General features: G+C 40.1%; 46 protein-coding genes (2 of these 46 only partly in view). 23 read left to right on the top strand and 23 right to left on the bottom strand.

Going from position 1 to position 57,671, the window contains the following annotated elements; all coding sequences use genetic code 11:
* The 6 genes from ACH30E_RS14345 to ACH30E_RS14320 form a co-directional block, all read left to right on the top strand.
* On the top strand, nt 1–1,707 hold the 3' portion of the coding sequence (locus ACH30E_RS14345) for a kojibiose hydrolase (RefSeq protein ID WP_490825245.1). 327 nt of this gene lie to the left of the window's left edge; 1,707 of the gene's 2,034 nt are visible here — the last part of the coding sequence; its start codon lies off the left edge, out of view; its stop codon occupies nt 1,705–1,707.
* A gap of 98 nt (nt 1,708–1,805) precedes the next feature.
* On the top strand, nt 1,806–2,282 hold the full coding sequence (locus ACH30E_RS14340) for a hypothetical protein (protein WP_490825247.1): 477 nt from the start codon (nt 1,806–1,808) through the stop codon (nt 2,280–2,282).
* A gap of 60 nt (nt 2,283–2,342) precedes the next feature.
* Nucleotides 2,343–3,668 carry a vanadium-dependent haloperoxidase gene (locus ACH30E_RS14335; protein ID WP_490825249.1) on the top strand — a complete coding sequence of 442 codons (1,326 nt, stop codon included), beginning with the start codon at nt 2,343–2,345 and terminating at the stop codon, nt 3,666–3,668.
* A 168-nt stretch (nt 3,669–3,836) separates the two neighbouring features.
* Nucleotides 3,837–4,916 carry a PorV/PorQ family protein gene (locus ACH30E_RS14330; RefSeq protein ID WP_490825251.1) on the top strand — a complete coding sequence of 360 codons (1,080 nt, stop codon included), beginning with the start codon at nt 3,837–3,839 and terminating at the stop codon, nt 4,914–4,916.
* Nucleotides 4,917–5,012: 96 nt separating this feature from the next.
* The gene (locus ACH30E_RS14325) at nt 5,013–5,978 is read left to right on the top strand and encodes a hypothetical protein (RefSeq protein ID WP_490825252.1); all 966 of its coding nucleotides are present in this window, start codon (nt 5,013–5,015) and stop codon (nt 5,976–5,978) included.
* A 3-nt stretch (nt 5,979–5,981) separates the two neighbouring features.
* Nucleotides 5,982–7,526, top strand: coding sequence for a phosphatase PAP2 family protein (locus ACH30E_RS14320; RefSeq protein ID WP_490825253.1), 1,545 nt, complete (start codon nt 5,982–5,984; stop codon nt 7,524–7,526).
* Between the two features lie 54 nt (nt 7,527–7,580).
* On the opposite strand, the gene ACH30E_RS14315 is transcribed toward ACH30E_RS14320, so the two are convergent.
* The 8 genes from ACH30E_RS14315 to ACH30E_RS14280 form a co-directional block, all read right to left on the bottom strand.
* A complete protein-coding gene (locus ACH30E_RS14315) occupies nt 7,581–9,533 on the bottom strand; it encodes an amylosucrase (protein WP_490825254.1) in 1,953 nt (650 codons plus the stop codon).
* A 90-nt stretch (nt 9,534–9,623) separates the two neighbouring features.
* Nucleotides 9,624–10,640 carry a carbohydrate kinase family protein gene (locus ACH30E_RS14310; protein ID WP_490825256.1) on the bottom strand — a complete coding sequence of 339 codons (1,017 nt, stop codon included), beginning with the start codon at nt 10,638–10,640 and terminating at the stop codon, nt 9,624–9,626.
* Between the two features lie 62 nt (nt 10,641–10,702).
* Nucleotides 10,703–12,055, bottom strand: a complete 1,353-nt coding sequence (locus ACH30E_RS14305; protein WP_490825257.1) for an MFS transporter — start codon at nt 12,053–12,055, stop codon at nt 10,703–10,705.
* Nucleotides 12,056–12,244: 189 nt separating this feature from the next.
* Nucleotides 12,245–12,442, bottom strand: a complete 198-nt coding sequence (locus tag ACH30E_RS14300) for a YqaE/Pmp3 family membrane protein (protein ID WP_294990014.1) — start codon at nt 12,440–12,442, stop codon at nt 12,245–12,247.
* Between the two features lie 80 nt (nt 12,443–12,522).
* Nucleotides 12,523–12,810, bottom strand: a complete 288-nt coding sequence (locus tag ACH30E_RS14295; RefSeq protein ID WP_490825258.1) for a hypothetical protein — start codon at nt 12,808–12,810, stop codon at nt 12,523–12,525.
* Between the two features lie 158 nt (nt 12,811–12,968).
* The gene (locus ACH30E_RS14290) at nt 12,969–13,553 is read right to left on the bottom strand and encodes a VOC family protein (RefSeq protein WP_490825260.1); all 585 of its coding nucleotides are present in this window, start codon (nt 13,551–13,553) and stop codon (nt 12,969–12,971) included.
* Nucleotides 13,554–13,621: 68 nt separating this feature from the next.
* Complete coding sequence (locus ACH30E_RS14285) at nt 13,622–14,062, bottom strand: VOC family protein (protein WP_490825261.1); 441 nt, start codon at nt 14,060–14,062, stop codon at nt 13,622–13,624.
* 257 nt (nt 14,063–14,319) lie between these two features.
* Nucleotides 14,320–14,682 (bottom strand): VOC family protein, encoded by a 363-nt coding sequence (locus tag ACH30E_RS14280; protein WP_490825263.1) that lies wholly within the window; start codon nt 14,680–14,682, stop codon nt 14,320–14,322.
* A 337-nt stretch (nt 14,683–15,019) separates the two neighbouring features.
* On the opposite strand from ACH30E_RS14280, the gene ACH30E_RS14275 reads away from it, so the two are divergent.
* Complete coding sequence (locus ACH30E_RS14275) at nt 15,020–17,353, top strand: S9 family peptidase (protein ID WP_490825265.1); 2,334 nt, start codon at nt 15,020–15,022, stop codon at nt 17,351–17,353.
* A gap of 319 nt (nt 17,354–17,672) precedes the next feature.
* Here the strand turns inward: ACH30E_RS14275 and ACH30E_RS14270 are convergent, their stop codons facing one another.
* From ACH30E_RS14270 to ACH30E_RS14205, 14 genes are all read right to left on the bottom strand, one after another.
* Nucleotides 17,673–18,140 carry a hypothetical protein gene (locus tag ACH30E_RS14270; protein ID WP_490825267.1) on the bottom strand — a complete coding sequence of 156 codons (468 nt, stop codon included), beginning with the start codon at nt 18,138–18,140 and terminating at the stop codon, nt 17,673–17,675.
* Nucleotides 18,141–18,400: 260 nt separating this feature from the next.
* Nucleotides 18,401–19,240, bottom strand: a complete 840-nt coding sequence (locus ACH30E_RS14265; protein ID WP_490825268.1) for a tetratricopeptide repeat protein — start codon at nt 19,238–19,240, stop codon at nt 18,401–18,403.
* Between the two features lie 202 nt (nt 19,241–19,442).
* Nucleotides 19,443–20,261 (bottom strand): helix-turn-helix domain-containing protein, encoded by an 819-nt coding sequence (locus ACH30E_RS14260; protein ID WP_490825269.1) that lies wholly within the window; start codon nt 20,259–20,261, stop codon nt 19,443–19,445.
* A 68-nt stretch (nt 20,262–20,329) separates the two neighbouring features.
* On the bottom strand, nt 20,330–21,058 hold the full coding sequence (locus ACH30E_RS14255; RefSeq protein ID WP_490825271.1) for an SDR family oxidoreductase: 729 nt from the start codon (nt 21,056–21,058) through the stop codon (nt 20,330–20,332).
* Nucleotides 21,059–21,075: 17 nt separating this feature from the next.
* The gene (locus tag ACH30E_RS14250; protein WP_490825272.1) at nt 21,076–22,071 is read right to left on the bottom strand and encodes an SDR family NAD(P)-dependent oxidoreductase; all 996 of its coding nucleotides are present in this window, start codon (nt 22,069–22,071) and stop codon (nt 21,076–21,078) included.
* 364 nt (nt 22,072–22,435) lie between these two features.
* Nucleotides 22,436–23,146: an endonuclease/exonuclease/phosphatase family protein gene (locus ACH30E_RS14245; protein ID WP_490825274.1), complete on the bottom strand. Its 711-nt coding sequence runs from the start codon at nt 23,144–23,146 to the stop codon at nt 22,436–22,438.
* Nucleotides 23,147–23,437: 291 nt separating this feature from the next.
* Nucleotides 23,438–24,151, bottom strand: coding sequence for a phytanoyl-CoA dioxygenase family protein (locus ACH30E_RS14240; RefSeq protein WP_490825275.1), 714 nt, complete (start codon nt 24,149–24,151; stop codon nt 23,438–23,440).
* A gap of 103 nt (nt 24,152–24,254) precedes the next feature.
* Nucleotides 24,255–24,554 carry a type II toxin-antitoxin system RelE/ParE family toxin gene (locus ACH30E_RS14235; protein WP_490825277.1) on the bottom strand — a complete coding sequence of 100 codons (300 nt, stop codon included), beginning with the start codon at nt 24,552–24,554 and terminating at the stop codon, nt 24,255–24,257.
* Nucleotides 24,547–24,798 (bottom strand): type II toxin-antitoxin system ParD family antitoxin, encoded by a 252-nt coding sequence (locus tag ACH30E_RS14230; RefSeq protein ID WP_490825278.1) that lies wholly within the window; start codon nt 24,796–24,798, stop codon nt 24,547–24,549. Before ACH30E_RS14230 ends, ACH30E_RS14235 begins: the two co-directional genes overlap by 8 nt.
* Before the next feature lie 129 nt (nt 24,799–24,927).
* Nucleotides 24,928–25,599: an XAC2610-related protein gene (locus ACH30E_RS14225; RefSeq protein WP_490825279.1), complete on the bottom strand. Its 672-nt coding sequence runs from the start codon at nt 25,597–25,599 to the stop codon at nt 24,928–24,930.
* A gap of 377 nt (nt 25,600–25,976) precedes the next feature.
* Nucleotides 25,977–26,633, bottom strand: a complete 657-nt coding sequence (locus tag ACH30E_RS14220; RefSeq protein WP_490825280.1) for a tetratricopeptide repeat protein — start codon at nt 26,631–26,633, stop codon at nt 25,977–25,979.
* Between the two features lie 155 nt (nt 26,634–26,788).
* A complete protein-coding gene (locus tag ACH30E_RS14215; RefSeq protein ID WP_490825281.1) occupies nt 26,789–27,226 on the bottom strand; it encodes a hypothetical protein in 438 nt (145 codons plus the stop codon).
* Between the two features lie 960 nt (nt 27,227–28,186).
* The gene (locus ACH30E_RS14210) at nt 28,187–29,068 is read right to left on the bottom strand and encodes an XAC2610-related protein (RefSeq protein WP_490825282.1); all 882 of its coding nucleotides are present in this window, start codon (nt 29,066–29,068) and stop codon (nt 28,187–28,189) included.
* A gap of 176 nt (nt 29,069–29,244) precedes the next feature.
* Complete coding sequence (locus tag ACH30E_RS14205) at nt 29,245–31,770, bottom strand: cellulase N-terminal Ig-like domain-containing protein (RefSeq protein WP_490825283.1); 2,526 nt, start codon at nt 31,768–31,770, stop codon at nt 29,245–29,247.
* Between the two features lie 842 nt (nt 31,771–32,612).
* On the opposite strand from ACH30E_RS14205, the gene ACH30E_RS14200 reads away from it, so the two are divergent.
* From ACH30E_RS14200 to ACH30E_RS14190, 3 genes are all read left to right on the top strand, one after another.
* Entirely contained in the window at nt 32,613–35,978 is a 3,366-nt protein-coding gene (locus ACH30E_RS14200) for a SusC/RagA family TonB-linked outer membrane protein (RefSeq protein WP_490825284.1), read from the top strand.
* An 18-nt stretch (nt 35,979–35,996) separates the two neighbouring features.
* Nucleotides 35,997–37,805, top strand: coding sequence for a RagB/SusD family nutrient uptake outer membrane protein (locus ACH30E_RS14195; protein WP_490825285.1), 1,809 nt, complete (start codon nt 35,997–35,999; stop codon nt 37,803–37,805).
* A gap of 62 nt (nt 37,806–37,867) precedes the next feature.
* Complete coding sequence (locus ACH30E_RS14190; protein WP_490825286.1) at nt 37,868–38,827, top strand: pectinesterase family protein; 960 nt, start codon at nt 37,868–37,870, stop codon at nt 38,825–38,827.
* 108 nt (nt 38,828–38,935) lie between these two features.
* Here the strand turns inward: ACH30E_RS14190 and ACH30E_RS14185 are convergent, their stop codons facing one another.
* Complete coding sequence (locus ACH30E_RS14185) at nt 38,936–39,970, bottom strand: LacI family DNA-binding transcriptional regulator (RefSeq protein ID WP_490825287.1); 1,035 nt, start codon at nt 39,968–39,970, stop codon at nt 38,936–38,938.
* 330 nt (nt 39,971–40,300) lie between these two features.
* On the opposite strand from ACH30E_RS14185, the gene ACH30E_RS14180 reads away from it, so the two are divergent.
* From ACH30E_RS14180 to ACH30E_RS14120, 13 genes are all read left to right on the top strand, one after another.
* On the top strand, nt 40,301–40,462 hold the full coding sequence (locus ACH30E_RS14180; RefSeq protein ID WP_490825288.1) for a hypothetical protein: 162 nt from the start codon (nt 40,301–40,303) through the stop codon (nt 40,460–40,462).
* A 9-nt stretch (nt 40,463–40,471) separates the two neighbouring features.
* Complete coding sequence (locus tag ACH30E_RS14175; protein WP_490847350.1) at nt 40,472–42,841, top strand: glycosyl hydrolase family 28 protein; 2,370 nt, start codon at nt 40,472–40,474, stop codon at nt 42,839–42,841.
* A gap of 4 nt (nt 42,842–42,845) precedes the next feature.
* The gene (locus ACH30E_RS14170) at nt 42,846–44,759 is read left to right on the top strand and encodes a glycoside hydrolase family 88 protein (protein WP_490825290.1); all 1,914 of its coding nucleotides are present in this window, start codon (nt 42,846–42,848) and stop codon (nt 44,757–44,759) included.
* 2 nt (nt 44,760–44,761) lie between these two features.
* Nucleotides 44,762–46,855, top strand: coding sequence for a pectate lyase (pelA, locus tag ACH30E_RS14165; RefSeq protein ID WP_490825291.1), 2,094 nt, complete (start codon nt 44,762–44,764; stop codon nt 46,853–46,855).
* A gap of 37 nt (nt 46,856–46,892) precedes the next feature.
* The gene (locus ACH30E_RS14160; RefSeq protein ID WP_490825292.1) at nt 46,893–48,389 is read left to right on the top strand and encodes a tagaturonate reductase; all 1,497 of its coding nucleotides are present in this window, start codon (nt 46,893–46,895) and stop codon (nt 48,387–48,389) included.
* On the top strand, nt 48,386–50,044 hold the full coding sequence (locus ACH30E_RS14155) for a UxaA family hydrolase (RefSeq protein ID WP_490825293.1): 1,659 nt from the start codon (nt 48,386–48,388) through the stop codon (nt 50,042–50,044). Before ACH30E_RS14160 ends, ACH30E_RS14155 begins: the two co-directional genes overlap by 4 nt.
* Before the next feature lie 25 nt (nt 50,045–50,069).
* The gene (gene uxaC / locus ACH30E_RS14150) at nt 50,070–51,494 is read left to right on the top strand and encodes a glucuronate isomerase (protein ID WP_490825294.1); all 1,425 of its coding nucleotides are present in this window, start codon (nt 50,070–50,072) and stop codon (nt 51,492–51,494) included.
* Between the two features lie 113 nt (nt 51,495–51,607).
* On the top strand, nt 51,608–53,233 hold the full coding sequence (locus tag ACH30E_RS14145; RefSeq protein ID WP_490825295.1) for an NADP-dependent glyceraldehyde-3-phosphate dehydrogenase: 1,626 nt from the start codon (nt 51,608–51,610) through the stop codon (nt 53,231–53,233).
* A 1-nt stretch (nt 53,234) separates the two neighbouring features.
* A complete protein-coding gene (locus ACH30E_RS14140; protein ID WP_490825296.1) occupies nt 53,235–53,996 on the top strand; it encodes an SDR family NAD(P)-dependent oxidoreductase in 762 nt (253 codons plus the stop codon).
* Between the two features lie 127 nt (nt 53,997–54,123).
* Nucleotides 54,124–54,954: a 5-dehydro-4-deoxy-D-glucuronate isomerase gene (gene kduI, locus ACH30E_RS14135; protein WP_490825297.1), complete on the top strand. Its 831-nt coding sequence runs from the start codon at nt 54,124–54,126 to the stop codon at nt 54,952–54,954.
* A 10-nt stretch (nt 54,955–54,964) separates the two neighbouring features.
* Nucleotides 54,965–55,972, top strand: a complete 1,008-nt coding sequence (locus ACH30E_RS14130) for a PfkB family carbohydrate kinase (RefSeq protein WP_490825298.1) — start codon at nt 54,965–54,967, stop codon at nt 55,970–55,972.
* The gene (locus ACH30E_RS14125) at nt 55,965–56,624 is read left to right on the top strand and encodes a bifunctional 4-hydroxy-2-oxoglutarate aldolase/2-dehydro-3-deoxy-phosphogluconate aldolase (RefSeq protein WP_490825299.1); all 660 of its coding nucleotides are present in this window, start codon (nt 55,965–55,967) and stop codon (nt 56,622–56,624) included. The genes ACH30E_RS14130 and ACH30E_RS14125 overlap by 8 nt, the downstream gene beginning before the upstream one ends.
* A 2-nt stretch (nt 56,625–56,626) precedes the next feature.
* A protein-coding gene (locus tag ACH30E_RS14120; protein ID WP_490825300.1) for an MFS transporter crosses the window boundary here: on the top strand, nt 56,627–57,671 show its 5' portion. Its footprint extends 260 nt past the window's final position; only the first 1,045 of its 1,305 coding nucleotides appear in the window; the start codon lies at nt 56,627–56,629; its stop codon lies off the right edge, out of view.

Raw genomic sequence — 57,671 nt, 5'->3', positions numbered from 1 at the left:
ATGAAGCAGGCGTCTTTTACCTGTTCCTTTGATTATGGCGATAAAGCAACTATAACATATACTTACTATTCTTTACGTCATCTTCCTTTTACCGTATTGATGGATGTATCAGTTACAGCTAAAAAAGATATTCTCGTTAATGCAGCCAGTGTAATGGAAGCGCCGGATGCATTAAAAGATGTGCAAAATTATTATAATGAAATCGATCGCCCGCATGTAACCATTAGCCTGCTTACATCTTCAGCGAAAAGTCCAACAGGAAAATTATTGATGTGTGCATCCAATACATTCCTGTTTTCAGAACATCATGGATCAGAACCAAGGGTCATTCATGAAATGTGGGATAATAACATGCACCTCATGAAATTCAATAAGAACCTGAAAGCGGGAACTACTTATCGGTTTTCTATTGCAGGATCTTCTATAACCAGTGCTCACCACGATGATGCCTTGAATGAAGCAGAACGTATGACCATTTTTGCAAAACTGGAAGGCAGGGATCGATTATTGTCATTTCATACCAAAGCATGGAATGAATTATGGAAAAGTGATATACAGATTGAAGGTGATGCACAGGCGCAACAAGATGTGCACAGCATGATGTATCATCTCTATTCTTTCGTAAGAGAAGGTACTGATAATAGTCCATCTCCAATGGGATTAAGCGGATTGGGTTATAATGGTCATGTATTCTGGGACACAGAATTATGGATGTATCCTGCATTGCTGGTATTGCAACCGGGTATGGCAAAAAGTATGGTAGAATATCGTTTCAACAGACTTGCTGCTGCAAAAAGAAATGCGTTTAGTCATGGTTATAAAGGAGCCATGTTTCCATGGGAGAGTGCTGCAACAGGTGTAGAAGAAACACCGGTATGGGCATTGAGTGGTCCTTTTGAACATCATATAACTGCCTGCGTAGGTATTGCGGCGTGGAATTACTATTGTGTTACGCAAGACAAAGAATGGTTAAAAGAAAGAGGTTGGCCCATATTAAAAGAAACAGCTGATTTCTGGGCAAGCAGGGTAGAGAGAAATGGTCCCGGTAAATATGATATTAAAAATGTAGTGGCAGCAGATGAGTGGGCTGAGAATGTAGACAATAATGCATGGACAAATGCCGCAGCAAAAGCTGTATTAAATTATGCAACGGAAGCTGCTGTTTTGGTAGGTGCCAAAGCAGATGCCGATTGGTTGCATGTGGCACAAAATATTCCCATCCTTAAAATGGAAAACGGTGTAACAAGGGAACACGCCACCTATAAGGGAGAGGGCATTAAGCAGGGAGATGTTAACCTGTTGGCCTATCCGTTAAAAGAAGTAAGAGATCCTAAAGAAGTGCTGAAAGACCTCGAGTATTATGAAACACGTGTACCCAATGAGGGAACACCGGCTATGACTCATGCAATTTTTACGCTCCTGTATGCCAGGCTGGGTAATGCAGATAAAGCCCTGAAGTTTTTCAAAGAGTCTTATGAGCCCAACCTGAATCCGCCATTCAGGGTGATAGCTGAAACCAAAGGGGGCACCAATCCCTATTTTGCCACTGGCGCAGGCGGTATTTTACAAAGTGTAATGATGGGTTTTGGCGGAATAGATATTGGTTCTAAAGGAATTACACAGATAAAATCGGTGCTCCCTAAACATTGGAAAAAACTAACATTAACAGGTATTGGGCCCGATAAAAAAACCTTTATTGTTCAATAAAATTATTTATTTTTAATTGCTTGAAACGACTTGCCACGATAGTATCCCTCTGTTTACTACTGTTTAGCCTTGGTGGCTATAGACTCTTATTAGGATATATGGAGTCGGCTTCTGATAAGGCTTTTCAGGCCAGTCTGAATGATGATATCTATGATGAGGCCATGTTGCTTCATATTAAAGTTCCCGCCAGCACACCTTATGGATCTAACTCATTACAGTATGAAAATGCGACCGGTGAGGTAGATATTAACGGGGTAACTTATCATTTTGTAAAGAGACGTTTTTATAAAGATTCACTTGAATTATTGTGCGTACCCAATATCCAGAAAATCGGTATCCGTAATGCACGGGACGATTTTTTCCGGTTAGCGGGTGATTATAATGCAGGGAACAATACACAGAAGTCTTCTAATCAGCATACGGTTCTTAAATTCTCAATGTCAGACTTTACCGGGGATCATTCTTTTTCCTGGCAGTTTAGGGATGTTGCCTCGCAACAAGTTCATATTGTGAAGCAGGAATCGGCTTATCTGTCTGATTATACCAACCGCTTAGAGCGCCCACCACAGGCTTAATGCTGGTTCATTAAGCAATTTTCTTTTTATCTGAATTATTGAATTTCATTAAGCTTTTTTATGAGAAAACTCCTGTTGGGGCTCGTATTGATTACCTGTATACAAGCATGTAAGCAATCGACTGACTATAAAACTTTTTTGCATAATCCTGTTTTGTTTAGTCAAACCGTACATGAATTAAATACGGTTGTAATGGGGAATAATTTTCCTCCAATGGTTGCATCACGCAATTATGCCTATGCCGCCATTGCTGCGTATGAAATAGTAGCAGCAGCATATCCTGACAAATACCATTCATTGGGGGGGCAATTGATTGGGTTACCCAAGATTGCAACGCCTGCTATTACTGCTGAAATGGATGTAGAATTGGCCACTTTAATGGCTTATATGAAAGTAGGCGAATCTGTTACATTTCCGGAAGGCAGTATGAAACTATATGAAGACAGTATTCTGCAAATAGCACGAGAAAAAGGATTGAGCGAGCAGGTAGAAACAGCATCGCGAATGCTGGCCGATAGTATCGGTGTACAAATTATCCGCTGGAGTAAAAAAGATAATTACCTGGAAACAAGAGGTGCAGAAAAGTATGCGGTGAAAAAAATACCCGGGCGTTGGGTACCAACACCACCTATGTATGCATCAGCAGCAGAACCACACTGGGCCGAAATAAGACCCATGGTGATTGATAGCGCAAGTATATTTGATCCACCACCTCCACCAGCTTTCAACATTACAGATAAAAAGAGCAAGTATTATCAGGAAGTAATGGCAATAAAAAATGCCATCGACAGTTTAACACCTGAACAAAAACACATGGCCGAATTCTGGGATGATAATCCCTTCAAAATGAATGTAACAGGTCATGTAATGTTTGGCAGCAAAAAGTTCTCTCCTCCCGGCCACTGGATGAGCATTGCAGGCATAGCGGCACAAAAAGCAAATGCCGACTTTGCAACACATGTTTATGCAGTTGCCAAAACATCAATAGCTTTATTTGATGCGTTTATACAGTCGTGGTATGTAAAATATAAATACAATACCGTAAGACCAGAAACCGTGATCAATGAGTACATTGATGCTAACTGGAGACCTTATTTGCAAACGCCTGCTTTTCCTGAGTATACCTGCGGACATTCCACTATTTCCTCTGCCGCTGCCGAAGCACTTACCAGTGTATTTGGCGATAATTTCTCTTATACCGATTCCACAGAACTTGAATTTGGTATTCCGAACAGAAGCTTTAGTTCATTCAGGGCTGCTGCGGAAGAGAATAACTGGGCAAGATTTTATGGTGGCATTCACTACCACAATTCATGTATCATCAGCACCGATTATGGTCAGCGCGTTGGACAAATGGTTGTAGACCGTTTGAAAATGAAAAAATAAGCAACGCCGTTGCTGGTCGCCGACTTACACAAATGCAGATAATGCAGTCAACATAGGAACCAGTGTTGATCAAAACAATCAATTGAATAATTGAACGTAAGATAAGGCATGCCTTATTGAAAATTTAACAATCAACACCTAACTGTAAGAAACCTAACTAATACTAACATGAAAAAAATTATATTAATACTAACTACTTTCTTATTTATTCAATCCCAATCGAATGCGCAAGGTTGCGTAGCCATACGTAGTGTAGGTGGTATGTGCACCATCGATCATTTATTTCAAGATACACTGCAATCAAAATGGAGCTTTAATGTTAACACACGTTACTTTAATTCTTTCCGTCATTTTGTTGGAACCGTAGAACAAAAGCAACGTATTGCAAACAATACACAGGTAATTAACCATAGTTTTTCTACTGACCTTAGTTTTACCCGTTTCCTGAACAACAGATGGTCTATTTCATTTGGTATTCCTGTTATTTCAAATACACGTACTTCTCTGTATGAGCACGGTGGGGCTTCGCGTCACATGACCAGTTCATTTGGTTTAGGCGATGCCCGTGTTACCGCTTATTACTGGCTAACCAACCCTGCGAAAGCTAAGAAATTCAGCCTGCAGGCTGGTTTGGGTATTAAATTACCAACCGGCGATTATAAAGTACAAGACCATTTTTATACCAATTCCGGATCTAAAGTTTTAGGTCCTGTTGACCAATCTATTCAATTAGGTGATGGGGGTACCGGGTTTACTTTAGAATTAAATGCACAGCAAGTCGTTACAAGGAATGTTAGTTTGTATGGTACTTTTTATTACCTCCTTAATCCTCGCGAACACAATGGTGTGTCAACTGCAAGAGGGGGCAATCCATCTACTACAGCACTACTCTATGGTAGTGATGTAATGAGTGTGCCAGATCAGTATATGATTCGTTTTGGTGCAAACTTTACTTTTAACAAGTTTACATTTTCTGCCGGTTATAGAAACGAATGTGTACCTGCTTCTGATTTAATCGGAGGTAGCTATGGTTTCCGCAGACCGGGATATGTAAATTCTATTGAGCCGGGCGTTACTTATTCCCTGAAAAAAATGAACCTCTATGCTTATGTGCCTGTGGCAATAGTTAGAAGCCGCACACAAAGCTATGCAGACAAGCAAAGAACCAATATCACTGGTGTTTATGCACAAGGAGACGCTGCTTTTGCTGACTTAGCGGTGAATATTGGAATGAGTTTAAGATTCTAGTATTTATTTTTTCAGCACCACTCTCTTTTAACTGTTAAGCGCTAGTACCTAGAAGCGCTTAACCATCGTATTTATTATCGACAAAACTAACCGACTATGCAAAAGATAAAATCGGGCTTATGCCGTATGGCTGGTCTGCTGGTAATAATCTTTTCATCATACACGACATCACTTTCACAAACGGATATAGATGGTATTATGATGGCAAAAAATAATTACTGCTCTGGTATCATGTATAACTATAGTAGCTGGGATCAATACTGGGAAGGAACACTCAAAAGAAATAACCTGAACCTTGGTACGGTATCAACTAGTATGATTGCCTATATGGGTAATTACGGAATATCTGATAAATTGAATATATTGTTTGGTTTACCCTATATAAAGACAAAAGCAACAGCAGGTACACTCAGAGGGATGAGCGGATTGCAGGACTTATCACTCTGGGTAAAATGGATGCCATATGAAAAGGAGTTTGGGAAAAGTACTCTTTCATTTTATACCATTGGTGGCGTTTCCTTACCGGTATCGGATTATACTCCTGACTTTTTGCCGATGTCAATTGGCTTAAGAAGTAAAACCATATCCTTGCGTGGTATGGTCGATTACCAGTATGGAAGCTGGTTTGCTACTGCTTCTGCAACTTATGTGATACGCAATAAAATAACACTCGACAGGGATTCGTATTACACAACAGAACTACACAATACTAATGAAGTGGCTATGCCGGATGCATCATCTATCAATGTGCGAGCAGGATACCGAACCGGCAGAATGATAGCTGAAGCTGTATGGAACAAATGGACCACGCTCGGAGGTTTTGATATTACGCGAAATAACATGCCCTTTATAAGCAATAGAATGAATGCAAGCATGCTGGGTATTAACCTCAAATATAACCTGAAAGCTGTAGAAGGCTTGTCGCTGATAGCTAATGGTAATATCACTTTAAGTGGAAGAAATATGGGACAGGCATCAACAATAGCAGGCGGTGCCTTTTACATTATTGATTTCTCACCTAAGAAGAAAAAAGAAAAAACATCAGCCACCGATAAAAAATAAGCCATGAAAAAAACACTTACTATATGTTTATTGGCAACAACTATATTGGTGCAGATGTCATGCTCCAAAAATGTTCCCAATACAACTGATGATGCACCAATGTTGGCGCCAACAAAAACAGATATTGATGCAGGTATCTGGAAACCTATTTTATTAACCGGTCCAACGGAGTTTCCCGTGGCAGCACCAGCAGCCGTTAGTTCTGTTGGTTATATCGCAGAGTTAAATGAAGTAAAGGGATACCAGCGTGATCTTACAGCAGAGCAGGAAGCCACAATTAAATATTGGGGGGCTGGCGGTGTACTCAGATGGAACGAACTGATGCGTCAGCTTGTATCAAAATATAACCTGCCACCTTACCAGAATCCTGATGGTACTTATCCGTTTCCAAGTGCCAATAACCCATTTGCTTATCCTTTGTTTCCTTTTGCCAATCCGCCTTATGCTGCAAGGGCCTACGCTTATATCAGTGCAGCTCAGTACGATGCATTGGTGGCGGCCTGGCATTACAAGAAATTGTATAACAGGGCCGCACCTTATAAAACAGATGCCAATATCAAACCAAAATTACCACAATCAGATCTGCCAAGTTATCCATCAGAAGATGCGGTGCTGGCAGGTGTAACGTCAGAGATGATGAAACTTTTTTTCCCCGGAGAGATAGCTTTTATACAGAAAAAAGCTGAAGAACAGATGCTGTCGAAACTGATGGCAGGTACTGCTACCAGAAGCGATATTGAAGCAGGCGAAGCATTAGGTAGATTGGTAGCGCAAAAATTCATTGCGCGTGGCAGAGCCGACAGGGCAGGAGCATCAGCAGGTACTCCAACTGATTGGGCCTTATTTGAAACTCAAACCATAGCCCGTGGTGAAATACCATGGATCAGTCTTGAAACACCTAAGCGTCCACCTATGTTGCCGCTGTTTGGAAAAGTAAGACCCTTCCTTTTCGATGAAACGGTAACACCAACACTGCGTCCTGCACCTCCACCTTCTACTTCCAGTGAACAAATGAAAAAAGAAACGGCAGAGATATTTGATTTTGTAAACAATACCAATCCAGAGCGTATCCGTATTACGCATGTCTGGGCCGATGGTATAGCTACACCAACACCTCCGGGTCACTGGGGCGCAATAGCTGATGCTGATTTTATCAAACAAAAATTTAGTGAAGTTCGTTGGGCAAGAAATATGGCACTGCTGAATATGTCACTGATGGATGCTGCGATCGTATGCTGGGATACAAAGTTCTTTTATTTCAATCCACGTCCATCCCAGTTAAATCCTGCCATTAAAACCATTACCGGCTTACCCAATTTCCCTTCCTATATTTCAGGTCACTCTACTTTTAGTGCTGCAGCAGCCACTATCCTGAGCTATATTGTTCCTTCAAGGGCAAAAGCTTATGATGAAATGGCATTAGAAGCTTCTGTGTCACGTATGTATGGGGGCATACATTATAGAAGTGATTGTGATAAAGGTTTGGAAACAGGCAAGAAGGTAGCAGCCTACGCAGTACTTCGGGCACAAACTGATGGGGCTGATTAGGTGTTAGCTATTAGGTATTAGCTGTTAAGTTTTACACTAATAGCTAATACCTAATTAATAGCTAACCCCTTCCATCAGGCAGAAACTATAAGGCTCAATGATCAGGTATTCGTGATCCGGGCCAAGGCTGATACGCTTTTCGTTCCAATGATCGTAGAGATTATTGATACCATAGCCCTGTTCCTTAAAGGCATACCAGGTTAGATAAGCAGGTTTATTGCTAAAATTGAAAAGACAATACAAATACGCTTCTTCGATTGTTCGAATAAAACCAGCCACATGAATATTGTGTGGCGTCATCCAACGGATATTTTTATAATCACTTACGGCAGGTACTTGTTTACGAAGTTTTAATAAGCGTTGTGTGCCGCTGAAAATACGATGTTCTACTGTGCCCGGTACTTTTGTTTTTTCATTTTTGGTCCAATCAATAACCGGCCGATGCATCCAACGGTTATCATAACTTTTTCCTTCATCATTCAGATAACTGTAATCGTTGGTATAGGCAGCTTCATCGCCATAGAACAACATCGGTATACCACCTATAAAAATACTTTGTGCCTGCATAAGAAGTATTTTTTTGATAGCCGTATCAATTGCCGATTGATTATTCGCTGCGATAGCTTTTTCAAGTCCACATAAAGAGGCAAGTGAACCACTGATACGTGCGTCCTGTGTCTTTGGATTTACCGAAAACAATGCACCAGATGCAGTACTGCCAGGATGTGTACCTGAATAATAATCTTTCAGGAACTTACGGTGTTCATAAGCATTAAAACCGGCAGCAGCAATCATGCTATCGTCGTATCCAAGTCCAATGTCATCATGACAACGGGTATAACTGATCCAGGTACAACCAAAAGGCTTTTGTAGTAATTCATGTTGGGCAGCAAGCATTACGCGTGTATCACCTGTTGCAAGTGCATCCCATTGCAACGCCATTTGTGTGGCATTATAAGCTACATCACATTCACGGGCGGTATAAATACCAGTACCAAAATACTTCATGATCTCGTTTGGTGCAACAATAGCTTCACCCAATAAAGCCATACCCGGTGTAGCAATATCAACCGATTGACGTATCAGTCGCAACAGTGTATGTGCTTCAGGTAAATTCTGACAGGTAGTACCTATTTGTTTCCAGATAAAGGCAGGAGCATCAATGCGTAAAATGTCAACACCCAGGTTTGCATAGAAAAATATGGTATCAAGCATATCAACTAATACCGCAGGATTAGTGTAATTAAGATCCCACTGGTAGTTATGAAACACTGTCATCACCCATTTACCTGCCTCCTTGTTCCAGGTAAAACTACCGGGGGCCGACTCAGGAAATATTTCCGGCATCGTGGTTTCGAGCTGGTCAGGAATGGTGCGGTCGTAGTACATGTAAAAGTAATCCTGGTAAACAGGATCTCCTTTTTTAGCCAGCTTCGCCCAATGGTGGTGGTGTGAAGTATGATTGAGTACAATATCTAACATCAGATACATGCTTTTATCCTGCATGTTTTTTTGCACCAGTTTTAAATCTTCAAGCGTACCAAAACGCTCATCTACTTTTCTGAAATCAGATACTGCATAACCGCCGTCACTTTCACCTGCCGGACTCTCAAAAATCGGCATCAGATGAAGAAAATTAATACCAAGTGTTTCAAGATATGGTAAGCGTGATGGTAATTCTTTTAGTGTTCCGCAGAATCGATCAACATATAAACTCATGCCATTGATCTCGTTACTAAGAAACCAGTTGCCTTTATTAGCTTTCTCTACATCCCGTTCGCGCAAAGCTTTGCTGCGTTGTTGGTGTGCTTTAACCAGTGTTTCCAGTAATTTGTTAAACATCGTTTCACCAGCAGGGTGACTTTTATAAATCGACTGGTATAAGCTATCCACAGCAAAGGCATTGGCTGATAACCTGGTATAAAAATGCAGGTCATCACCCGTCATTGAAAGCCCCAGCTCTTCGCAGATCTGGGTAATTTTTTTATGGAGAGGGAAGTGGTACATCTGAGCTTCTTGCTGCTAGCTACTAGCTACTAGCAGTGGTTTAATTATTATGATAAAATTACTAGCGGCTAGCAGCTAGTGGCAAATAGCTTATTCAAAAATGCTGCTACTCAAATGCTTAAACGCTTCCATGGCCCCAAGGTATTCGCAAGTTCGGGCACCGGCTTTGTTGGCATTGAGAATGATATGTTTCCATTCATCAGCAGATAGTTGAAGGATCTGTTCTAATGTTTTTTTATGTAATTGAAATAATACGGCTCCTACAAATGCATCACCTGCACCAGTAGTATCTACAGGTTTAACAGCAATACTTGGAACATTAAACGTATTCCCTTTATAGCCCAACAGGGTTCCTTCTTTGCCTAAGGTGATGGTGAATACGGCGTTTGTTTTCTCCAATAATATTGAAGCTGCATCTGCTATGGCATGAGCACCTGTAATAAGCATGGCTTCTTCGTCACTCAGTTTAAAAAAATGGCAAGACTGAAGAAAATTCCACGACTGATCGATGAATGTTTGTGTATCGTTAGGAAAAAGGAGGTGACGATAATTCGGATCAAAGCTGATGAAAATATGATTCTGTAATAAGGCTTTCTGCAACATGCTTTGATAGGCTGCCTGAAGGGGTCCAGGAAGAAAGCCGGTTGCAGATCCAAAGTGAATAATACTAATATCATCAAGCGGAATAGCATCGGTTTCATCACGTGAAAGTTGTCCATCCGCACCACGATTAAACACAAAATCGCGTTCGCCATCTTCCATCAGAGATACAAAAGCGAAAGTGGTAAAAGCTTGTTGGTCTTGCAGCATCCAACGTGTAGATACACCAAATTCCTGCATCACTTCAATTAATTGTTTGCCAAATGGGTCGTTACCCACTTTAGCGGCGAGCTCTACTTCAGCACCTAAAGCAGCTATGGCAGCCGCGACATTAGTAGGTGCTCCACCTGTTTTCTTAAGGAAATGCTGCCCCTTCGATAAGCTGCTACCCTTATCGGTACAAATCATATCTATGAGCGCTTCCCCAATGCAAAGTATTTTCATTGTAGTCGTGAATTGTGAATGGTCAATGGTTAATAGTAAGTAGTCAGTGATGAGTTTACTCATTAAAATCACTCTTTCTTACTAACCCTCATTTTCAAATTTTCAAATTCCCAAATTTTCAAATTTCAATGCCCTCCCCCCGCTGGCATTTCCACTTCCTCTTCTGATTTTGCAACATTCATTCGCATGGTTGCAAAGGCAGCAACCAGTAAAAGTCCACCTGCAAATGTGATGGCATTAGCAGGATTGCTGTTGAGGAAGGTTTTATAGATATAACCAAAGGAAAGGGTTTGTATGATCATAGGCACCACAATCATCATATTAATGATTCCCATATACACTCCGTATTTTTCTTTCGGGATACTACCAACTACCATAATGTATGGTACCCCCATCATACTTGCCCATGCAATACCAAATCCAATCATAGGAGCAAAGAGGTAGTATTTGTTTTCTATATGAGGAAGTATAAACAATGATATAGATGCAAGGATGAGACAGATAATATGCACTTGTTTAGCACCAAATTTTTTCGCCATCCATACGAGTCCAAAAGCGGAAAGAAAAGTAATGATGTTATAAAAACCGTTTACCAGTCCGGTCCACCCTACTGCTTCTTCATATAAATGCTGATTGGTTTCAGCAGTGGTATGCCATACAGATTGAGCGATGCTGTGCGATATAAACTGCCAGTAACAGAACATGGCATACCATTGAAACAGGTAAACCAGCCCCAGTTGCCACAAAGTTTTTGGCATGTGAACGATAGATGAAAATATTTCCTTAAAAGGCGTGAGGAAACCTTTGTGTTCTGCACGTAATGCTGCCAGCTCTGCTTCAGTAGGAGGTATCTCAGGTGTTTTAATAACCGACCAGGCAACAGATGCAATAGAACAAACAGCACCGACAAAAAAGGATCCATATACCCAATAAGGAATACCCGGTTCTCCCGTGGAAGTGGTTGACTGACCAGTTATTACTTTTTGGAAAAAGAATAGTGACAGATTGGCGAGTGTAATGCCTAGTCCAGTAAAAAAGCTTTGTGTCAGAAAACCCATAGCACGTTGACTCGCAGGTAATTTATCTGCGATAAAAGCACGATAAGGTTCCATAGCAGTATTATTTGCTGCATCAAGTATCCATAATAAACCTACAGCCATCCATAGTGCGCGACTGAAAGGAAAGGCAAATAAACAGAGACTACAAAAAATAGCCCCAATCAGAAAATAGGGTTTACGACGTCCCCAGCGAGGGTGCCAGGTTTTATCGCTCAGTGCTCCGATAATGGGTTGAATCAATAAGCCTGTCATCGGACCTGCAAGATTTAATAAGGGAAGATCTTCCGGCCGGGCATCTAAAAAACTATACAGTGGGTTAACAGCAGTTTGTTGTAATCCAAAACTGTATTGAATGCCAAAGAAACCAACATTCATGTTGATGATCTGCCAGAAACTCAGTTTGGGTTTGGTAAATGACATGACAAGCAATTAGGTGTGTCTTGTAAGATAATAGCTTTCATGCAGCGTTGTAGCAGGGAAGAGGAGATATTTTTTTCGAAAACGTTTGCAGGGAGAAAAAATAACGCTGAAAGCGTGAAAGTGGAATATTTACTGAGGAGAGCGCAGGAAAATTTGAAACAATGAAAGAAAAAAGAATAGATGCAATCGCTAATTTTTTCGCATCGCTTTAATCATTCGGTCGGTGCGTTTATCTGCCCTTGCATTTTGCAGGGAAATAACTGCCCAGATGGCTGCGGGAATCCAGCCGATTAATGTGATCTGCAAAATCAAGCAGATGATTGCCGTTAATATCTTTCCTCTTAACAGAAAAGACAAGGACGGAATAAGTATAGCGATCAATGTCATTGGATAGCGTTATTCTGCTAAAATTAAGCAAATTAGTTGTTGAATACATTGATGGTATGCTCTGCCTGCTTCACCCGCTCTTATTGTTTTTGTAACACCGCCGTTAAAGAATCATATTCTTTCTGAAGCTGAATAAGTGTTGCATTTTTTTTATTACCAGCCGCTACCAAAGCATTGGCTATTTCCAGTTGTTTTGCTGAACTGGTATCGACTTTCTTTATTTTATCTAAACTATCTGCCTGTTTAAAATATTGTTGTTTCACCAGTTTCATTTCCTCTTGAATGGCTGCCTGCCTTTTTGTAATATTATTAGTTTTGTTTTCACAGGCAAACAATAAATTAATGAGTAGTACAAAGAGGAAACGCATCGATATATATTTTATCGGGTATGTAATACTAGGTATAGGCAAATGTCTCCATAATTCGAACCACTATTGATAATTTTTTATGATCGGTAGGTGTCAGAAAATATACATTCAGGCTTTATTTTTACAAGTACTTCCTTTATCCAGAGGAGAACAAGTTTTTATTTCAGTTCAGACAATATTAGTTTTTTCTGTTTGAGTGTATTCTTCATGGCTTTTTCTCTTACCGAAGGATCATCACTGTGTATAAGATCGAAATATTCGGTGGGCACTACCTGCCATGATAACCCATATTTGTCTTTGCACCATCCGCATGAGCCTTCCTCGCCACCGTTTTTGGTAAGTGCGTCCCAGTAATAATCTGTTTCGGCCTGGTCTTTTGTATTAATTACAAAAGAAACGGACTCATTAAATTTAAAAAGGGGTCCTGCCGCCAATATGGTAAATTCCATACCTGCTATTTCAATCACAGCGGTTTCTATGCCAGCAGCATTTCCACTTTCGGTACTATCGAAGCGACGAAAGTCTTTCAGCTTACCATCTTTAAAAATGGACAGGTAATAATCTGCTACCCCTTTGGCATCTTTCTCTACCCAGAGATAGGGGGAAATTTTTTGTGTAATAGGATTCCGGCTTACAGTCGAGGTATCATGCATGCTTTTATAAACCTGGTCTGGCTGTTTCGAGTTTTTACAGCTACTGCCAAAACCGATTACTATTGCAGTAAGAATAATTAGTTTATACATTTTCTGTTTTTTAGCAGATTAAAAATGAACGGCCCATATCGTTTACCGTATGAGCCGCTTAACTAGATTTATGCTTGTCCTTTATGTCTTGGGTCAAAATCAACCATCCATTCTATGCCAAATTTATCCCTGAACATACCGAAATAGGAGCCCCATGGACTATCTGCTATGGGCATTTCTACTTCTCCACCCTGCGAGAGACCGGTGAATAGTTTATCAGCTTCTTCTTTACTTTCAGTACCAATCGAAATCTTACTTCGCGTTTCTCTTTCGTTGTGTTTTCCCAATTGTTCTGGGGTGTCGCTACCCATTAGTACATTGTGTTTGCCGATGGGCAGGGACACGTGCATAATTTTGTCGGCTTCTTTTTCATTGTTAGGGGCACCTTCAAAATGCATGTCTTTAAAACGTATGAGTGTAACAAATTCACCACCAAATACTGATTTGTAAAAGGTAAATGCTTCTTCCGCATTTCCATTAAAATGGAGGTAAGGGTTAATGCAAGCCATAATTGGTTATTTTAGGTTTTCTAATATACTTTTTGTTTGGCGATATTTCTATGATCTGACCCTGTTTTTCAATGCATTCTAAACCCATTTCAGTAATCAGGTTGTAAGGGTAATAGTTATCATTGATTTTCAATATCCAAACTTAATGCTTCGAAAACCTTATGGGAGGTAGTATCACGACAAAAAAGAGGTTTATTATGCCAAAGCTGTAGGTTATAACGAGCGACGTGTTTTGCTCTATCTCTTTAGCTACATACTTACCATTCCTGAAAACGAATACCTAACTGATTATCTGCAATGGCAAATTCTTTAGCGCCCCAGGGCCTGAGGGTAACTTTATTAAGATTGGGATGTAGCAGATGTGGGTTTGTTGAAGCAATGTGCGCATAAACTTCTTCAATATTATCTGTTACAAGCCTAAGTTCGGGGTTATGTTCTTTAGCCAATTGTTCATCCTGAAAAAGCATCAGTCCAATGTCTCCTTTTCTTAATACACAATAAGGTGCTCCGGTATGCAGTTCCTTGTGCACAATTGTAAACTGAAGGCAGTCAACAAAAAGTGCAAGTCCGTCTGAAAGGTTAGTGTAAAATACACTCGGTACTAATTTTGTGAAATGCATGGGAGTTTCTTTTGATTTACTTGTTGCACTTAGGCTTGTATGTAAATTACGCAAATCGCGCCGGACTGAACCGTCTATATTCAATAAAATACAGTAATGGATTTACACATTGCCGAATATTTTCAATGATTATATTAAGGGGAGGATGTCACGCTGGATTATCATGATAAATCTTGATAATCATGATAATCCGTGTGCTATTTATACACTATGATCATCCCGTTTCGACAATCTTCAAACCATCAGAAAGGCTTTTCACCGACCATGGAGCTTGCTACCGCTATTTTAGTTTATATTGGTATTTTTATTTTCAATTCCTCAACCACATTTTTATCACATGAGAAAGTATGTATATACTATCGCAGCCATAATTTTTACCATGGCTGTGCATGCGCAAAACACTGCGCTTACTGCTAAAGATTATGAGCGTGCTGAAAAGTTCATGAGTTATAACACGGAGCCTTTTATTGATGCAGGAACAGTGCGTCCGAACTGGCTACCCAACGATCGTTTCTGGTACCTCTCTGTTACTGCAAAGCAAAACACATTTATGTTGGTAGACCCGGCAAAGAAAACCCGTGCTGCTGCTTTCGATCACCAGAAGCTGGCAGAGGCACTATCAACTGCCAGTGGTACCAAATATGATGCTGCTAAACTTCCTTTCCAAACCATCAATTTTTCGGATGATGGCAAATCGATATCTTTTGCCGTAGCTGGAAAAAGATGGAAATATAACCTGCAGGCTGGAACAATTGCTGCAGATGATTCAGCACCAGCTAATGCCGCCCCTGCTGAAAATCAGGGCAGAGGTGGTGGAAACCGTGGCTTTGGTGGGGGTAATGAAGTGATGTCGCCAGATGGTAAAAAGGCAGTATTTATCAAAGACTGGAATTTATGGATGCGCGATGTGGCTACCAATAAGCAAACACAGCTAACTACAGATGGCGAAAAAGATTTCGGTTATGCAACTGATAATGCTGGATGGAAGTCGAGTGAAAGAGCAATTGTGCGCTGGTCGCCCGATTCAAAGAAGATCGCCACATTTAAACAGGATCAGCGTAATGTGAGTGATATGTATCTGGTAACTACCAATGTCGGCAAACCAACCTTACGTGCCTGGAAATACCCTTTACCTGGTGATAAAGAAATAGCCATGTTACATCGGGTAATCATTGATATTGATGCTGCTAAAGTAATCAAGCTGCAAGTGGCCCCAGACCCGCATAGGTCATCACTAAGCGATGATATCACCAGCGGAGGATCTTTGGGTGATGTAGATTGGAACGAAGATGCAAGCCAACTCGCTTTTCTTTCTACCTCTCGCGATCACAAACAATCTAAACTACGTATTGCGGATGCGGCTACAGGTGCTGTTAGGGAAGTATTTGAAGAAACAGTGGCCACACAATTCGAATCAGGAAGAGGTGCCATCAACTGGCGCTATCTCGCGAAGTCAAATGAAATTCTCTGGTATTCTGAGCGCGACGACTGGGGGCATATGTATCTGTATGATGCGACAACCGGTAAGTTGAAAAACCAGATCACCAAAGGCAATTGGGTAGTAAGCAGACTGATTAAAGTAGATGAGCAAAACCGTTTATTATATTTTACGGCAACTGGCCACCAGTCTAATCCTTATTTTTCTGAATTATACAAAATCGGATTTGATGGTAAGAACCTAACCCTGCTTACACCGGGAGAAGGTACGCACCAGGCAAGTTTTTCTCCATCAGGAAACTATATCATTGATACTTATTCAAAGCCTGATGTACCACCGGTTACACAGTTGTGCGACCTGAATGGTAAACTGATCACTACACTGGAAAAAGCTGATGTGTCGAGATTAGTGGCTACAGGCTGGAAACCACCAATACCTTTTACGGTTAAAGCGCATGATGGTAAAACGGATATTTATGGATTGGCATTTACACCAACCAAAATGGACCCCAATAAAAAATATCCGGTGATTGATTATATCTATCCTGGTCCGCAGGGTGGAAGTGTTGGTAGTTGGGGCTTTACTGCATCGCGTGGTGATCACCAGGCCCTGGCTGAATTAGGATTTATTGTGGTAATGGTAGAAGGTACCAGTAACCCTAACCGTTCTAAAAGTTACCATGATATGAATTATGGTAATATGGGTGAGAATACATTACCTGATCAGATCACAACCATCAGACAGTTGTCGCAGCGATATCCGATAGATACAAATCGTGTAGGCATATGGGGACATTCAGGTGGTGGTTTTGCAACTGCTGCAGCCATGTTCCGTTTCCCTGATTTTTTCAAAGTAGGCATTTCCGAATCTGGTAACCACGATAACAGGAATTATGAAGACGACTGGGGTGAGCGTTACAATGGTTTGGTAGAAAATTCAAATTATGAAGCGCAGGCCAACCAGACCATCGCCAAGAACCTGAAAGGAAAATTAATGCTGGCGCATGGTATGATGGATAATAATGTACCTCCGTATAATACCTTACTGGTGGTAGAAGCATTGCAAAAAGCCAACAAGAGTTTTGACCTAATTTTATTTCCCAACAGTGCCCATGGTTATGGCCAATACGGTCCATATATGATGCGTCGACGCTGGGATTATTTTGTGCAACACCTTTTAGGGGTTGAGCCGCCGCTTGATTACCAAATGAGAGCGCCTACAGCGCCACGCTAATAAGCTTTGGATGATAAAAAAGCCAATATTACGAAAGTAGTATTGGCTTTTTTTGTTCGCTGCATCTCCCGCTATTACCGCTGGTAAAAGCACGTGGGCTATGCGGCCGGTTTGTTCTCCGCAATGTCTCCCTCTATCACCGCAGGTGAAAGAATGGGGACGTTGCGGCCACTCTCGAATGAATTAATTATTTGGGTATTCGGCATTCCCGAATTTTCCTTTAACGAATGGGTTAACCCTAAAGTAAATGGTAGATACTGGCGGTGTAATATGCAGCGTTTGCGAAGAAGGGATGAATGAATACGAAGAAACGATTTAATTAAATACTTTCATTTCTAACAATTATACCATAAGTTTCCAGTTTGCTTTTGAGTGCAAGCCAGGTTTTATTGTTTAGTGTTCCAGCTGGATAAAGTTTGTTGCTGAAGTCTTTTGTAATAACGCGTAAGCAATTCGGCATTTTACCACGCCTTTCAAAAACAATTTCTTTAATATCGGCTATGTTGTATATCTTTTTTTTCCAAAATAGCGTATGGGACCGGATTAAAAAATGATGATCTGATACCTGAAAATAATGCAGATGATAGGAAAAAATGAAATACAAACTGGATGACATTAAAATTCCAAATAGAATACCCGGAGTAGAAAGGTGCTTTAGTTTGAGAAAACTATAAAGAATAAAAGCTTGCACCCCCCAAAACCAAATTCCTCTCCAGGATGTGAATTGGTTACCTTTAAATGTATCGTAACGATCGTTTTTTATTAAGTTATCCTTGTCAATTGTCATAAATCAATTTCAAATTTAGCCTAAGAACCAATAAATATAGGTACACTCCGAACAAACAAAGCAAGTTGCGCTTCTATTTGCCCAATCCAGACCAAAGAAAGAAGCCACAGATGTGTTTAATTGTGCTCTTCGTGTCCAGAAATATTTATTTGCACATACAGGGCAAGATAAATCATGGCCCTTTACCTGAACCGTTTGTGGTTCTTTAGCTTTAAAAAGTTGCATAAGGATTATAAATTTTAGTGGAAAAGAAAATATTACTATTGTTCCAAATTCTTTTTCATATTATCTGCATACTGTGTTATTTGCTTATTGTTAATAGGTTGCGTTTGTAGAATTTTATACCACTTAGAAAAATTGACTTTGTCTTTGAGGTTATAATAAGATTGCAAGATGTTATAGCAGTTTTCAGCGTTATAGGTATTATCCTTAATTGTTTTCAAAGACATTTCAAATTGTGTAGCTGCTTTATCAATTTTATTGTTTTTTGAAAGTGTATAGATATACTCTTTATTGACATAAGCATTTTCCGGATTGATTTTAATTTCCTCTTCTAAAAGAGCTTCTGCCTTGCTGTATTGAGCCAGACAATTATATGAATAGGATAATTCTACAATTAGCCCTTTGAATTTTGGATCTATTGTTTTTACTTTCTCTAAAAATGTTAATGCTTTAGCACATTCACCCCATCCATTGTACATATAACCCCAATTATATAATCGGTTAATAGAATTTGTATCGGTCTTATAATGTTTTAGCCAATCGGGCATAGGCGATATCTCCAACTCTTTAAACTTTCCTTCCGGAATAAAAGCAACCAATACATTGTTAGGTGTTAACCTGATTTTTGTATTAGTATTGTTCGGCTTTTTAACCATAAATTTTCCATCTGGCGCAATTGTGAATGAGCCTTCATAATTGAGTGTTAAACCAGCTTGGGCATCAATATATATAAAGCCAAAAGGGTAGGTACTGTCTTTATCAGCTTTAAAAGCCACCCATTTATCTTCGCTTTCCACAAATCGTTTGTCAAAATTAAGTCCGGATTGCGCTTTAGCTTGTGTACCAAAAAAGAGGGATAATAGCAGTAAGTATTTCATAATGGTAAAATCAAATAGTTTCTATTTAATTCGAACAGTACTTCCAATCTTTCGATCAATATGTTATCGTTTCTAAATATAAATATTTATTTGTATTTAATGAAAATGGGGTAGATTATTTCTATGCAGAATCCCCTCTTATCTCGGGAGAAATCCGAGGGTAACTTGCAAATGAAAAGTACCCCCTGCCTTTATTTTGATTTTAGCAATTGCCTATTTGTTCGGCAAGCTCAGTTGGGGTATAGCCAAAATGCTTTTTGAATGCGTAAGAAAAATGTGATAAATTTTCAAAGCCAACTTCGTAGCATACGTCAATCGGTTTCATTTTCTTTTCAACAAAGTGATAGTGTGCTAATTCCAATCGCTTTTGTGTAAGCCAACGTTGTGGTGTAGTATTATATACTCTGCTGAAATCCCGTTTAAAAGTAGTTAGGCTGCGACCTGTCAGGTAACTAAACTTGTCTAATGGCAGATTGAACATAAAGTTCTTTTCCATATAGTCTGCTAAATCGATTTTTCCAGGTTCTTCAAAATTCGCCAATACATTATCTATTGCATTATCAATAGTTCTAAGAATACTGATTGCTTCTGTAATTTTCAGTGTGGCAATATTTTCAGGAAGTTCTTTCATTTCAAAGTAAGGAACTAAAGAGGCAAGACAGCTTTCCAGTAATGGGTGATTTTTGAACGAGTATATTTTCTGAGATTCCAGGGTCTTTGGTTTTACATTCAGGTTCACGTAATAATCTCTAAGTCTGCTCGTGGATAGGTGCATCACCACTGTTTTGTGTGGCTGTCCGTCTTTGGGATAATTTATAATTGTTGCCAGTTGATTTCTGGGGATTAAGAATATATCTCCCTTCCTAAAATAATACGTTGCATCTGCCTGTATAATTTTGGTTTCGCCTGAAATAAACCAGATAAGCATGTGGTGGTCGAACATGATGTCCGATTTAAAAAACTTATCCTCGTAAGAGGAAAGTTTTATGTCGTCAGTTATATATTTTGCCTTGTAGTCCATTGGTTTCTTTTGAATAGGCTCAGAGCTGATTGTGTAATATGAATATAAAAATAATGCAATAGTTTATGTTATACAGACTGGCCGCCATCAATAAGAAAATTAGAGCCTGTAATAAATGAGGCGTTATCGCCAGCTAAATAGGTAATTAAATCAGCAACTTCCCCTGCCTGACCTAATCTTAACATGGGAATACTATTGATTATCTGGTCTTCAACAGTAGTGTCCAATCCAAGTTTACCCATTATTTCTGTTGCAACCGGACCCGGACTAACTGCGTTTACACGGATTTTACGGTTAGAGAGTTCAAGTGCTGCAATCTTCATTACTGCATTGAGTGCTGCTTTACTAGCTGCATAGACCGATGCGCTTTGTGGGGAAATGGTGGCAGATGTTGATGACAACAGTATTACCGATGCATTATTATTAAGAATCGGAATAAATTTACTCAACGTAAAATATGCGCCTTTAAAGTTTACATTCATTATCTCGTCAAACAAAGCTTCCGATGTTGCTTCAATGGATGAAAACTTTGTGATGCCGGCATTGATTAACAATATATCAACCTTGCCATATTGCTCCTTCACTGTTGCTACTAATGTATCGATATCTGATAAATTTGATTGATCTGCCAGGATACTAGTCACATCAAGTGTTGATGCTGCCATTTCGATAGCTTCTTTTCTTCTGCCGGTTATGATGACTTTAGCACCATTTTCCTTGAGTAATTTAGCAGTAGCATAACCGATGCCACTGTTGCCTCCTGTAATTACAGCGATTTTATTGTTTATATTTTTCATGGTATTATTTAAGTGGATCAGATAATATTAAATGTCAGGCCTGTCATTGCTTCACTCAATGCCCATAAGCGTTTGGCATTGGTTTGATCCAGAGAATAAGGTTTAACACCGTTCGGCATTAAAGGATCTGTAGCTAATTCAGCAATATCTGCGTCTTCACAATACACACCGCCAATATTATTTAGAAGTGCACTGGTAGCACACCAAACTGTAGTTGCTGCGCCTTGTTTGATTGTTTTCAATGATGCCGCAACTTCCGGTAGCAGATTACCTTCTGCATCGCAGAAACCCATTTTTTGAAAAAGTTCTAATGAAGCATCTCTGCCTAATTCAGTTCCGGCAATAGAACCCGGATGTAACGAATACGCCCTTACATTAAATGCTTTGGCAAGATTGTCAAATTCAAGTGAAAATAAATTGGTGGCAGTTTTTGATTGGCCATAAGCTTGCAAAGTTTCATATTCCCTGAAAGTAAAATTTGGATCGTCAAAATTGAAAGGTGAAAATTGGTGTCCCTGTGATGATACATTAACAACCCTTGCGCCATTCGCTTTTTTGAGGGCAGGCCATAGTCTGGCCGTCAATTGAAACTGGGCTAAATAATTGGTGGCTAACTGCGATTCTATGCCACGGCTATCCTTGCGAAACGGGACCCACATAATACCTGCATTATTAATGAGCAAATGAAGGGGTCTGTCCGAAGCCAAAAATTTTTCAGCAAATGCATCAATCGAACCTGGATTCATCAAATCCATTGATTCCAATGTTACATTTGAGATACCTGTTAAATTTCTTTTTGCTTTTTCTATATCTCTTGCAGGCACAATTACTGTTGCTCCTGCGGCTGCCAGGGTTTTGGTAGTTTCTAAACCAATACCCGTGTTACCACCAGTTACAATGGCGATTTTTCCAGTAAGGTCAATACCTTTGATTACATCATTTGTTGTAGATGTGGCGTTGAAGCCAGAACCTAATGGTTGCTGTAAGGCTCCTTGATAATTGTTTTGTTCCATTTTTTAGTTTTAAATGTTTTTTGATGGAACAAAAGTAGAGTGAGTGTTTTGCCATGACTTTGTTCAGAAGTCCGAATTAGCTTTGTTTAAAAGGCCGGGTTTCATTAAATAGCTGTAGATTCTGTGATAGGGTTTTTGTTCTCCGAATGTCCCCCTCTATCACCGCAGGTGAAAGAATGGGGACGTTGCGGTCACTCACACATGAGTTAGTTATTTAGTAATCATCATTCTCGAATTTTCTTTAACGAATTGAGTGAGCCCAAAGTAAATGCAATGTATCGCGCCTTCTCCTTTGGTGAGAGAATGACTACGTTGCGGAGAATTTCATAGAATAAGTAAATCTTCTAAAAAATGGAAGGAAAAATCAATTAAATGTTACCATAACCGGAACATGGTCGCTGTATGGCTTCCAAAAATCGTATGCTCCGATTTCGACTGATTGAATTTTGTCTATCATATCAGTTGATGCAAAGCAATAGTCAAGGTGATATGACTTTTCTTTATGCTTATATAAATAAAAAGTAGGGTCTTTTTCTTTGCCTTGTTCTTGTTTGTAGTGGGTGTGATAACAACTATGAATCCCCTTTTTTTCTAACTGCTCTACAACATGTGAATGATTACCAATCCTGAATTTTTTATCCCAAATGGTGTTGCTGTTAAAGTCTCCCATAAGAATAGTTTGTGTGGCTTTTAGTTGCCGTTTATAATGCGCAAGGGCTTTCCATATCTGTTCAACATATTGTCCATCAGGATCAGTAGGGTTATTAGCCCAGATAGCGAATAAGGTAAACTTTACATCATTTCCAGTTACACTGATCGGAATAATCGTTTTTAGTTTCGGGTTGTGGTTGCGGAGAAGTTTGAATGTAAAGTGTGAATAGGAGAATATACCAAGGCCTTTGTTTTTATTATCACCCATCCAAAGCCAGTCTGTAGGTAGAGGAGTATTTTCGGTGAATGTTAACTTATCGGGATGTTCGCATTCGGGTATAATTAGGATATCGGGATTATGGGCTAAAATGTATGCTGCTTTCCTGCGAAAAGCCATATTACAGTTCCATGTGATGATTTTCATTGCTGTGATTACATTTGGGGAGCGTAATAATGTTCAGGTATATGAACAGGTAATGAATTCAGGAATTACCCATTCTGAGCAAATAAATATGTGTTAAGTGTGTAAATGAAGTTAAGCTTTAAAGCTCGATATTTTGTTCTCTTTGCTAATGGATGTAAAATTATCAATAAAGCTATATTCATTCTCCGCTGTAACTCTTGGCGACATTTTCAAACCTCGGGGATAATACAAGGAACTTGAAAGAAAGCAAGACTTTGGAGGGAATAAATTTCCTTTTATACCCCCAACTTTCTATTGATACATATTCATGCGTTCTGCCCAGTTAAGTTCCATTGGCAACTCTTGGTTAGAAAACTCAATATGGATCACTCGTCTTTGTTTATCATTTGTTGTCCTGCCTGAACTATGTAATAATAAGGGTTTCATTAGCATAATTCCACCCTTAGAAACGCTGCAAATAACTTCTTTTTCAACCGTCCAATCGATTGTTTCGGGCCTATAAATTCCTTTTAAGTGAGATTTAGGAACAATTTTTAATGCTCCATTATTTTCGTTTGTTTCATCAAGATGAATACGAACTGTTACTATTTTTTGCAAAACACCAAGAGGAGGTTGAACAGAAAAATTATTTTGCTTTGTCGTCCAAAAATCAAAACCATTTAATGTAAGTTTTTTATCAACTGAAATTGTTAAGTCTTGATGATATGAAACATACCAGTTTGAAGTTTGGGGTTTGTCAAAGTATATACTTTTGACAACAAAATATCTTTCACCCAAAAGCTGCGTCAGAACTGATTTTAAATTGTCATTAAATATTGTGTCAATCGCTTCAGGAACTTCTTTTAAAAATTGTCTGATTGCAAAAAGTTCTACCGACTTTCTAAAATTTAGTTTATTCGAATTAGTCTGGCTTATTAGCTCCAAAATTACTTCAACTTCCTTTGGCGTATAAATATTTTCAACTATTGCAAAACCATTTGCTAAAAAGTCATCTATTTGTATCATATAAAATATTTTTACAAATCTATAAACCTCGTGGCTTGGAGTCAGCGGAGTAGATGTTAAAAGCAGACCATAAGGAGAATGAACTGCCGTTTGTTATCAGCATTTATTCTAGTATTCTATTCTTTAGATCCATACTGCTATGCAATATTCTTACAATCTCTATCTTTCCTTTTATTAAGGGTAGGAAGAAAATAATATGTTGTCCAATTCTATAACCTAATATTTTTTCGTCAATATCAGGGTAAGGTTTACCAATGGCTTTTGCGGTTGCTAAATCCTGGCAAGTTTCAACTAACACAGTATAATATTTGTCGGCTTGTTTTTCCGACCAGGTATCAAAAGTATAATTCCAAATATTGGAAAGATCTTCAAGCGCTTTATTTGAAATAATATAATTAGCCATTTTTCCTTTTGGCTGATTTTAATTTTGCAAGGTGTTTTTTAGGATCAAAGTTCTTAACTGTTCCGCTATTCAAGCCTTCTTGTATTGCATTTTTCAGGGCAGCAATTTTGCTTTCTTCCTCTTCAAGCAACCTTAAGCCAGCACGTATAACCTCACTTGCATTTTTAAAACGACCTGTAGTGACTTTGCTGTCAACAAAGTTTTCAAAATAATCCCCTAAGGATACAGATGTATTACGTCCCATACCATTTACTTTTTAGTAAAGTTACCAAAAATTGGTAATAATAAATAGATTTCCTATAAGAAGAGAAGGTGTTGAAAAATTTGGTTTTTAAGATAGAATGCGGAGAATGAAAGAATGCAAAATGATCGGCTATTTAGTTTTTTTTTGAATGATTTTTATTTTAGCAATAGCCTTTTTGTATTCCTTTTCATATTGAGCCCGACTTTTATAATAGTCATAAAGAACAATGCCATAATCTAGCATACTATCACCCCTGATTTCGTAGAAACTTGAATAGTTTCTGCCAGATACAACATAGCTCTCAATCAGTTCTAATTTTGAATTCCATTTGGGATTTTTGATTGAGTCAAAACCTTTTACCCTTTTTAATTTATCTGTATTTGGGTCAATTATATACAAATAGTATGTCCAATTACTTCTGACATCAGACGAGTTCTGTACTAATACGTCTTTTATTCCATCATTATTAAAGTCCTCAAATGCCACTTCATGTACCATGTTGTAAATGCTGTCCCGATATAATTCTAAAGTGTTACCTTTTGTTTTTTTATGTAAAAAGAACAAAGTATTCCATTCGATCTGGTCTGAAGGGAGGGGGTCAATGGTCAATAAAGTGATGCTATAGTTTTTCCCAATATAAATACTGTCACAAAGTATGGTTGAAGTGTCATTTATGATGTGTCGTACATATTTTTGATCTTCTAAATCTTTCTTTTGCGATAGAGAACTTATGGATTCATTCAGGTTCCCGTAAAAGGAAGATGAATAAACAGCCAATAGGAGAAAAATAATTATTTTCATTCTAGTTTTAAATAATCACTTAATGTAACTCAAAATACACATTCCATAACTATAACAACACATCAAACGAATAAAATCAGTCATAAAATCATTGCTAAACCATTTGGCTTCTCGGTGAATTGCTGGCATCAGCTTTTCTTGCTTAAGTTGACTCAGTTGAGAATGATTTACCTCCTGCGCTTTATAGCCATTGAGTATACCATTTAGTTTTTTAACCAGCGCATTTGGTAGTGAAATTTCTAAGTGAAACCAATGGGTTGTCTAACTTATTCGAGATTCTCGCAAAGTTCTCCATTGGAGTCCTTTGCACCTCGTGCCTCGGAGTTTGCGGGTAACATGCAAATGAAAAGTAGACCCTCGAAGAAGAAATATCTATGCTATAGGTCTTTTCTTTTTCGTTCCGCTAGTGCGGCAAATATATTAAAATTATAATTTCCTGTAATGTCTGCAAGGTGTTTATATGAAAAGATAGCTTCTTTAAAATTTCGATTCTTTTCAAGAGACCATGCTTTTAAAAATTTGCTTTGAAAATTTGTTGAATCGATGCTCAATGCTTTGTCAAAATTTTCAATTGCAGCTGAGTATCTATTAGTTTTGAAATCAATAATTCCTTTAAGGTTGTATAACTCGGCAGTTAATTTAGTAGTGTCTTCTTTTTCAATTATTGCGATTTGCGATCTTGCCGAATCGAGTGTTATATAATTTAGAGATTGGTTTCTGAGGGAATCCATGAAATTGTAATAAATGCTACAGGTAAAAATCATAGAAACCGATATTTTTCTGTATAAGTCAAGCCCAAATTTCTGCGCAATATTTTCGGATGTATCCTTATAGAGTTTGTAACATTCGTCTATAAATAATGAACTATTAGTTTGAAAAGATTTCATTAAGCAATCGCCAAATGCATCGTCTTCTAAAGTTTTAGTATTAGATAGACAGTTACATGCTGCAGAAGATACTATTTGAGTTAAACTGTCTTGTGAAGTAGCAAGTAAAAAAAAAGAAAGAAAAAAGATTAGTAAAACGGCTCTCATAAAATGATTTATTATATTAAAAATAAACAATAAAACCCAAGGAAAACGAGTGAAAAATGGAAGAAACAGGTGATATATTTATTTCTGCATCTTGTTCCGCTCTCACCAAAGGTGAGTGTATAGGGTCATTTCGGTTGGCTAAAATTTGTTTAGGATTAATTTTCTTTCTGGTAGATAGTTCTATAATTTCTCTCAAAAGCCGGATGTATAATAGTTAAATCCCAATCTTGAGGAATTGTAGGAAAAATCTCTTTAGTTTTAAGCACAAACTGATACCAGCCTGGAAGTTCTTCAGTAATTCGAATTCCATCATCGCCATTATTATACTCAATTTCCATTTCAATTTGATCTACAACCAACATATCAGATTTGTATACATTTAATTTTGTTATGTCTTTCCACTTGATTTTTTTTGTTAACCTTTCAGTCATGATAGAAAAACCTTCGCTGTCATATCGAAATACGCCAGTGTCTTCATAGCGTTCCTCGAAAGTTTTATAAGTTTTTTCGACACGCTGGTTTGTTGGATCAGTAGCTTGATCAGCTGGCAATATTTTTTTAAAGAACTTTGATATCCAATTTAATAGATTCATATGCTCAATTTTAAGAGGAGATGATTTTCGTATTGCGCACAACTTATTAAGTACCGCTCGCACTGCCTGGAGAGAATAAAATTAATAATACCAATTACCAATTATTTTTTTATAACGATCATCGGGTTGCTTGTCAGTATAGAAGTAGTAGACACCATGAGATACATCTAACATGCCCCAAGTTCGAAAGAAAATTACTAAACTGTCTTTCGATATAAAATGTATACTTGTCTTCTTAAGTTGCTCTTTTATGAAATCAATCTCTTCTTTTGTGTAACCTTTATCTGCTTCAAATTCAGATGAAAGTAACATAAATACATTGCTCTTCTTTTTCAGAATAAGATTTGTCACATTTAGAAGTTCTTGTTCGCGTCTGTTTATAAACAGTCTATAGGAGAGTTTTATTAGTAATGGTTCTGTCAACCATTGAAAACCAACTGCAAAGACAACAATTACTGTCCATGATAATTTGCTTCTACGGGTATCCGATTTTATAAGGGTTGTCAAGAAAGAAAAGAACGAAATGATAAGGCCAATTAAAAGTAAAACCTCGTATGTGTTTGTGTCCCGGCCAAACCAGAGGAAGCTGATAATAACAAGGAATATTCCTGCCAATAAGATTTTATGTCGAAGCGAAAATGTCATTTTCTCTGAAGCGTCTTTTTGAATGTTCTATATCAGATGTCTTTCATGGAGTACTCTGCCGTCACTCAAAGAAAAGAAAGTTACTCATTAATTATTATCTCCGCATTTTCTTTGAGGAATGGCTTAACCCTAAAGAAATTGGAAGCCCATGACTGTGTAACCTCTACCGCAACGTCCCCAATCTTTCACCTGCGGTGATAGAGGGAGACGTCGCTGGGATGACTCTGCGGAGAATGAATCCCCCTCATACTTCGAAAAAATGTGAAGGGACGACCATGCAGAGAATGAATAAACTACAACAGTTGTCGTTTCGGTTTATAGGTTTCCTGCAAACCAGTAATAACCTTCAATCTTTTTATATTCTGTTGGAACTGCGTTTAAAATTTTTAATGTTTTGAATTTACTCCCATTCGGTATCTCTTTTGATACTAGGATCTTTCCTGTCTTAATTCCTTGGGTATTGGTTTCATAAGAAACATATTCCACTGTATCTATTTTTTCTCCATCCCATTTATATTTATACATTGCTGTTTCTCCTGGATGACCATAACACACACCTCTGATTATTTTTTCCCTAGGTGAAAAAGTAGGGTTAATAAATTCATACTCTTCAGAAAATCCTTTTTTGTTTTGCTTTAAAAGATATACATCACTGAATGCTTTTAAACAACAACCGTTGTTCCCATACCAGTTTACAACAAAGTCGTTGAGCCCATCTCCATTAATATCTTTAATGGTATCATTAACATAAGTCATAATCCATTCTTCGTGAGAAACTACTTTTTCAAATTTATCAAGGCCTTTTGTGTATATGTCAATCTTAACTGCATTTGGTTCGTTTCTGTGAATTATAAGATGAGGGTTTGTTTTTGAAAAGTGATAATCTAAGTTTATTTCTACACTCACAGGAATACTGTCGGTATAAACCTCATATTTTTCTATAAATTTTTCCTTGCTGATATTTCGATTTGCAATTTTTAAAGCGTCTTGTAGAATTTTGGCAAATAGTATACTGTCTGTATGGTCTTTTTCTTCAACTTTTCTTCTATTTTCTGAATACGCTTGCTCTAATTTGGCAACGCGTGAATGTAAATTGTCAGCCTTAACTCTGGATGTTTCCTTTTTGCTATTTGTTTCCTCACAAGAGACAATTGTTGTAACAATTACTAATGACAATAAGATTAGTGCGGACTTCATAAGGATACTACTAACTCATAAATATACGTAATCAGTAATTTATTCTTAGCAACAAGTCCATCTTTGGAAACTTTCTTGCAGTTGTCTAGCCTAGAAAAAATACTCTTTCCCTCTAGGGTGAATAGACTCTATGGAGAATGAATAGTCAAGTCTAATCCCTAAAACCTCAGCCCTACTTACCTCACCCCCCTCCTAAACGCCTCCCCAAAAATTAGGTACGCAGTATTCCCCCCAATCGTTCCCTCATTCTGTCCCCATAAAAAAGGCCAGTCATCATAGTTTTCAAAATGATCGGGTTTGCGGAAGAGTAATCCGGGGGCCACGTTGCCGGGAATGAAAGAGAAATCGGCGCGGTTATTTCCATAGAAAACATTTTTGGGACGCGTTGCACCCAGTGTGGCTACCAATGAATAATTGTGGTACGGGTGACAACCAAATAAATAATTGCTGGCTTTGTAGAGTTGTTTACTGTCGATGATATCCGGAAAAAATTTATGTGCAAAACAAACCGTGGTACCAAAGTTCACCACATCGCCACTGCCTGCCCAGTTGCCTATGCCAATGGGTACGCCGTATGGATTGTTTTTCTCCAGACTGTCTAAATAGCTTTTGTACTTTACGACATAAGGTCGCAGCTTTTCTGTAAAAGAAGCATTCATATAAGGCACTGCATCCAATGCCGTAGAAAGGGTAAAGCTCACATTGCGTTCGAGAGAGGGCCATAATAATTTCAGGAATTCATCGGAATAGTATTGTTCTCCGGTGGCAATAAACAATTGCAGGTAAGTGCCCATATTGGCCGCACCAAAAGGACCTGCATTATTATCCTGCGACTGACCGGCCAATAAATCACTGGCTTCTTTTAGCAGTCTTTTCGATTGTTTCAAAGCCCTGTCTGCGAGGTCATCGTTATAACCTTTCAGTGCGCGGCTGGCAGCGGCAAACATGGTAGCGGCGCGAAAATCGAGACGGGGGTTGCGACTGGTAAAGGCCCACATATCATCTTTAACCCCACTTGATTTACCATCAGCAGCAATTTCATGTGCACCCAGTTTGGGGTTATAGGGCAGGCCATCTGTAATAGAAGCCGCATCACCCAAATGATGATAATTATCCAGCACCGAATTGGAAAGAGTCTGTGCCATATGACCAATGATCTCTGCCTGCGCAAGCAGGTTCAAAGTACCATGCTCAATAAACTGCAAAATATCTGGCGTGCCATCGGGGCGGTGCAGGTCAACATACCGTTGCTTTTGACTTACAAAAGTCTGGTCGCGTTGTGGTTTGAAATATTCCCAGGTCTTTACAAAGTTTTGTACCACGCCAATATTGGCACCGGTTTCAATATCAAAATCCCCGGCATCAAAATAGCCGCCGATATTCAAACCAGGTATCAGTTCGAGTGCTTTGTATTTGGTATCGGTGGTAGGCCCCTGACGGTGCAGGTCGAAATGATCTGTGTTGGGTGGAGCCTGTAAATAACCTTCTTTAAAAGGTTCGCCATGCCATATACGGTAACCTTCATTCACAGTCATGTGATTCATGTGAATAGGTATCCAAACATCGCTGGTGGCTTCGGTAATTTGATCGTAGACAGTTTGTGCGATCAAAAAATTATTGGTCTTCACCGCACCATACTGAATATAATAGATGCCGGGAGTGGTAACTGAAGAGAAATCGAATTTTACGTAATGGTATTTGTAGTAATCACCCCAGGGTACAATATTGCCACTGAAAACTTTGGTGGCTTTACCATCTTCCCCCAGTTTATATAATGAAGCAGTGGCTGCTGGTTTATCTTTTTTATCGAGTTCAATCACCGATACTTTGGGTTGCGAAGGCAGATAGCCTACCTGAGAGAAACCGATATTGGGTTCTCTGATCCAGCCATCAATGGTATTGGCTTCTACGGTCCAGCTCAGCACTTTACCTGTTTTACCTGTTGGTAGTTTACTGCGCACTACAAACCAGCCGTTCTGTGCCAGTATGCGACCATCGTAGAGCATGAGGTCAGCATCGGGCGAACTTATTTTCACGAGTCGAGATGGATCATCGGGTGCTAGTACCAGACTGCGACCTGTTTCGAGAGGCAGCGGGTCAATAAATTTTCCAGAGCCCCTGTCGTCAGAAGTATTGTAGCCTTTAAACTGTTTGGGTTTCTCGCTGTTGGGTTTGGCAAGGGTATTTCCCACTACATAGCGTGGAAAGCGGTTGAAACGGCCATCAACCAGGTAGGTTTTGTTCCAGTATTGAGAGGGGAGGAACTCAAGGTTAAAACCTGCGTTGCCTTCCAATGCCTTGGGTACAGGTTTATCGAGATACACGGCAATTTCAATACCCTTTCCTTTGGCCGTAACTACTATGCGGGAGTTGAAATCGTATTCGGCATAACGAAGACTGGCTTCAATGGTTTTGTTGAGGCGATCAACTTTACGGTTGGATATCTGCGGCACCAGGTCCCACTGTTCGGGAGTGCTGGAGAGTCGAATGGCGCCGCCCTGCGCTGTCCGTACACCGTGGTGTATCAGTTCTATCCCAGCATTTTTTTCATCATTAAAACCACCGGTAAACAGGTTGCTGTAGATGAGATAGTTCACCCCTTGTTTTTCGAAATATTCGAGGTCATTGAGTTTCAGGTCTTGGGCAACAGTGCAAATACTGGCTCCAAGGCAAATAGCAATCGTAGAAATAAGTCTTTTCATAGCCGTAATTATAACATGCAAAGCCAATTTACGCAATCGGTTGCATAAGTGGGGAAATTTTCGGTGGAAAGGGGTGGAGACCGGGAGTCCGGGAGTCCGAAAGTCCGGAAGAAACAAGCCATAATTCATTGCTTCAGTGCCTTTCTGTGCCTTCAGTGGCATTTGTTATTGCCACTGAAGGCACAGAAAGGCACTGAAAAGGTGTTCGAATTTGCTGGTGGTTTGAGTCGTATTTACCTCATAGCTTCTTCGGTATTTACCGAAGCCGCTTCGAGGGTTCTTCGGTAATTCCCGAAGCGCTTCCGAAGAAACCTCGAAGAAACCTCGAAGAAACCTCGAAGAAGCACCGAAGAAACCCCGAAGCTGATACGGCAGATACACGAAAGTGTCTTATACTGAAAAAACTTTACAGTTATAGGGATGTTACGGATTTAGCTTTACAGTAAGGATGGATTATTACTAAATAAGCTTTACAATTTTCACAATTGTACTGCATTCGCTTTACGGTATTGTTTCTTTTTCCATTTTTTTGAAGTTTTAGGTGTGTCTTATACTGAAAAAACTTTACAGTTATAGGAAATATGGACCATGGTCCATAGTCTGTCCTAATTACCAGCATAACCCACAAATTCAAAAAATCAAAGATCAAAAAATCAAAGATCTCCAATCCCTTTCTTCAATATTCATCATTCAAAATTCCTTGAGATCGTTGCCGGGAACGTTTGCGTAAAAAAAGGCATTGGCTATACTTCGGGGTTTCTTTAGTTAAGCGTAGAATTGGTTTACGAAACGCCGGTCTTTTCACTCATTTAAAGGGTGTGGAGCGGCAGAAATTGCTTGCTATGAATTGCTATCAAAAACATTCATCTGTTTGTGCCACATCCTGTGGTAACCTTCCATCTTCTTTTATTGTAACCAACATAAAAACGGAACGACCCGAGGGTCGCTTAAATCGCTTGCTTATGCCAAAGAAAATGAAGCAGAGGGCACTAACCGTGCTTTTACTGCTTTTAACGGGTATGTTTACCTATGCCCAAACAAGTTTTGAAATCAAGGGTCGTGTTACCGGTGCCGATAACCAGCCTCTGGAGGGTGTTACGGTAAAGGTAAAAGGAACTTCCACCGCCACAGCTACCGCCAAAGATGGTACATACCGCATCCTGGCAGCCAGCGGAAAAGTTACCCTTGTCTTCAGCTCGGTTGGATACGCTGATAAAGAAGAAGCGGTGAATGGAAAAAATACCATCAATGCTTCCCTTGCTCAGCAAAACTCAGAAACACTCGACGATGTAGTAGTTATAGGGTATCAAACCATTAAAAGAAAAAACCTACTTGCTTCTGTTGCCAGCGTGAGTGCCAAAGACCTGAAAGATATTCCTGTTAACTCAGCAGCGGAGGCTTTGAACGGAAGATTGGCAGGTGTTACCGCAACTACAGCAGAAGGTTCTCCCGATGCCGATATCCGTATCAGGGTACGCGGTGGTATGTCTATCACAGGTGATAACTCCCCCCTCTATATAGTAGATGGTGTTCAGGTTGAAAATGGATTGTCTGCCCTGTCACCCCAGAATATTGAAAGCATTGATGTATTGAAAGATGCTGCTGCTACTGCCATTTATGGTGCACGTGGTGCTAATGGTGTAATCGTTATCACCACAAAAAGCGGTAAGCCGGGTAGAATGCAGGTGAGCTATAATGGCTTTGTGGGTGTTAAACAACTGGCCCGCAAACTGAATGTGTTAAGTCCTTATGACTATGTAATTTACCAAAGTGAAAGATCAAGGGGTAGTTCTACCGACAGTACCACTTTCACCAATAACTTCGGTACTACCTGGGATACTTTATCGAATTATAAAAACGTGAGTCCGGTTAACTGGCAGGATGAAGTAATGGGACGTACAGGTGTTATGCAAACCCATAATATTTCAGCAATGGGTGGCAGCAGAAAAATTACGTACAATTTCGGATACACTTATAACGACGATAAAGCCATCGTACTCAATTCAAATTATCGCCGCCACCTGCTTAACCTGAAAGCTGAATATAAAATACTCAGTAACCTGAAACTCGCTGTTACCAGCCGTTATACCAATACCAATGTATATGGTGCAGGTACTTCATCAGACCAGGGTACTTCTTATAACCGCCTGCGTAATGCGGTTAAATACCGTCCGTTCTTGTCTGCTAACCAGGATATTGATGATGCCGATCCGCTCGCAGATCCGAATGTGGGTAATGGTTTAAACCTTGTGAATCCTATTTCACTGGCCAATGCAGAATACAGACGCAAAACAACAGATGTATTCAACTTTACCGCAGCAGCTACTTATACCATCATTAAAAACCTGAGTTTTAAATCAACTTTTGGTTACGATAAAGGCAAAAACATTGATCGTCAGTTCAGTGATTCAATCACTCCATTTGCGATCATTCAAGGTGGCCGTAAAGCCATTGTAACGCTTGATACTACTAATCGTACCACCATCACAAATACCAATACACTTACTTATTCTGTGAATGGTTATAAGGATAAGCACGATTTTACCATTTTGGTAGGACAGGAAACATATGATTTACGCACCGAACGTTATATCAGCCAGTTCCGCGACTATCCAACATTTACTTCGGTACAGGATGCATTAACCAAAACATCACTCGCGAATAAATTCGCCGGTTATCCCCGTGTAAACAAAACAAGGTACACAAGCATGTCGTTCTTCACTGCATTGAGCTATGCTTACCTCGATAAATACTATTTCTCTTTCAACCTGCGTGCAGATGGTGCTTCTAAATTTGCACCCGGTAAACAATGGGGTTATTTTCCATCAGGTTCATTTGCATGGAGAGCCAAGAACGAAAAGTTCCTGAAAGATGTGAAGTTCCTGAGCGACCTGAAATTCCGTGCAGGCTTTGGTACTGTCGGTAATAACCGTATTGCCGATTACCTCTTCCTTACCACTTTCAGAAACGATGGTAGTTTATACTATGGACTCAATAATGAAATAGTAGGCGCTTTTTACTCTGCAGGACTTGTTAATGAAAGCCTGCGTTGGGAGTCTACACTCAATAAAAACTTTGGGGTTGATCTTAGCCTCTTTAATAACAGATTAAACCTGAGTGTTGATATTTACAACAATAGTTCTAAGGATCTCTTACTGAATGTACCTATTGCCCCTACTTATGGTTATACCACCCAATTACAGAATGTGGGTAAAACAACCAATAAAGGGGTAGAGTTCCAGATCAGCGCAACACCGATTCGTAAGAAAGATTTCAGTTGGACAGTTTCCTATAACATGTCTTTCAACTCAAACAATGTGGAACAATTGGGTCTCAACCAGAAATCATTCTTCCCTGCTGCAAGCTGGGGAGTATCTGGTCAACCAACCGATTATATCATCCGAATTGGAAGTCCAACAAGCGCCATCTGGGGTCTGGTAACCGATGGTTTCTATAAAGTGAGTGATTTCGATTACAATACAGCTACAGGTGTTTATACACTGAAAGCAGGTATGGTGAATAATTCAGGTATCATTGGTCCTGTTCAACCAGGCTCTATTAAATTCAAGGATCTGGATGGTGATGGTGTTATTTCACTGGATAAAGACAGAACAGTTATTGGTAATCCATTACCTAAGTTCACCGGAGGTTTGAACCAGCAGTTTACCTATAAGAACTGGGACATGAGCATCTTCATGAACTTCTCTTATGGTAATGATGTGTACAATGCCAATAAAATTGAATTTACCAATGGCTACACTGCCAACTCTAACATGCTCGATATGATGCAGAATCGTTGGAGAGTGGTAACGGCAGATGGTAAAACTGCGCAGTATGTAAACTCAAGCAACCAGGTGGTAGGTATCGCTCCGGATCAATTGGCAGCATTGAATGCCAATGCAACCATCTGGCAGCCATTGAAAAGTGCAGGTGCATTCTATCCACATTCATGGGCAATAGAAGATGGGTCATTTATTCGTCTGAACAACCTTACCATTGGTTATAGCCTGCCGGTGAAAAAACTGGCTGGTTTAAAAATGAGCAAACTGCGTTTCTACTTTACAGGAAACAACCTGGCTATCTTAACCAGCTACAGTGGTTATGATCCTGAAGTGAGTGTACGTAACAGTCCGCTTACGCAAGGTCTTGATTACTCCGCTTATCCGAAAAGCAGGACATTCATTTTTGGTGTAAACGCATCTTTTTAATCGATCAAATATTGCTATATGAACAATAAATATTTTGCAAAACTTTCAGTGATCGCGGTAGCAGGGGCGATGTTCCTTTCTACTGGCTGTAAAAAATACCTCGATCAGCAGCCCATAACAGATGTAGGTGCTGAGATGGTGTTCGCCGATGTTACCACTACCCGTAAAGCACTTGCCGGTGTATACAGCAGGCTGGTAGGAGATGCCGGTTTTGGTATTCGTTTGAGTCTTTATTATACAGTAGATACCGATGAAATGCAGGGACCTACAGGTAATGCAGATAACGACAGAAGAGATATAGCCCGTTATGCAGCTACTTCGGGAAATGCACAGATAAATAATCCATTTAACCAGTTATTTACTGGTATTGAATATGCCAATATCTGTATTGCAAATATTCCAAAGATGGATATGTACAATAATGGATCCGAACAGGAGAAAAAACAGTTGCGCAGGTTATACGGAGAAGCGTTGACTTTACGCGCGCAGTTTTATTTTCAGGCAATTGTTAACTGGGGTGATGTGCCTGCACATTTTCAACCGGCGGCCACACTTGCTTCTACCAATCCTTTCCCTGCAAGAACAGACAGAGACACTATTTACAACCGCTTACTTGCCGATTTAAAAGTGGCAACCGACCTTGTGCCCTGGAGAAATGAAGTAGCAGGAATTGGTGATCAGGTTGATGAGCGTATTACCAAAGGCACTGTAAAAGGACTTCGTGCAAGAATCGCATTGTTCAGGGGAGGGTTTGCTTTGCGTAGCGATGCGTCAATGAAACGTCCTACGGATTACCTTACTTATTATCAGATCGCAAAAGATGAATGCAGTGAGATCATTGCATCTAACCAACATTCACTGAACCCAAGTTTCCGCGCATTATGGAAAGACCAGGTAAACGCACGTGTTCCTGCAGATCCTAATGGGGAACTGATGTTCCAGGCAAGTGGTATTGGCAGAAACGCAGTAGCAGATACTAAACTGGGTTATTATAATGGTCCTACCGTAAATAACTTTGGTAATAAAAGTATCAACGTGTTACCTACTTACTTCTATGCATTTGATCCAAATGATTTGAGAAGAGATGTTACCTGTGCACCTTACAATGTAGCTGCCAATGGCTCTACTAAAGTAGGTCAGGCAATCACAGCAATCTGTGATGGTAAGTACAGAAGAGACTGGATCAGCAGTCCGGTAGTTGCACCAACAGATGCAGTACAATATTTTGGATTGAAATGGCAGATACTGCGTTATTCAGATGTATTGCTGATGCTGGCAGAAGCGGAAAACGAAATTAATGGCCCAACTGCCACCGCTTATAATGCCGTAAATCAGGTAAGAAGAAGAGGATTCGGTAAACCACTGGGTACACCAGATGTTACTGTTGACCTTCCTGCCGGTTTATCTAAAACTGCATTCTTCGATGCAGTGGTAAAAGAAAGATCACTTGAACTAGGTGGTGAAGGTGTACGTAAATTCGACCTGATCAGGTGGAACCTGCTCGCTTCAAAAATAGCAGCAACCAAAGCAGCTTTGTTGGCAATGTCAACAGGCGCGGCTCCTTATAACACTTTACCTGTATCGATGTATTACAAAAACAATTCATCAGCTGATGATGCAACATTGTGGGCAAATTCATTTTATGCTCCTACACCGGGTACAGCTCCGGCAGCATCAACAAGGGTTAACTGGATCGGCGCAGCAATTAATACAACTGCATTGGCGCGCTATGCAACCGGATTTACAACAGGTAAATCAGAATTATTGCCAATACCGCAACCTGCAAGAGATGCAAACCCTAACCTTAGCCAAAACCCAGGATACTAACCTCTCAAATAAAGGATAAAATAAGGCCGATTTATTTCGGCCTTATTTTTTAAGTTTAGTCTATGCGTATAAAATTATTCCTGATATCTTCCTTTCTATTACTGACCTTATGTTCTATTGCCCAGCCAAAACGTATTACGGTAGCAAAAGACGGAACAGGACAATTCAATACTGTCCAGGCAGCTTTTGATGCTATTCCATCAGGCAACACGATGCCTGTTATAATTTTTGTGAAAAAAGGTGTTTACAAAGAAAGACTTGTACTAGACACTCGCAAAGATTTTGTTAGTCTGATAGGGGAAGATAAGTTCAATACAATTTTGACATTCGATAACCATGCAGGTAAAAAACTACCTAATGGCGATACAATTAATACATGGTCATCCGCCAGCTTCTTTTTATATGCCAATGATTTTTATGCAGAGAATATCAGCTTTGAAAATAATGCAGGATTTACAGCTGGACAAGCCGTAGCAGTTTTTGCGAATGGCGACAGGCTTAGTTTTAACGGTTGCAGATTTCTTGGATTTCAGGATGTATTGTTTTGCAGTGGTGCCGGAAGCAGACAGTATTATAAAGATTGTTATATAGAAGGAAGTACCGATTTTATTTTTGGTCCTGCTACAGCAGTATTTCAAAACTGTCTTATTCATAGTAAGAAGAACTCGCATGTTACAGCAGCATCCACGCCTCGTGAAGTACCTTATGGATTTGTTTTTTTTGATTGTAAGCTAACTGCTGATGCAGCATTTAAAAAAGTAAGCCTTGGCCGGCCATGGCAGCCACATGCGAGTGTAACTTATATACACTGCGAAATTGGCGATCATATCATTCCGGAAGGATGGAACAATTGGCGCAACCCGGCTAATGAAGCAACAGTACGTTATAGTGAGTATAAAAATACTGGTCCTGGTGCACAGCCTGCATCAAGACCTTCATGGATCAAACAATTGAACGAAGAGGAAGTAAAAAAGTACACCCTCAAAAATATATTCGGCGACTGGCTACCTCGAACAAACTAATTCTGTGCTTTTCTGTGTATTCAGTGGCAAATTGGTCCGAAAGTCGGAAAGACCGAAAGTTCGGACCGATTTGCCACTGAATACACAGAAGGACACTGAAAGACGGTGCTATTTTTTTCTGGTTGTTGATTCCCTGATAAATACATCAGGCTGAAGCATTTTGGTTTCGAAATCTTTCACCGGCCGTTTACTCTCTATCAGGTTTAACAAAAGTTCAGTAGCAACCTGTCCCATCTCAAATGCCGGCTGACGTACTACGGATAATGAAGGAGATAATAATTCGGTAAGGTCAATATTTGAAAAGCCGATGATAGCGATATCTTCTGGCACACGAATTTTTTTTGCTTTGAAATAACGCAGGCAGTTTGTGGTTAATTTATCAGCAGCAGCAAAAATGGCATCTGGTTTTTTCTTTTGACTGAATAAGCTGTCTAATGCCTGCTCTACTTCTTCATATACCAATCCCCCATGCAGGCAGTACTTTACCAAAGAGGGGTTTGGTTTTATTTTATGCTCTTCTAACGCAGCCTGGTATCCGCCTATCCGATCGCGGGTAATAGAGAGGTATTCTGCATTGGCGAGCGCAGCAATATTTTTGAAACCACTCTTTATCAGGTGAGCAGTGGCATCATAACCTCCCTTTTTATTATCAACCGTAACTTTATGGGTTTCGATTTCATCTAGTACACGATCAAAGAAAACGATGGGATAACCACGGTCATGTAAATGTTTCAGGTGACTGAGGTCCTGCGTTTCGGATGCTGGTGAAATAAGCAATCCATCGATAGATCTTGAAGCAAGGTATTGTACGTTAATCAATTCCCTTTCATACGACTCATGACTTTGGGTAATGATTACATTATAACCCTTATCATAGGCAATAGATTCTATACCATTGATGATCTGAGAGAAAAAGCTATTGGCAATTTCCGCCACCACAATGCCAATGGAGCGGGTTCTTTTTTCTTTTAAACTAAGTGCAATTGGGTTTGGGCGGTAGTTGATCTTCTCCGCATATTCCAGCACCATTTTTTTAGTCTCGGGACTAATCTCATAGCTGTCGCGTAATGCCCTTGAAACAGTGGAAGTAGAAAGCCCAAGTTCTTTGGCAATATCTTTTATCGTTACAGCTTCGTATTTCATGATTTTATTCTTGGAAGGAACTAAATGTACGTTTTTTCCTAATGACCATTTTTCTGGTGATAGAGGGGGCAAAAAATGAATGTAAATATTTCCTTCAAAATGATGAAAACCGATGCGCTCTGGCATACGGGATAAATAGCAGAAAAACCGCTGTAACTGCCTGATTTTGAAAAGAAATAGCTATTTGTTAAAATCAGCAAAAATGATCTTCGTTACCGGGAACGATTGCGTAAAAAAACTGACCAGATATGTTCCATGCAAGTGAATATCTGAGTAGACTTGTTGCCTGATTGCGAGGCCAAAATGGCCTTTGTTAAATAAGCGCTTGCCATGAGATTCACCCACAGTAAATATGTGCCATTCAGCAACACAAAATGGTTTGCTGTTAAATGGATTGGATGTTGCAGTAAAGTGAATGTTCAAATGCTTGTTTTGTTTATTGGTATATTGGCGAGAGCCAGGCAATTCAGCTATACAGGTTTTCCTGTATAGCTTTTTTACATGGAATCAATTGTAGTGCAGAAAATCAATGGTATGAAATCACTATTTTATGTAGCCTTATTGCTAACCATGCTTGGTTTTGGTTTACCTGATAAAAAAGTTCGCTTTTTTATGATTGGTGATTCAACCATGGCCAATAAACCCCTTGCAAATAATCCGGAGCGTGGATGGGGACAATTATTCCCAGCACTACTTACCAATGAAGTAGAAGTACATAGCCATGCAGTAAACGGCAGAAGTACCAAAAGTTTTATCAAAGAAGGCAGATGGGATTCAGTAATGAAACAACTGCGTGAAGGCGATTATGTATTCATACAATTTGGTCACAACGATTCAAAAATTACCGATAGCAACCGTTATGCTGCCCCACAAACAACTTATCGGACCAGTCTTATTCGATTTGTGAATGAAGCAAGATCAAAAGGTGCAAATCCTATACTCGTAACACCAGTTATGCGCCGCAAATTCGATACGAAGGGAACATTTGTTGATCAACATGGTGAATACCCTGGAGTAGTAAGAGAGATAGCACAGCAAATGAATGTTCCCTTAATTGATCTTCATGCCAGCAGCCAAAAATTAATTGAACAACATGGGGTAGAAGGTTCCAAGAAAATGTTTTTGTGGATCGACCCCAAACATTTCGGCACAATGTTCGAAGGAAAAAAAGACGATACCCATTTTTCTGAATATGGTGCGATATCAGTGGCTTCGCTGGTTTGTGCAGAAATGAAAGCAAAAAATATTGCCGCTCAATATCTCAAACCTTCTGTTCATCCGGAGAAATATGAGTATGAGTTGCCCAAGATTTATGCGCCTCATTTTAAAAAAGACAGCTTTTCTATTGTTACCTATGGTGCAAAGAATGATGGTATATCATTAAATACTGTTGCCATCAACAAAGCGATCGATGCCTGTGCGGCAAATGGCGGTGGCACGGTGGTTATACCATCGGGGCTCTGGCTTACCGGTCCTATTACCATGAAGAGTAACGTAGAATTGTATTCTGAAAAGAATGCGCTGATATTGTTTACGTCTGACAGGAAAGCATATCCTTTGGTGAAATCTTCTTTTGAAGGTGTGTATGCGGCACGTTGCCAGTCGCCGATCACAGCAGAAAACCTTGAAAATATTGCCATTACGGGCTATGGTATTTTTCATGGATCAGGAGATGTATGGCGTCCGCTGAAGAGAAATAAACTCACTGATTCTGAATGGAAAAAACATATTGCGCGAGGTGGTGTTGTAACGGAGGATAAATCAACCTGGTATTCATCGGAAGGAGCATTAAAAGGATCATTGACAAATAATATCGGAAAACTGTTGCCGGGCATGGAACTGAAAGACTTTGAAGAGATCAGGGATTTTCTTCGTCCAAATATGTTGCGCATACTCGATTGTAAGAACGTAATACTGGAAGGTGTAACATTCGAAAACTCTCCCGCCTGGACCATGCACCTGATTACCAGTCAGCATATCACCATTAAAAATGTAACCGTAAAAAATCCATGGTATGGTCAGAATACCGATGCACTTGATCTGGAAGCCTGTGCTAATGTATTGGTAGATGGCTGCAAGTTCGACACAGGTGATGATGGTATTTGTATTAAATCAGGAAGAGATGAAGAGGGCAGGAAAAGAGGCATACCTACGGAAAATGTAATTGCAAAGAATACAACTGTTTATCATGCCCATGGTGGTTTTGTGATTGGGAGTGAAATGAGTGGTGGCGCAAGAAACCTGTTTGTGTCTGATTGTAATTTTATCGGTACAGATATCGGCTTACGATTTAAAACAGTTCGTGGGCGTGGTGGTGTGGTGGAAAATATTTATGCGGCAAATATCAATATGAAAGATATTCCTGGTGAAGCTATTTCCTTCGATATGTATTATGCTGCCAAAGACCCGGTTCCATTAGCGGGTGAAGAAAGAGCTTTACCGAAGGTTGAAATACTTCCGGTAACAGAAGCAACACCTGTGTTCCGAAATTTCTTCATCAACAATATAGTCTGTAATGGTGCTGCAAAAGCCGTATTTGTACGGGGTATTCCGGAAATGCGGGTGAGTAATCTCGTATTCAATAATATGGTGATGAAAACAGATAAAGGGGTAGAATGTATTGAAGCGCAGGGTGTAAGTTTTAATAATGTTTACCTGCAACCTTCCGATACTAATCCGATTGTAAGTATTCAAAACAGTGCTGATATCAGTTTCAGTAAACTCCGTTTCGATGCCCTTCCTAAAATGATCATGACTGTTGATGGTGACCGTAGCGGTAAAATAAAAATAACCGGAAGCGACCTTGGAACATTTAAAAACAAAATCATCTTCAGGTATGGCGCATCACCTGCTTTACTTGAAGTGAAATAATCCCATGAAAAGAATCATCTGTACCATAGCGATCCTGATTTTATTTCAGCCTTTTATAACAAGTGCACAAAAACCATGGTCTGAACGTATGGCTTCAACAGTTATGCAGCTTTGGCCTGATAGTATGGCATTAAAAGCTGGTCAACCGGCGAAATGGATTTATGACCAGGGACTGATACTAAAAGGAATGGAAAAAGTTTGGATGCGCACAGGTAACGGTGCTTACTTCAACTACATCAAAAAGAGTATGGACTTCTTTGTAAACAAAGATGGACAAATAAGAACCTATAAGCCGGCAGATTATAATATCGATAATATTACACCGGGCAGAAATCTGCTTATGTTATACGATGTACTGGAAGATGAAAAATACAGGAAAGCAGCTGTAACGCTTCGTGAGCAACTAAAGCATCATCCCCGTACGAAAGAAGGCGGCTTCTGGCACAAAAAAATATATCCCTGGCAAATGTGGCTCGATGGATTGTATATGGGAGAACCATTTTATGCGGAATATGCAACCCGTTTTAATGAGCTGGAAGCATTTGATGATATCGCCAACCAGTTTATCTGGATGGAGCAACATGCAAGAGATGCCAAGACAGGATTATTATATCATGCATGGGATGAAAGTAAAGAGCAGGCATGGGCCAATAAGGCAACCGGGCAATCGCCCCATTTCTGGGGAAGGGCCATGGGATGGTATGGTATGGCGATAACCGATGTGCTTGAGGTTTTTCCAGCGAACCATCCTAAAAGAAAAGCACTGGTTGAAATTCTAAAAAGATATATCACCGCAATAAAAAAAGTACAGGATACCAAATCGGGAGTGTGGTGGCAAATTTTAGACAAAGCAAACCAACCAGGTAATTACCTTGAAGCATCCGCCTCCTCTATGTTTGTGTATACCATGGCTAAGGCAATCAGACTGGGTATATCACCAGCTACTGAAATATCCACGGTTAAAAAAGCATATGCGGGTTTACTGAAAACTTTTATAACCGAAGAAAATGGCACAGCACACCTCAATCGTGTATGCCAGGTTGCAGGGTTGGGTGGTAATCCATATCGCGATGGCAGTTTCAAGTATTATATAAGTGAGCCAATCGTAACAGATGATCCAAAAGGTTTGGGTGCATTTATACTGGCAGCAACTGAAATGGAAACATTAACCGAACCAAAACCCGGAACAGGAAAAACAGTTGTCTTAGATCGTTACTTTAATAACGAAACAAGACAGAACAAATTGGGTAATACCGTACCCTTTCATTATACCTGGGAAGACAGGATGAATAGCGGCTTTGCTTTATGGGGTAACCTCTTCAGAAATCAGGGTGCCATTACAACCGATCTGTTTACTGAACCAACTGCAACTGCTTTGAAAAATGCATCGGTTTATATCATTGTAGATCCGGATACAGAAAAAGAAACCGCTAAACCAGCCTTTATTCTTCCTCAACATATAAAAGCCATTTGCGACTGGGTAAAAGCGGGTGGTGTTTTGGTATTGATGGCAAATGATGCTGCGAATGTGGAGTTGGATCATTTTAATGAACTGGCAGCAAGCTTTGGAATTCAATTTAACAAAGACAACCTCAACGCTGTAAAGAACAATGAATTTGAAACAGGAGTGGTGAAAGCAGAAAAAGGTAATGAGGTATTTAAAACCGCAGAACGATTTTTTATTAAAGAATTGGCGTCATTGAATATTAAGGCACCTGCAAAATCATTGGTAATCGACAAGGGAAATACCATTATGGCCATCAGTACTTATGGTAATGGGAAAGTATTTGCCATCGGAGATCCATGGTTATACAATGAATACATTGATGGAAGAAAGCTTACGCCCGACTTTGATAATTATCAGGCAGCAAAAGAACTGGCAACATGGTTAGTAAAATCGGCGAAAGCTAAAAAATAAACATGCGGGGTAAAACTAAAATAATACAACTGTTTTGGCTATCGTGGCTGCTATGCTTGTCTGTTTCTCTACAGGCACAAGAGGTGGTATTGGTGGTAGATGCAAATGGCGGAGGTGATTTTAATAATATTCAGGATGCCGTAAATAGTTTACCAGATACAGCGAAAGAGCAAAGGGTGATTTATATTAAGAATGGAACCTATTCCGAGAAAGTTTTTATCACCAAACATAAAATAACACTTGCCGGAGAGGACAAAACAAAAACCATACTGAAGATATCTTTATCGAGAGATGTATGGCGCTGTGAAAGTGCAGACGATTGGGGAGTAGCGGCTTTGAATTTAAGAGGGAATGATATCGTACTTGAAAACCTGAGTATCATAAACAGTTATGGATTCGATCAGGTAAACGATACTTACGTAGAATGTAAAACCGATACAGGTACCATCACCAAACAAATACGCAGATCGAGCCATCAGATGGCTTTACGCAGTTTTAATACAACCAGACTAATTGTTCGCAACTGTATTTTACGTGCTTACGGAGGCGATACGGTTAGTCCATGGAACGTCGAAGAAGGTATGTATTATTTCAAAGATTGTTTGATGGAAGGTGGGGTTGATTTTTATTGTCCAAGAGGAAGGGCATGGGCAGAGAACTGCGAGTTTGTAGCACATGGTAATGTGGCAGCCATCTGGCATGATGGTTCAAAATATGAAGACTCGAAAACAGTATTGATAAACTGTACATTCAGGGGCGAAGATGGTTTTAAGCTAGGCAGGTACCACAGAGATGCCCAGTTCTATTTACTCAACTGCAGTTTTCCAGAGAACATGGCCGATGCACCAGTTTACCTTAATCCAAGTAACCCACAGAACATCATTCAGTGGGGGCACCGTGTTTACTTTTATAACTCACACAGAAAAGGGGGCGATTACAACTGGCATAAAGACAACCTTAATGAAGCCAAAGGTGCACCTAAACCTGAAATGATAACACCTGCCTGGACCTTTGCAGGTAAATGGAACCCACTTACGGTATTGCCTTTTCAGTACAATGGAAAAACAACGAAGAATAAAGGATCAAAGCAACAGTCATCAACCAATAAAGGAACATACCAATTGGAGTCGTTGTTGTTGCAGGCGGAAAATATGTTGGTATACCAGCGGGCAGTAGGTGGGTGGCCCAAGGCGGCGGAGAATGTGAAAGTGGATTATACAAAACGATTGTCGGAAGCAGAGAAGAAACGCATCATTGCAGACTCTTTACACAAAGACGCAACCATCGACAACAGTGCAACTACTAAAGAAATCAGATTCCTGGTAAATGCATATAAAGAAACCGGTAATACCCGTTATCTGCTGGCAGCAGAGAAGGGAATACGCTATTGCCTGAAGGCGCAATACCAAAATGGAGGATGGCCACAATATTATCCGGATTCAAGTTTATACCGCGGGCAGATTACCTATAACGATAATGCAATGGTCAATGTATTGAATGTGTTGCAGGATATCGTTGAACAAAAAAACAATTTTAACCTGGTAAGCCAGGATTTTGTTCCGCTTGCAAAACAAGCAGTAGAAAAAGGAGTTGAATGTATTCTCAAAACCCAGATACTGGAAAACGGAAAACCAACTGCCTGGTGCGCGCAATATAACCAACACAGTTTGCAGCCAGAGATGGCTCGAAAATTCGAGTTAGTTTCTTTGAGTGGAATGGAGTCTGCTGGTATACTTTCTTTTTTAATCAGGTTGCCGAACCCGACAGATGCAATCGTTAAAGCAGTGAAAGCGGCTGTTGAGTGGTTTGAGTTGGTGAAGATTGAAGGATATGTTTACCAGGATATTGAAGACCCATCTATGCCCAACGGAAAAGACAGGGTAATTACTCCTGCTCCCAATGCAGTATTATGGGCACGCTTTTATGAGATACCAAACAACAAACCATTTTTTACCGGAAGAGATAGTGTAAGAAAGTATAAGGTTTCAGAAATAGAACACGAAAGAAGAACAGGATATGCCTGGTATGGTACCTGGCCGGAAAAAATACTAAAGAAAGAGTATCCGGCCTGGAAAATAAAAAATCACCTTAATTAAAGTTATAGAGCGAATGCAACTCAGTGCAAACAATTTGATGAATCTACAATCGAGACAGGTTGAATGTCCTGATAAGTCATTGTTACAATTGCCCGAACGGGTACTTCAGTTTGGAACGGGCGTATTGCTTAGGGGCTTACCAGATTATTTTATCGACAAGGCAAACAAGCAGGGAATTTTTAATGGAAGAATTGTCGTGGTAAAATCTACAGACAGAGGAGGCACAGATGCATTCGATGCACAGGATGGATTGTATACGCTATTAGAGCGGGGATACGAAGCAGGCGTTAAAACAGAAAAGCTCATCGTTAATGCATCTATCAGTCGGGTATTATCTGCGAATAGTCAATGGGAAGAAATACTTACCTGTGCAGCTAATCCTGAAATGCAACTGATTATTTCCAATACTACTGAAGTAGGCATAACGTTGGTTACCAGCGATGCTAAAGCAGCGATACCTGCTTCTTTCCCAGGCAAATTGCTCGCTTTTCTTTTAAAACGATATGAATATTTCAAAGGGGCAACAGAGGCAGGAATGGTCATTGTTCCAACAGAACTTATTACAGATAATGGCGCAAAACTAAAAGCCATTGTTACGGAGTTGGCCAGACTGAAAGGGTTATCAGACGAATTTATCTATTGGTTGCATGCAGCAAATGATTTTTGCAGTTCACTTGTCGACAGGATCGTTCCCGGAAAGCCCGCGGAAAAAGATCACGCAATTGCAGAACAGCAATTAGGTTGCATGGATGAATTGATGATCATGTCTGAAACCTATCGCTTATGGGCCATTGAAACGGATCAGGAAAGAACAAGGCAAATACTTTCATTCGCTATGGCTGATGAAGGTGTTATACTTGCAAAAGATATTAACCGGTTTAGGGAACTCAAATTGCGTTTACTGAATGGCACCCATACTTTTACTTGTGGCTTTGCCTGTCTTGCAGGATTCCGCTTGGTAAAAGATGCTATGCAAGATCAAAGTTTTGTAAGCTTCATCACGACCATCATGATGGAAGAAATAGCACCACTTATTGCAAAAAATGATATCAGTAAAACAGATGCTGAAGCATTTGCAAAACAGGTAATTGACCGCTTCCGTAATCCTTTTATAGACCACCAGTGGCATCATATAGCCGTACAATATACTTCAAAAATGGCCCTGCGAAATGTGCCACTGATTGAAGCAAGATATAAACAAGGAGATACAACAAATTCAACAATGGCACTTGGCTTTGCAGCATACCTGCAATTCATGAAACCTAAGCTTGCTGCAGATGGTAAATCATTTGTAAATGAACATGGGTTGGTATTGAACGATGATAAGATGAGCGTTATTTATGCCTATTGGTCAGAACAATTAACTGATGCTGAAACCATTCGTTTAATTTTAGCCGATACCTCCATTTGGGGAACTGATCTAACACAGTATAAAGATTTTGTATCAGCAGTTACCGAACATTATCTTCAATTGGAAACGCAGAGTCCATTGGATATATGGAAATCAGTGAATAGTCAAAAATCCGTTGCATGAGTGAAGTGAGAAAAATAATTAAAGTACATCCGGCAGATAATGTATTGGTAGCCTTACAGGATCTGGCTGTTGGTGAAGCAGTGGTTTGGGATGGACAATCTTACATATTAGCGGAACCTATTCCGGCAAAACATAAGTTTACCACAGAACAGATTGAAGCTGGCGCTGCCATTACCATGTATGGTGTATTAGTAGGAAAAGCAAAAATAGACTTGCCAGTTGGTGTGCGTATCAGTACCGAAAATATTACCCACGCATCAGGTACTTATAGCCTTCATGAAAGAAGAACTGCCTGGCATATCCCAGATATCAGCAGTTGGCAGCAAAAAACTTTCGATGGATACCATCGGGCTGACGGCTCTGTTGGTACAGCAAATTACTGGCTGGTGATACCATTGGTATTCTGCGAAAACAGAAACATAGAAGTAATTCGCGAAGCCCTGCTGGAAGAACTTGGTTATGCACGGGTAAAAAAATACCACCAGTTCACCAAACACCTGACTCGTTTATACCAGTCAGGAGCAGCCGCAGATGCGATCCTGGAAACAGATTTTGTTGAAGCGGAAACACCCAATACTAACAACCCTTTGTTTCCTAATGTAGATGGCATTAAATTTTTAACACACGACGGTGGTTGTGGTGGAATAAGACAGGATGCACAAACCCTGTGCGGATTATTGGCAGGATATATTACCCATCCGAATGTAGCTGGCGCGACCATATTGAGCCTTGGTTGCCAGAATGCCCAGGTAGCAATGCTGCAGGAAGAAATCAACAAGCGCGATAAAAATTTTCAGAAACCATTATATATTCTGGAGCAGCAAAAGCTGGGAACAGAAACCAAACTGGTATCAACTGCAATTAAGCAAACATTTGCCGGATTGGTGGAAGCAAATAAAAACAGCAGAAAGCCCACGCCACTTAGCAAACTTTGTATAGGTTTGGAATGTGGAGGATCAGACGGGTTTTCAGGAATATCTGCCAATCCTGCTATCGGATACACATCAGATCTTTTGGTAGCATTGGGCGGCAGTGTTATTTTGTCTGAATTTCCTGAATTATGTGGTGTAGAACAGGAACTCAGTGATCGTTGTGTCGATGAAAACAAAGCCGGAAGATTTATGCAGCTTATGCAGCATTATAATCAAAAAGCAGAAGAAGCGGGCAGTGGATTTTATATGAACCCATCTCCCGGTAATATAAAAGATGGACTGATTACCGACGCCATAAAATCTGCAGGAGCTGCGAAAAAAGGTGGCACATCTCCCGTAGTAGATGTGTTAGACTATCCGGAAAAAGTGACCCAATCCGGATTAAACCTGCTCTGTACACCAGGCAATGATGTTGAGTCTACCACTGCAGAAGTTGGTTCAGGAGCTACTGTGGTTTTATTTACCACCGGATTAGGAACACCGACAGGTAACCCGATTGCGCCAGTTGTTAAGTTATCCAGCAATACAGCTTTGTATGAGCGGATGGAAGATATCATTGATATCAACACGGGATCTATTATTGAAGGAAAAGAAACAATAGAAGAAGCAGGAGAAAGGATATTGAATTATGTGATTGAAGTTGCCAGTGGAAGGATTAAAGTTAGTGCCGTACGAAACGGACAAGACGATTTTATACCATGGAAACGAGGTGTTAGCCTCTGATCATCAACAATAAGTAAAACAGCTTATGAAACAGTTTTTAGACGAAAATTTTTTGCTGAATAATAAAACAGCGCAGGAATTGTACCATGGCTATGCCAAAGGAATGCCGATTATCGATTACCATTGTCACCTTTCTCCACAACAGATAGCTGAAGACAAGAAGTTTAAAAGCTTAACCGAAGTATGGTTATATGGCGACCACTATAAATGGCGCGCTATGCGTACGAATGGTGTTGAAGAAAAATACTGTACAGGTGATGCCAGCGACAGGGATAAGTTTAAACAGTGGGCAGGCACGGTTCCTTATACCCTGCGCAATCCGCTATACCATTGGACACATCTTGAACTGCAACGATATTTCGGGGTGAATGAAATATTGAATGAAAAATCTGCCGATGCAATCTTTGATAAGTGCACGGAAATGTTGCAGGCTGATGATTATACGGTTAGAAACCTGTTGCGTAAGATGAATGTTGCACTGGTTTGTACCACCGATGATCCTGTTGATTCACTTGAATACCATGCAAAAATAAAATCGGATGGTTTTGAAGTGCCTATCCTGCCTGCATTTCGTCCTGATCAGGCGATGAATGTAACTGATGCGGTAAAGTTCAATAATTATATCACTCAACTGGAAGCCGTTACTGGTATCTCCGTTTCTTCTTTTGATGATTTCCTCTATGCTTTACAAAACAGGCATGATTTTTTTGCCGCCGCCGGATGCTCCGTATCCGACCACGGACTGGAAGAAATTTATGCTGAAGATTTTACCGGTTCCGAAATCAACAGCATCTTCAATAAAATACATGCCGGAAAACAACTGAATGAATCTGAGCAACGCAAATTCAAATCAGCTATGCTGGTACATTTTGCTGAGTGGGACTGGGAGAAAGGATGGGTTCAGCAGTTTCACCTGGGTGCTTTGCGCAACAACAATTCCCGCATGTTGCATCAGCTTGGTCCAGATACAGGATGGGATTCAATAGGTGATTTCGCGCAAGGAAGACCCCTCGCTGCATTCCTGAATAAACTGGATAGCGATAATAAACTGACCAAGACCATCATCTATAACCTAAACCCTGCAGACAATGAACTGATGGCAACCATGATCGGTAATTTTAATGATGGTTCTGCTGCCGGTAAAATACAGTTTGGTGCAGCATGGTGGTTCCTCGATCAGAAAGATGGTATGATCAAGCAAATGAATGCCTTGTCTAATATGGGATTACTGAGTCGCTTTGTCGGCATGCTCACAGACTCACGTAGCTTTCTGTCGTTCCCTCGTCATGAATATTTCCGCAGACTGCTCTGTAATTTATTTGGAGAAGAAATTGAAAAAGGAGAATTACCGGCTGATATGGAATGGATGGGGAAGATTATTAAAGATATCTGTTACCGTAACGCACAACAATATTTTGGCTGGCAGGGTATAACCCCCCAAGCCCTCTAAGCACAAACCTTCAGTGCTCTTCTGTGTCTTCAGTGGCAATACTAATTTTTTAATTGCCACTGAAACCACAGAGATACACTGAAATTATTTTTTTTAAAGCAAGCAACAATCGAATGGATTTTCAAACAAAACTCAATCAACTCTTCGTCGAAGAAAAAGACATACCAGCGCAATACCTGTTGCCCGGTGAAATACACCAACGCGAATATTTGTCGGATGGTACCATGAAAACATGGAACGGAAATGTACATGAAGTATATTCTCCTATTTGTATTCAAACACCAGAAGGCTTAAAACGTAAACTGATTGGCACCTACCCTGTGTGTACTGAAAAGGAAGCCAATGAAGCACTTGAAGCCGCTGTTCGTGCCTATGATAATGGCCGTGGTCAATGGCCCACAATGAGTGTGGCCCAAAGAATTGCCTGCGTGGAGCAGTTTATTGAAAAAATGCTCGAGCAAAAAGATATCGTGGTTAAACTGATCATGTGGGAAATTGGTAAATCATGGGGCGATTCTGTAAAAGAATTTGACCGCACGGTGGAATACATTTATGCAACCATTGATGCATTAAAAGAACTCGACCGCGATTCTTCACGTTTTACGATAGAGCAGGGAATTGCTGCACAGATCAGACGTTCACCATTAGGGGTGGTATTATGTATGGGTCCATTCAATTATCCGTTGAATGAAACCTTCACTACCCTCATTCCTGCTATAATCATGGGGAATACCTTATTGTTTAAACCTCCAAAGCACGGTACCTTATTACACTATCCATTACTTGAAGCATTTAAAAGTTGTTTTCCCAAAGGAGTAGTAAATACCATTTATGGAAGAGGTAATACAATTGTACCTGGTTTGATGCAATCAGGAAAAATCAATGTGCTTACTTTAATCGGCTCAAGTAAAGTAGCCAATGAATTAAAAAAACTTCACCCCAAAGTAAACCGTCTAAGGGCAATACTGGGTCTCGATGCAAAAAACGCAGCCGTGATTACCAAGCATGCTGACCTTGAATTGGCAGTGCAGGAAACGGTGTTAGGTAGCCTTAGCTTCAACGGTCAGCGTTGCACAGCTTTGAAAATTGTTTTTGTACATGAAAGTCTTGCAGCGCAGTTCACCAGCATGCTCAGCGAAGCGGTAGGTAAACTAAAGTTTGGTATGCCCTGGGAAAGTGGTGTAATGTTAACACCATTGCCAGAGCCACATAAACCTGCTTATCTCCAGTCTTGTATCGACGATGCGATTCAGCATGGCGCGGCCATCATGAATGAAAATGGCGGTAAACAGTATGAGTCTTTTGTTTATCCGGCTGTATTATATCCTGTAAATGAAAAAATGAAATTATACAGGGAAGAACAGTTTGGTCCGTTGATACCAGTTATTCCTTTTAAAGATATTGATGAACCCATTCAATACCTGATCGATTCAACACATGGTCAGCAGGTAAGTTTATTTAGTAATGACACAACAGAACTTGCATCATTGATTGATCCACTGGTGAACCAGGTGAGTAGGGTAAATATTAATTGTCAGTGCCAGCGTGGACCAGACGTGTTTCCTTTTACCGGAAGAAAAGATAGTGCAGAGGGCACATTGTCTGTAGTAGATGCATTAAGGGCATTTTCAATTCGATCACTGGTAGCTGCTAAACTAACGGATGCAAACAGGCACCTGATAAATGAGATAGTGCATACACACGAATCTAATTTTTTAAGTACAAAATATATATTCTGATATGCAGGCATTTGATTTAACAGGTAAAATCGCATTGGTTACAGGGTGCAATAAAGGAATAGGTAAAGGCATGGCACTTGGACTAGCGGAAGCAGGTGCTGATATTATTGGTGTATCAGGATCATTGGAATTAAGTGGTAGTGCGATTGAACTGGAAGTGAAAGCATTGGGACGTCAATTTTTTGCTTATCAGGCCGATCTTTCAGACAGGGGTAGTATTTATGCTTTTCTTAAAAAGGCAAAACAGGAACATCCAGTAATCGACATACTCATCAACAATGCTGGCACCATCATGCGCAAGCCTGCTGCTGAGCATCCGGATGAATACTGGGATAAAGTGATGTCTATTAACCTCGACGCTCCTTTTATCCTTGCCCGTGAAATAGGCAGCAGTATGTTGCAAAGAGGGTCTGGTAAAATTATCTTTACCTGTTCGCTGCTGAGTTTTCAGGGAGGAATTAATGTGCCGGGTTATGCCGCAAGCAAAGGAGCATTAAGCAGCCTGATTAAAGCACTGGCAAATGAATGGGCTGGTAAAGGCATACAGGTAAATGGTATTGCACCCGGATATATTGCAACAGATAATACAATGGCCTTAAGAGAAGATGCGGAAAGAAATGCTGCGATTCTTTCCCGTATTCCTGCAGGAAGATGGGGACAACCGGAAGATTTCAAAGGCCCCGTTGTATTTCTGGCATCAAAAGCATCAGACTATGTAAACGGAACAATCATAACAGTAGATGGGGGATGGATGGGACGGTAGTAGATGGTAGATGGCAGATCGCAGATATCAGATTTTGATGGCTGATGTCTGATGTCTGATGTCGGATTTGAGATGTATTTTATTCACTACTCACTATTCACAATTCACAATTGACAATTCACATAATATGGAGATACGATTTCAAAACAGTCCGAATGAGGTGAAGGGTATGGATACTGCTTCGCTGAGGGAAAACTTTCATGTAGGGGAGTTGATGAAGGATGATCAACTTAAGTTGGTTTATTCGCATTACGACCGCGTGATTATTGGAGGTGTAAAGCCTGTACACAAGACGGTGGTGCTTCATAATGAAGCAGAACTGCGTGCGGAATATTTTTTGGAGAGAAGAGAGCTGGGAATCATTAATACTGGTGAAGCTGGGGTAGTAGTGGCAGATGGAGTTAAGTATGAATTGAATAAACTGGATGCACTTTATCTGGGTAAGGGCACAAAAGAAGTAAGTTTCACAAGTGCAGATGGTAATTCACCCGCCATATTCTTTTTATTGTCGGCACCGGCACACCATACATACCCAAACAGGGGTATGACAAAAGACGAGGCTTCTCCGGTGAACCTGGGAGATATTGCTACATCCAATGAACGCACCATTTATAAATACATTCACCAGGATGGTATACAGAGTTGTCAACTTGTGATGGGACTTACCGTGCTGAATCATGGTAGTGTTTGGAACTCGGTGCCACCACATACACATACCAGAAGAATGGAAGTGTATTTCTATTTTGATGTGCCGGAGCAACACAGGGTATTTCATTTTATGGGACAGCCAACAGAAACCAGACATATCCTGATGGCCAACCACGAAGCAGTGATTTCGCCGCCCTGGTCGATGCATTTCGGGGCTGGTTCATCCAATTATGGATTTATTTGGGGAATGGCAGGTGAGAATTATACATTTACGGATATGGATCCTGTAGCAATAGCAGAAATCAGGTAAGCAAACTTCTATGAAGAAAGTACTCTGTTTTGGTGAAATATTACTGCGTTTATCGCCCGCTGCAAACGGACAGTGGCTGGAACAAAACCAGCTTCCTGTTTTTATGGGCGGAGCCGAATTGAATGCAGCTACTGCATTGGCCGTTTGGGGGCATCCGGTGAAATATTTTACGGCAATGCCCGATAATGCTTTATCGAAAGATATTGCTGGTTACCTGGGTAAGAAAAAGATCGATACCTCTTCTGTTCATTATTCGGGAAATAGAATCGGACTTTATTTTCTGCAACAGGGAACAGACATGAAAAATGCAGGTACGGTTTTCGATCGTGCAGGTTCTTCATTTGCTACGTTGTCTACCGGAGTGGTTGATTGGGATGAAGTACTCTCAGATGTACAATGGTTTCATTTTAGTGCTATTGCCCCGGCAGTAAGCGCATCTGCTGCAGAACTTTGTCTGGAAGTGCTGAAAGCTGCCAGCGCCAAAGGCATTACCATTTCTGTTGATCTGAATTACAGGGCTTTGCTGTGGAAATATGGTAAACAGCCGGCTGAAGTAATGAAAACATTATTGCCTTATTGTAACCTGGTAATGGGCAATATTTGGGCTGCTAATACTTTATTGGGGATTGAATTGGACCAAAGCCTTATTGATGCCGAAGATTATCAAGCTCATGCGGCAAAAACGGCTGGCGCAATCATGCAGCAATATCCAGCCTGTAAAAAAGTAGCCAACACTTTTCGCTTCGATGAAGGAGTTGGTATCAGGTATTTCGCTATCTTGAACGACGCCCTGACACAAGTTCGCTCAAAAACTTTCCGCACAGCTACTGTAATAGATAAAGTAGGTAGTGGAGATTGTTTTATGGCGGGCTTAATTCACGCTGCATTAAGTAATTATTCAGCAGTAGAAACGATAAACTATGCCGCAGCAGCGGCTTTTGGAAAATTGCAGGAAAAGGGTGATACAACTTCCAATTCTGTAAGTCATATTCAAAACATTATTGCAAGCAATGAGTAATCAACAAATCATACAATCAATTACTACGCAGGGAATGTTGCCCTTGTATTACCATCCAGATAGTGAAGTGTCGCTACAGGTGGCAAAAGCACTTTATGATGCAGGGGTTAGGGTGATAGAATATACCAATAGAGGAGAGCATGCGCTAGACAATTTTAAATACCTGCTTGCACAAAGGGCAAGCGTAATGCCAGATATGTTATTGGGTATCGGTACCATCAAAACCATACAGGATGCCCAAAGTTTTATAGATGCAGGGGCCGATTTTATTATTTGTCCGGGTATGATTCCTGCTGTTGCTGAATATGTACATAAGGCAGGTAAAATATGGGTACCGGGTTGTATGACATCTACTGAAATAATGATGGCAGAACAGCTTGGCGCAAAGTTCATCAAATTATTCCCGGGCAATTTGCTGGGTCCGGGTTTTGTGTCGGCTATTAAAGAATTGTTTCCTGGTATTGCCTTTATGCCAACCGGAGGCGTTGAGCTCGATGAGAATAATATTCAGGCATGGTTTAGTGCAGGGGTAAAAGCAGTGGGCATGGGCAGTAAGCTTATTACCAAACAACTGCTTGAAGAAAAAGATTACGCCACAATCAACGATCAAACGAAAAAAGTACTCGATATCATTCAACGCATTAAACGATAATCATGAATGCAGCCATAGGAAAATACAGGTGGACGATATGTTCACTCATCTTTTTTGCTACTACGATTAACTACCTCGACAGACAGGTAATCAGTTTATTAAAGTCGACTTTGTCTGCTGAACTGAACTGGAACGATGCTGATTATGCCAATATTGAAATAGCGTTCAAACTATTTTATGCATTCGGTATGTTGGGGGCAGGTCGTCTGATCGATAAACTGGGTACTAAACTGGGGTATGCATTGGCAACAGGTTTATGGAGCCTGGCTGCTGTGTGTCATGCTTTTGCTTCAAGCGTATTAAGTTTTGCAGTGGTGCGCTCATTCCTTGGTGTAACAGAAGCCGGTAATTTTCCGGCAGCTATCAAGAGTGTAGCAGAATGGTTCCCCAAAAAAGAAAGAGCATTGGCAACTGGTATATTTAACTCAGGTGCCAATTTCGGAGCCATCATTGCTCCATTAACCGTACCTTTTATTGCGGCTGAGTGGGGATGGAAATGGGCATTTATCTTAACTGGTTTGATTGGTTTTATCTGGCTGATCTTCTGGTTCCTATTATATGAAGTACCACGCAAGCATAAAAAATTATCTAAAGCAGAATACGATTATATACATAGTGATGATGATGCCACGGTGGCAACAGAAGAAGGGCCTGTTGAGAAAGTATCTTGGTTTAAATTATTGGGCTTCAGACAAACATGGGCTTTTGCTATCGGTAAATTGTTGACAGACCCTATCTGGTGGTTTTATCTTTTCTGGTTACCAGATTTCCTTCAGGGGCAATATCAGTTAACTACAACACAAATAGCTGTTCCTGTTGCATTAGTATATACCATTTCTACATTAGGAAGTATATTGGGTGGATGGGTTCCTTTATGGCTGATAAAGAAAAATTGGACGGTCTTCAAAGCCAGAAAAACGTCTATGTTGATCTATGCATTATGCGTATTACCTATTGTGTTTGCGCAGGTGTTGGGAAGTATTAATATGTGGCTTGCAGTATTGATCATTGGCTTAGCAGCCGCTGCGCATCAGGCATGGAGTGCCA

It is taken from the genome of Sediminibacterium sp. FW305-C-61 (assembly GCF_058231065.1).
The sequence above is the reverse complement of the archived record's forward strand: the minus strand, read 5'-3'. Positions and strand labels throughout refer to the sequence as shown.

Coding starts and splice junctions, on each gene's coding strand:
- ACH30E_RS14160 (WP_490825292.1), top strand. CDS start 46,893: ATGAATCTACAATCGAGACAGGTTGAATGTCCTGATAAGTCATTGTTA.
- ACH30E_RS14320 (WP_490825253.1), top strand. CDS start 5,982: ATGAAAAAAACACTTACTATATGTTTATTGGCAACAACTATATTGGTG.
- ACH30E_RS14155 (WP_490825293.1), top strand. CDS start 48,386: ATGAGTGAAGTGAGAAAAATAATTAAAGTACATCCGGCAGATAATGTA.
- ACH30E_RS14170 (WP_490825290.1), top strand. CDS start 42,846: ATGAAAAGAATCATCTGTACCATAGCGATCCTGATTTTATTTCAGCCT.
- pelA (WP_490825291.1), top strand. CDS start 44,762: ATGCGGGGTAAAACTAAAATAATACAACTGTTTTGGCTATCGTGGCTG.
- ACH30E_RS14300 (WP_294990014.1), bottom strand. CDS start 12,442: ATGACATTGATCGCTATACTTATTCCGTCCTTGTCTTTTCTGTTAAGA.
- ACH30E_RS14185 (WP_490825287.1), bottom strand. CDS start 39,970: ATGAAATACGAAGCTGTAACGATAAAAGATATTGCCAAAGAACTTGGG.
- ACH30E_RS14275 (WP_490825265.1), top strand. CDS start 15,020: ATGAGAAAGTATGTATATACTATCGCAGCCATAATTTTTACCATGGCT.
- kduI (WP_490825297.1), top strand. CDS start 54,124: ATGGAGATACGATTTCAAAACAGTCCGAATGAGGTGAAGGGTATGGAT.
- ACH30E_RS14260 (WP_490825269.1), bottom strand. CDS start 20,261: ATGGACTACAAGGCAAAATATATAACTGACGACATAAAACTTTCCTCT.
- ACH30E_RS14145 (WP_490825295.1), top strand. CDS start 51,608: ATGGATTTTCAAACAAAACTCAATCAACTCTTCGTCGAAGAAAAAGAC.
- ACH30E_RS14190 (WP_490825286.1), top strand. CDS start 37,868: ATGCGTATAAAATTATTCCTGATATCTTCCTTTCTATTACTGACCTTA.
- ACH30E_RS14230 (WP_490825278.1), bottom strand. CDS start 24,798: ATGGGACGTAATACATCTGTATCCTTAGGGGATTATTTTGAAAACTTT.
- ACH30E_RS14130 (WP_490825298.1), top strand. CDS start 54,965: ATGAAGAAAGTACTCTGTTTTGGTGAAATATTACTGCGTTTATCGCCC.
- ACH30E_RS14240 (WP_490825275.1), bottom strand. CDS start 24,151: ATGATACAAATAGATGACTTTTTAGCAAATGGTTTTGCAATAGTTGAA.
- ACH30E_RS14205 (WP_490825283.1), bottom strand. CDS start 31,770: ATGAAAAGACTTATTTCTACGATTGCTATTTGCCTTGGAGCCAGTATT.
- ACH30E_RS14215 (WP_490825281.1), bottom strand. CDS start 27,226: ATGAATCTATTAAATTGGATATCAAAGTTCTTTAAAAAAATATTGCCA.
- ACH30E_RS14225 (WP_490825279.1), bottom strand. CDS start 25,599: ATGAAAATAATTATTTTTCTCCTATTGGCTGTTTATTCATCTTCCTTT.
- ACH30E_RS14255 (WP_490825271.1), bottom strand. CDS start 21,058: ATGAAAAATATAAACAATAAAATCGCTGTAATTACAGGAGGCAACAGT.
- ACH30E_RS14210 (WP_490825282.1), bottom strand. CDS start 29,068: ATGAAGTCCGCACTAATCTTATTGTCATTAGTAATTGTTACAACAATT.
- ACH30E_RS14200 (WP_490825284.1), top strand. CDS start 32,613: ATGAATTGCTATCAAAAACATTCATCTGTTTGTGCCACATCCTGTGGT.
- ACH30E_RS14250 (WP_490825272.1), bottom strand. CDS start 22,071: ATGGAACAAAACAATTATCAAGGAGCCTTACAGCAACCATTAGGTTCT.
- ACH30E_RS14140 (WP_490825296.1), top strand. CDS start 53,235: ATGCAGGCATTTGATTTAACAGGTAAAATCGCATTGGTTACAGGGTGC.
- ACH30E_RS14295 (WP_490825258.1), bottom strand. CDS start 12,810: ATGCGTTTCCTCTTTGTACTACTCATTAATTTATTGTTTGCCTGTGAA.
- ACH30E_RS14305 (WP_490825257.1), bottom strand. CDS start 12,055: ATGTCATTTACCAAACCCAAACTGAGTTTCTGGCAGATCATCAACATG.
- ACH30E_RS14325 (WP_490825252.1), top strand. CDS start 5,013: ATGCAAAAGATAAAATCGGGCTTATGCCGTATGGCTGGTCTGCTGGTA.
- ACH30E_RS14290 (WP_490825260.1), bottom strand. CDS start 13,553: ATGTATAAACTAATTATTCTTACTGCAATAGTAATCGGTTTTGGCAGT.
- ACH30E_RS14340 (WP_490825247.1), top strand. CDS start 1,806: ATGGAGTCGGCTTCTGATAAGGCTTTTCAGGCCAGTCTGAATGATGAT.
- ACH30E_RS14330 (WP_490825251.1), top strand. CDS start 3,837: ATGAAAAAAATTATATTAATACTAACTACTTTCTTATTTATTCAATCC.
- ACH30E_RS14125 (WP_490825299.1), top strand. CDS start 55,965: ATGAGTAATCAACAAATCATACAATCAATTACTACGCAGGGAATGTTG.
- ACH30E_RS14335 (WP_490825249.1), top strand. CDS start 2,343: ATGAGAAAACTCCTGTTGGGGCTCGTATTGATTACCTGTATACAAGCA.
- ACH30E_RS14265 (WP_490825268.1), bottom strand. CDS start 19,240: ATGAAATACTTACTGCTATTATCCCTCTTTTTTGGTACACAAGCTAAA.
- ACH30E_RS14175 (WP_490847350.1), top strand. CDS start 40,472: ATGGAATCAATTGTAGTGCAGAAAATCAATGGTATGAAATCACTATTT.
- ACH30E_RS14270 (WP_490825267.1), bottom strand. CDS start 18,140: ATGACAATTGACAAGGATAACTTAATAAAAAACGATCGTTACGATACA.
- ACH30E_RS14315 (WP_490825254.1), bottom strand. CDS start 9,533: ATGTACCACTTCCCTCTCCATAAAAAAATTACCCAGATCTGCGAAGAG.
- ACH30E_RS14285 (WP_490825261.1), bottom strand. CDS start 14,062: ATGGCTTGCATTAACCCTTACCTCCATTTTAATGGAAATGCGGAAGAA.
- uxaC (WP_490825294.1), top strand. CDS start 50,070: ATGAAACAGTTTTTAGACGAAAATTTTTTGCTGAATAATAAAACAGCG.
- ACH30E_RS14195 (WP_490825285.1), top strand. CDS start 35,997: ATGAACAATAAATATTTTGCAAAACTTTCAGTGATCGCGGTAGCAGGG.
- ACH30E_RS14245 (WP_490825274.1), bottom strand. CDS start 23,146: ATGAAAATCATCACATGGAACTGTAATATGGCTTTTCGCAGGAAAGCA.
- ACH30E_RS14280 (WP_490825263.1), bottom strand. CDS start 14,682: ATGCATTTCACAAAATTAGTACCGAGTGTATTTTACACTAACCTTTCA.
- ACH30E_RS14220 (WP_490825280.1), bottom strand. CDS start 26,633: ATGAGAGCCGTTTTACTAATCTTTTTTCTTTCTTTTTTTTTACTTGCT.
- ACH30E_RS14180 (WP_490825288.1), top strand. CDS start 40,301: ATGAGATTCACCCACAGTAAATATGTGCCATTCAGCAACACAAAATGG.
- ACH30E_RS14235 (WP_490825277.1), bottom strand. CDS start 24,554: ATGGCTAATTATATTATTTCAAATAAAGCGCTTGAAGATCTTTCCAAT.
- ACH30E_RS14310 (WP_490825256.1), bottom strand. CDS start 10,640: ATGAGTAAACTCATCACTGACTACTTACTATTAACCATTGACCATTCA.